The 57,671-nt window shown below is 71.9% G+C and carries 48 protein-coding genes, 1 tRNA gene and 1 riboswitch (2 of these 50 running past the window's edge); of the genes, 27 read left to right on the top strand and 22 right to left on the bottom strand.

The features are described from left to right. On the top strand, positions 1 to 95 hold the 3' portion of the coding sequence (locus tag BLW09_RS05295; RefSeq protein ID WP_089909403.1) for a glycosyltransferase. Its footprint begins 1,249 nt before the window's first position; only the last 95 of its 1,344 coding nucleotides appear in the window; its start codon lies beyond the left edge, outside the window; its stop codon occupies positions 93 to 95. Here the strand turns inward: BLW09_RS05295 and BLW09_RS05290 are convergent. From BLW09_RS05290 to BLW09_RS05280, 3 genes are all read right to left on the bottom strand, one after another. Beyond that, positions 52 to 1,029 (bottom strand): ribose-phosphate diphosphokinase, encoded by a 978-nt coding sequence (locus tag BLW09_RS05290; protein WP_089909400.1) that lies wholly within the window; start codon positions 1,027 to 1,029, stop codon positions 52 to 54. The two genes, BLW09_RS05295 and BLW09_RS05290, sit on opposite strands and share 44 nt — an antisense overlap. Next, a complete protein-coding gene (gene glmU / locus BLW09_RS05285; protein WP_089909397.1) occupies positions 1,030 to 2,472 on the bottom strand; it encodes a bifunctional UDP-N-acetylglucosamine diphosphorylase/glucosamine-1-phosphate N-acetyltransferase GlmU in 1,443 nt (480 codons plus the stop codon). It lies immediately after the preceding gene. A 30-nt stretch (positions 2,473 to 2,502) separates the two neighbouring features. Continuing rightward, positions 2,503 to 2,574, bottom strand: a tRNA-Gln gene (locus BLW09_RS05280). A 67-nt stretch (positions 2,575 to 2,641) separates the two neighbouring features. Here BLW09_RS05280 and BLW09_RS05275 point away from each other — a divergent pair. Beyond that, positions 2,642 to 3,145, top strand: coding sequence for a MarR family winged helix-turn-helix transcriptional regulator (locus tag BLW09_RS05275; RefSeq protein WP_089909394.1), 504 nt, complete (start codon positions 2,642 to 2,644; stop codon positions 3,143 to 3,145). Between the two features lie 39 nt (positions 3,146 to 3,184). On the opposite strand, the gene BLW09_RS05270 is transcribed toward BLW09_RS05275, so the two are convergent. Genes BLW09_RS05270 through BLW09_RS05250 form a run of 5 tightly spaced genes read right to left on the bottom strand, consistent with a single transcriptional unit; the run spans position 3,185 to position 6,780 of the window. After that, the gene (locus BLW09_RS05270) at positions 3,185 to 4,285 is read right to left on the bottom strand and encodes a hypothetical protein (RefSeq protein WP_089909390.1); all 1,101 of its coding nucleotides are present in this window, start codon (positions 4,283 to 4,285) and stop codon (positions 3,185 to 3,187) included. Further along, on the bottom strand, positions 4,282 to 4,902 hold the full coding sequence (locus tag BLW09_RS05265) for an ATP-binding cassette domain-containing protein (RefSeq protein ID WP_089909386.1): 621 nt from the start codon (positions 4,900 to 4,902) through the stop codon (positions 4,282 to 4,284). Before BLW09_RS05265 ends, BLW09_RS05270 begins: the two co-directional genes overlap by 4 nt. Continuing rightward, positions 4,902 to 5,984, bottom strand: coding sequence for a peptidoglycan-binding domain-containing protein (locus BLW09_RS05260; RefSeq protein ID WP_089909383.1), 1,083 nt, complete (start codon positions 5,982 to 5,984; stop codon positions 4,902 to 4,904). The genes BLW09_RS05265 and BLW09_RS05260 overlap by 1 nt, the downstream gene beginning before the upstream one ends. An 8-nt stretch (positions 5,985 to 5,992) precedes the next feature. Then, complete coding sequence (locus BLW09_RS05255; RefSeq protein ID WP_089909380.1) at positions 5,993 to 6,601, bottom strand: hypothetical protein; 609 nt, start codon at positions 6,599 to 6,601, stop codon at positions 5,993 to 5,995. After that, entirely contained in the window at positions 6,598 to 6,780 is a 183-nt protein-coding gene (locus BLW09_RS05250) for a hypothetical protein (RefSeq protein ID WP_089909376.1), read from the bottom strand. Before BLW09_RS05250 ends, BLW09_RS05255 begins: the two co-directional genes overlap by 4 nt. Positions 6,781 to 7,047: 267 nt before the next feature. On the opposite strand from BLW09_RS05250, the gene BLW09_RS05245 reads away from it, so the two are divergent. Then, positions 7,048 to 9,546, top strand: a complete 2,499-nt coding sequence (locus BLW09_RS05245; RefSeq protein ID WP_089909373.1) for a glycosyltransferase — start codon at positions 7,048 to 7,050, stop codon at positions 9,544 to 9,546. A gap of 93 nt (positions 9,547 to 9,639) precedes the next feature. Here the strand turns inward: BLW09_RS05245 and BLW09_RS05240 are convergent, their stop codons facing one another. Then, on the bottom strand, positions 9,640 to 11,271 hold the full coding sequence (locus BLW09_RS05240; RefSeq protein WP_089909370.1) for an acyl-CoA dehydrogenase family protein: 1,632 nt from the start codon (positions 11,269 to 11,271) through the stop codon (positions 9,640 to 9,642). Positions 11,272 to 11,314: 43 nt separating this feature from the next. On the opposite strand from BLW09_RS05240, the gene BLW09_RS05235 reads away from it, so the two are divergent. Next, complete coding sequence (locus tag BLW09_RS05235) at positions 11,315 to 13,129, top strand: ABC-F family ATP-binding cassette domain-containing protein (protein ID WP_089909366.1); 1,815 nt, start codon at positions 11,315 to 11,317, stop codon at positions 13,127 to 13,129. A gap of 130 nt (positions 13,130 to 13,259) precedes the next feature. Then, a complete protein-coding gene (locus BLW09_RS05230) occupies positions 13,260 to 16,091 on the top strand; it encodes a helix-turn-helix transcriptional regulator (protein ID WP_089909363.1) in 2,832 nt (943 codons plus the stop codon). Positions 16,092 to 16,343: 252 nt separating this feature from the next. Here the strand turns inward: BLW09_RS05230 and BLW09_RS05225 are convergent, their stop codons facing one another. The 5 genes from BLW09_RS05225 to rsmI all read right to left on the bottom strand — a co-directional run bounded on the left by BLW09_RS05225 (position 16,344) and on the right by rsmI (position 21,695). Continuing rightward, on the bottom strand, positions 16,344 to 17,279 hold the full coding sequence (locus tag BLW09_RS05225) for a 4-(cytidine 5'-diphospho)-2-C-methyl-D-erythritol kinase (RefSeq protein WP_089909361.1): 936 nt from the start codon (positions 17,277 to 17,279) through the stop codon (positions 16,344 to 16,346). 111 nt (positions 17,280 to 17,390) lie between these two features. Continuing rightward, on the bottom strand, positions 17,391 to 18,242 hold the full coding sequence (gene rsmA, locus BLW09_RS05220) for a 16S rRNA (adenine(1518)-N(6)/adenine(1519)-N(6))-dimethyltransferase RsmA (protein ID WP_089909358.1): 852 nt from the start codon (positions 18,240 to 18,242) through the stop codon (positions 17,391 to 17,393). Continuing rightward, the gene (locus BLW09_RS05215) at positions 18,239 to 19,168 is read right to left on the bottom strand and encodes a TatD family hydrolase (RefSeq protein ID WP_089909355.1); all 930 of its coding nucleotides are present in this window, start codon (positions 19,166 to 19,168) and stop codon (positions 18,239 to 18,241) included. Before BLW09_RS05215 ends, rsmA begins: the two co-directional genes overlap by 4 nt. Next, the gene (metG, locus tag BLW09_RS05210; RefSeq protein WP_089909353.1) at positions 19,165 to 20,754 is read right to left on the bottom strand and encodes a methionine--tRNA ligase; all 1,590 of its coding nucleotides are present in this window, start codon (positions 20,752 to 20,754) and stop codon (positions 19,165 to 19,167) included. Before metG ends, BLW09_RS05215 begins: the two co-directional genes overlap by 4 nt. 122 nt (positions 20,755 to 20,876) lie before the next feature. Continuing rightward, complete coding sequence (gene rsmI / locus BLW09_RS05205; RefSeq protein ID WP_089909350.1) at positions 20,877 to 21,695, bottom strand: 16S rRNA (cytidine(1402)-2'-O)-methyltransferase; 819 nt, start codon at positions 21,693 to 21,695, stop codon at positions 20,877 to 20,879. Positions 21,696 to 21,752: 57 nt separating this feature from the next. Between rsmI and BLW09_RS05200 the strand changes: the two genes are divergently transcribed. The 3 genes from BLW09_RS05200 (at position 21,753) to BLW09_RS05190 (ending at position 26,201) form a co-directional block, all read left to right on the top strand. Continuing rightward, the gene (locus BLW09_RS05200) at positions 21,753 to 23,366 is read left to right on the top strand and encodes a dolichyl-phosphate-mannose--protein mannosyltransferase (RefSeq protein WP_089909348.1); all 1,614 of its coding nucleotides are present in this window, start codon (positions 21,753 to 21,755) and stop codon (positions 23,364 to 23,366) included. A gap of 58 nt (positions 23,367 to 23,424) precedes the next feature. After that, the gene (locus tag BLW09_RS05195) at positions 23,425 to 25,017 is read left to right on the top strand and encodes a S53 family peptidase (protein WP_089909345.1); all 1,593 of its coding nucleotides are present in this window, start codon (positions 23,425 to 23,427) and stop codon (positions 25,015 to 25,017) included. A gap of 161 nt (positions 25,018 to 25,178) precedes the next feature. Further along, positions 25,179 to 26,201, top strand: coding sequence for a YeiH family protein (locus BLW09_RS05190; protein ID WP_089909342.1), 1,023 nt, complete (start codon positions 25,179 to 25,181; stop codon positions 26,199 to 26,201). 5 nt (positions 26,202 to 26,206) lie between these two features. Here the strand turns inward: BLW09_RS05190 and BLW09_RS05185 are convergent, their stop codons facing one another. Beyond that, positions 26,207 to 26,521 carry a DMT family transporter gene (locus tag BLW09_RS05185; protein ID WP_089909339.1) on the bottom strand — a complete coding sequence of 105 codons (315 nt, stop codon included), beginning with the start codon at positions 26,519 to 26,521 and terminating at the stop codon, positions 26,207 to 26,209. A gap of 10 nt (positions 26,522 to 26,531) precedes the next feature. Further along, positions 26,532 to 26,596, bottom strand: a riboswitch (guanidine-III (ykkC-III) riboswitch). Between the two features lie 77 nt (positions 26,597 to 26,673). On the opposite strand from BLW09_RS05185, the gene BLW09_RS05180 reads away from it, so the two are divergent. Further along, the gene (locus BLW09_RS05180) at positions 26,674 to 27,975 is read left to right on the top strand and encodes an O-acetylhomoserine aminocarboxypropyltransferase/cysteine synthase family protein (RefSeq protein WP_089909336.1); all 1,302 of its coding nucleotides are present in this window, start codon (positions 26,674 to 26,676) and stop codon (positions 27,973 to 27,975) included. After that, positions 27,972 to 28,553 (top strand): CoA-binding protein, encoded by a 582-nt coding sequence (locus BLW09_RS05175; protein WP_089909333.1) that lies wholly within the window; start codon positions 27,972 to 27,974, stop codon positions 28,551 to 28,553. Before BLW09_RS05180 ends, BLW09_RS05175 begins: the two co-directional genes overlap by 4 nt. A 13-nt stretch (positions 28,554 to 28,566) precedes the next feature. Here BLW09_RS05175 and BLW09_RS05170 read toward each other — a convergent pair whose 3' ends face one another. After that, complete coding sequence (locus BLW09_RS05170; RefSeq protein ID WP_089909330.1) at positions 28,567 to 29,148, bottom strand: class I SAM-dependent methyltransferase; 582 nt, start codon at positions 29,146 to 29,148, stop codon at positions 28,567 to 28,569. Between the two features lie 152 nt (positions 29,149 to 29,300). Here BLW09_RS05170 and BLW09_RS05165 point away from each other — a divergent pair, with 152 nt between their 5' ends. From BLW09_RS05165 to BLW09_RS05130, 8 genes are all read left to right on the top strand, one after another. Further along, the gene (locus BLW09_RS05165; protein WP_089909327.1) at positions 29,301 to 37,385 is read left to right on the top strand and encodes a DUF7507 domain-containing protein; all 8,085 of its coding nucleotides are present in this window, start codon (positions 29,301 to 29,303) and stop codon (positions 37,383 to 37,385) included. A 43-nt stretch (positions 37,386 to 37,428) separates the two neighbouring features. Continuing rightward, a complete protein-coding gene (locus BLW09_RS05160) occupies positions 37,429 to 40,809 on the top strand; it encodes an ATP-binding protein (RefSeq protein WP_089909324.1) in 3,381 nt (1,126 codons plus the stop codon). A gap of 140 nt (positions 40,810 to 40,949) precedes the next feature. Then, a complete protein-coding gene (locus tag BLW09_RS05155; RefSeq protein ID WP_089909321.1) occupies positions 40,950 to 41,192 on the top strand; it encodes a helix-turn-helix domain-containing protein in 243 nt (80 codons plus the stop codon). Next, a complete protein-coding gene (locus BLW09_RS05150) occupies positions 41,185 to 41,691 on the top strand; it encodes a Clp protease N-terminal domain-containing protein (protein WP_089909317.1) in 507 nt (168 codons plus the stop codon). The genes BLW09_RS05155 and BLW09_RS05150 overlap by 8 nt, the downstream gene beginning before the upstream one ends. Positions 41,692 to 41,807: 116 nt before the next feature. Next, a complete protein-coding gene (locus tag BLW09_RS05145) occupies positions 41,808 to 42,809 on the top strand; it encodes an ATP-binding cassette domain-containing protein (protein ID WP_089909314.1) in 1,002 nt (333 codons plus the stop codon). Further along, positions 42,806 to 43,624 (top strand): ABC transporter permease, encoded by an 819-nt coding sequence (locus BLW09_RS05140; protein WP_089909311.1) that lies wholly within the window; start codon positions 42,806 to 42,808, stop codon positions 43,622 to 43,624. The genes BLW09_RS05145 and BLW09_RS05140 overlap by 4 nt, the downstream gene beginning before the upstream one ends. Before the next feature lie 229 nt (positions 43,625 to 43,853). After that, entirely contained in the window at positions 43,854 to 45,239 is a 1,386-nt protein-coding gene (locus tag BLW09_RS05135) for an L-serine ammonia-lyase (protein ID WP_089909308.1), read from the top strand. Positions 45,240 to 45,303: 64 nt separating this feature from the next. Next, positions 45,304 to 45,792 (top strand): glutathione peroxidase, encoded by a 489-nt coding sequence (locus BLW09_RS05130; RefSeq protein ID WP_089909304.1) that lies wholly within the window; start codon positions 45,304 to 45,306, stop codon positions 45,790 to 45,792. Between the two features lie 22 nt (positions 45,793 to 45,814). On the opposite strand, the gene BLW09_RS05125 is transcribed toward BLW09_RS05130, so the two are convergent. Continuing rightward, a complete protein-coding gene (locus BLW09_RS05125) occupies positions 45,815 to 46,105 on the bottom strand; it encodes a hypothetical protein (RefSeq protein ID WP_089909301.1) in 291 nt (96 codons plus the stop codon). A 97-nt stretch (positions 46,106 to 46,202) separates the two neighbouring features. Here BLW09_RS05125 and BLW09_RS05120 point away from each other — a divergent pair, with 97 nt between their 5' ends. After that, positions 46,203 to 46,649 carry a TraR/DksA family transcriptional regulator gene (locus BLW09_RS05120; RefSeq protein ID WP_231947077.1) on the top strand — a complete coding sequence of 149 codons (447 nt, stop codon included), beginning with the start codon at positions 46,203 to 46,205 and terminating at the stop codon, positions 46,647 to 46,649. 108 nt (positions 46,650 to 46,757) lie between these two features. Here the strand turns inward: BLW09_RS05120 and BLW09_RS05115 are convergent, their stop codons facing one another. Together BLW09_RS05115 and BLW09_RS05110 are read right to left on the bottom strand one after the other, a co-directional pair. Continuing rightward, positions 46,758 to 49,733, bottom strand: coding sequence for a helix-turn-helix transcriptional regulator (locus BLW09_RS05115; RefSeq protein WP_089909295.1), 2,976 nt, complete (start codon positions 49,731 to 49,733; stop codon positions 46,758 to 46,760). An 85-nt stretch (positions 49,734 to 49,818) separates the two neighbouring features. Next, positions 49,819 to 50,082: a hypothetical protein gene (locus BLW09_RS05110; protein WP_089909292.1), complete on the bottom strand. Its 264-nt coding sequence runs from the start codon at positions 50,080 to 50,082 to the stop codon at positions 49,819 to 49,821. Positions 50,083 to 50,213: 131 nt separating this feature from the next. On the opposite strand from BLW09_RS05110, the gene BLW09_RS05105 reads away from it, so the two are divergent. Next, positions 50,214 to 50,816, top strand: coding sequence for an NADPH-dependent FMN reductase (locus tag BLW09_RS05105; protein ID WP_089909289.1), 603 nt, complete (start codon positions 50,214 to 50,216; stop codon positions 50,814 to 50,816). Further along, entirely contained in the window at positions 50,813 to 51,235 is a 423-nt protein-coding gene (locus BLW09_RS05100; RefSeq protein WP_089909286.1) for a WapI family immunity protein, read from the top strand. Before BLW09_RS05105 ends, BLW09_RS05100 begins: the two co-directional genes overlap by 4 nt. Before the next feature lie 116 nt (positions 51,236 to 51,351). On the opposite strand, the gene BLW09_RS05095 is transcribed toward BLW09_RS05100, so the two are convergent. After that, entirely contained in the window at positions 51,352 to 52,383 is a 1,032-nt protein-coding gene (locus tag BLW09_RS05095) for an aldo/keto reductase (protein ID WP_089909282.1), read from the bottom strand. A 47-nt stretch (positions 52,384 to 52,430) separates the two neighbouring features. On the opposite strand from BLW09_RS05095, the gene BLW09_RS05090 reads away from it, so the two are divergent. Both BLW09_RS05090 and BLW09_RS05085 read left to right on the top strand, forming a co-directional pair. Further along, positions 52,431 to 52,931, top strand: a complete 501-nt coding sequence (locus BLW09_RS05090) for a metallophosphoesterase family protein (RefSeq protein WP_089909279.1) — start codon at positions 52,431 to 52,433, stop codon at positions 52,929 to 52,931. 95 nt (positions 52,932 to 53,026) lie between these two features. After that, on the top strand, positions 53,027 to 53,413 hold the full coding sequence (locus BLW09_RS05085; RefSeq protein ID WP_089909277.1) for a hypothetical protein: 387 nt from the start codon (positions 53,027 to 53,029) through the stop codon (positions 53,411 to 53,413). Between the two features lie 119 nt (positions 53,414 to 53,532). Here the strand turns inward: BLW09_RS05085 and BLW09_RS05080 are convergent, their stop codons facing one another. Beyond that, entirely contained in the window at positions 53,533 to 55,062 is a 1,530-nt protein-coding gene (locus tag BLW09_RS05080) for a DUF7059 domain-containing protein (RefSeq protein WP_089909274.1), read from the bottom strand. Between the two features lie 31 nt (positions 55,063 to 55,093). Between BLW09_RS05080 and BLW09_RS05075 the strand changes: the two genes are divergently transcribed. The 4 genes from BLW09_RS05075 to BLW09_RS05060 all read left to right on the top strand — a co-directional run bounded on the left by BLW09_RS05075 (position 55,094) and on the right by BLW09_RS05060 (position 57,561). Further along, the gene (locus BLW09_RS05075; protein WP_089916635.1) at positions 55,094 to 55,369 is read left to right on the top strand and encodes an acylphosphatase; all 276 of its coding nucleotides are present in this window, start codon (positions 55,094 to 55,096) and stop codon (positions 55,367 to 55,369) included. A 128-nt stretch (positions 55,370 to 55,497) separates the two neighbouring features. Beyond that, on the top strand, positions 55,498 to 56,391 hold the full coding sequence (locus BLW09_RS05070) for an aminodeoxychorismate lyase (protein WP_089909271.1): 894 nt from the start codon (positions 55,498 to 55,500) through the stop codon (positions 56,389 to 56,391). Between the two features lie 209 nt (positions 56,392 to 56,600). Further along, on the top strand, positions 56,601 to 56,936 hold the full coding sequence (locus tag BLW09_RS05065; protein WP_018191664.1) for a hypothetical protein: 336 nt from the start codon (positions 56,601 to 56,603) through the stop codon (positions 56,934 to 56,936). 13 nt (positions 56,937 to 56,949) lie between these two features. After that, positions 56,950 to 57,561: a dihydrofolate reductase family protein gene (locus tag BLW09_RS05060; RefSeq protein WP_089909269.1), complete on the top strand. Its 612-nt coding sequence runs from the start codon at positions 56,950 to 56,952 to the stop codon at positions 57,559 to 57,561. A 109-nt stretch (positions 57,562 to 57,670) separates the two neighbouring features. On the opposite strand, the gene BLW09_RS05055 is transcribed toward BLW09_RS05060, so the two are convergent. Then, position 57,671, bottom strand: partial view of a thioredoxin domain-containing protein gene (locus BLW09_RS05055; protein WP_089909266.1) — a 1-nt sliver only. Its footprint extends 1,862 nt past the window's final position; a 1-nt sliver of its 1,863-nt coding sequence is all that appears in the window; its start codon lies beyond the right edge, outside the window — the gene reads right to left on this strand; only part of the stop codon is in view: it crosses the right edge, with 1 base visible at position 57,671.

The following is a 57,671-nucleotide window of genomic DNA, read 5'->3' as shown; positions in this document are numbered from 1 at the left end:
GGCTCGACGGCCTGGAACGCGCCGTGGTCGAGACCGTCGGCGAAACCGGTGTTACGCGGCCCCGTCGAACATCGACGTCACCGAACCGTCGGTGAAGACCTCGCGGATCGCGCTGGCGAGCAGCGGAGCGATCGGCAGGACCGTCAGGCCCTCCCAGCGCTTGTGCTCCGGCAGGGGCAGCGTGTCGGTCACCACGACCGAGTCGATCGCCTCGCTCTGCAGCAGCTCGACGGCCGGGTCGCTGAACACCGCGTGCGTCGCCGCCACGACGACGCCCGTTGCGCCGGCCTCCTTGAGCGCCTCGGCGGCCTTCACGATGGTGCGGCCGGTGTCGATCAGGTCGTCGACGAGCAGGCAGACGCGACCGTTGACGTCGCCGACGATCTCGTGCACCGAGACCTGGTTCGGGACCAGCGGGTCGCGTCGCTTGTGGATGATCGCCAGCGGCGCGCCGAGCTTGTCGCTCCAGATGTCGGCGACGCGGACGCGGCCCATGTCGGGCGACACGACCGTCAGCGTCGACGGGTCGAGCTCCCGGCGCATGTGCTCGAGCAGCACGGGCATGGCGAACAGGTGGTCGACGGGTCCGTCGAAGAAGCCCTGGATCTGCGCGGCGTGCAGGTCGACGGACATGATGCGGTCCGCGCCGGCGGCCTTGAACAGGTCGGCGACGAGACGGGCGGAGATCGGCTCGCGGCCGCGGCCCTTCTTGTCCTGGCGGGCGTACGGATAGAACGGCGCCACCACGGTGATGCGCTTCGCCGAGGCGCGCTTCAGCGCATCCACCATGATGAGCTGCTCCATGAGCCACTCGTTGATGGGCGACGTGTGCGACTGGATGACGAAGGCATCCGACCCGCGGACGCTCTCATCGAAGCGCGCGTAGATCTCGCCGTTGGCGAAGGTGCGCGCGTCGGTCGGGATGAGCTCGCTGCCGAGGCATTCGGCGATCTCCTGGGCGAGCTGAGGATGCGCGCGACCGGAGATGAGGACGAGTCTTTTCTGGCCGGTCGCGGTGATCCCTGACACTTACGCTCCGCTCTCTTCCGACGCGTCGCTCTCGCGAGCCGCTCTGTCGGCGTCCGTGCCCGGCCGCTTCTCCGCGACCCAGCCTTCGATATTGCGTTGAGGAGCGACGGTGATGGCGAGGGCTCCGGCGGGGACGTCCTTGCGGACGACCGTGCCCGCCCCTGTGTACGCTCCGTCACCCATCCTAACCGGCGCGACCAGCACGGTGTTCGTGCTGATGCGCACATGGGAGCCGATGACCGTGCGGTGCTTGTTCACTCCGTCGTAGTTCGCGGTGATGACGCCGGCGCCGAGGTTGCCCTTCTCGCCCACCTCGGCGTCCCCCACGTAGTTGAAGTGCGCCAGCTTCGTGCCCTCGCCGATGACCGCGTTCTTGGTCTCGCTGAAGGTGCCGATCTTGCCGCGCGCACCGAGCACGGTGCCGGGCCGGAGGTAGGAGAACGGGCCGACCGTCGCGCCGGCGCCGATGACCGCGAGTGTCGCGTCCGTGCGGGTGACCGTCGCGCCCTCGCCGACCTCGGTGTCGGTCAGCGTCGTGTCCGGTCCGACGGTCGCGCCCGTCTCGACGACGGTGGCGCCGCGGAGCTGCGTGCCGGGGAGGACGGTGACGTCGGGCGCGAGCTTGGCCTTGACGTCGATCCACGTCGTCGCCGGATCCTGCACGGTCACGCCGGCGAGCTGCCAGGTGCGCACGATGAGCGCGTTCAACTTCGCCGCCGCGTCGCTCAGCTGGGCGCGGTCGTTGATGCCCTCGACCAGCCACGACTCGGCGACCGGGAGCGCATCCACGTCGAAGCCGGCCTCGCGGAGCAGCCCGATCACGTCCGTCAGGTACTTCTCGCCCTGGGCGTTGTCGGTGGAGACGAGCGCCAGCTTGTCGCGCAGCGCGCCGAGCCCGAACAGGTAGATGCCGGCGTTGATCTCGCCGATCGAGCGCTCGGCCTCCGTCGCGTCCTTGTGCTCGACGATGCGGTCGAGGTGGCCCTGCGGGGTGCGCACGATGCGCCCGTACCCGGTCGCGTCGGCCGGGAACGACGAGAGGATGGTCGCCGCCGCCTCGCCCGCACGGTGCCGCTCGATGAGCTCCCGCAGCGTTCCGGCGTCGAGCAGCGGAACGTCGCCGTTCACGACGAGCACGTCGCCGGCGAAGTCGGCCGGCAGCGCCTCGACCGCCAGCTCGACGGCGCGTCCGGTGCCCGGCACCTCGTCCTGGTCGACGATCACCGCCTCCGGCAGGTCGGCCGCGATCACCTCGGCGAGGCGGTCGCGCTCGTGTCGCACGACGGCGATCACGTGCGCGGCGTCGAGCTCGCGCGCGGTCGCCAGCACGTGGGAGACGATCGGGATGCCACCCAGCGGGTGCAGCAGCTTGGGAGTGGCGGACTTCATCCGCGTGCCCTGCCCCGCCGCGAGAACGACGATGGCGAGATTCTGGTCGGTCAATGTCCCTCCAGGGGGTCGGGCGGTCGGTCGCTCCGCCTCCAGGACTCGAACCTGGACCTCACAGCTCCAAAGGCTGTCGTGCTGCCATTACACCAAGGCGGAACGCGCGTTTCGCGCACAGGACAGTCTGCCAGACGCACCCAGGACGAACCCCCAATAGCATGGGGGGATGGCCGACGCACGCGACGAGGTGGACCGCATCGTGGACGCCTGGCTGCGCGAGCGTCCGGACCTCGACTTCGCCCCCCTCCAGGTGCTCTCGCGGGTCGACCGGCTCTCCCGGCACCTCGACCGCGCACGCCGGGGAGCGTTCGAGCGCTCCGACCTCGACTCCTGGGAATTCGACGTGCTCGCCGCTCTCCGACGTGCGGGCGCGCCGTACCAGCTGAGCCCGAAGTCGCTGCTGCAGCAGACGCTCGTGTCGTCCGGCACCATGACGAACCGCATCGACCGGCTGGTCGCCCGCGGCCTGGTCGAGCGCCGCACCGACCCCAACGACGGCCGCGGCATCCTGGTTCAGATGACGGCGCAGGGGCTCACCCGGGTGGATGCGGCCATCACCCGTCTGGTGGATGCGGAGGCCGACCTCCTCGACGGCCTGTCCGCGGCCGACGCGGAACGCCTCGCCGGCCTCCTCCGCAAGCTGAGCCTGGGGTTCGACGCCGAGGCGTGAGCGGCTCCGGGCAGACTGCAGCGAGGCAGGAACCGCCGATCACCGCGCCTTGAAGTACCGGAACAGATGGCGTTCGCGAACGCAGAGCGTGGCTGCCAGGGTGCCCAGAATCGCGGCAGGTGCCACCACCGCGAGGGTCTTCCCAGCCAGACCGGAGAGGGATGTCGGATCCGTCGCCGTCTGAGCGAGGATCAGACCGGTCAGCCCCGGGAGGGCCAGAATGCAGCCTCCCACCGCCCAGGCGACGCACTCCGCCGCCTGTTGCAGCAGCTGCGCACCCGGCAGCACACCAGCATGACGGGCCGCGGCCAATTCGAGCCGTCGGCGCGTCGTTGCCGCGAAGCCGAGACCCAGGATGACCACGGCTGCCACTGCGGGGGCGAAGCGCGTCAGGCGTTGATCGAACAGTGAACCGCCGTCGAACTGCGTCCCGTGGGAGGCGTTGAGCTGAAGCAATTGCGGGCCGACAGCGGCGGGCCCGGACTCCTCGCCCGCAACGCCCTGTGCCCCCGGCAGGAGCACCACAGGAAGTGTGCTGACCACGTCGCCTCCAGCCGGCCACGCTTCGACCCAGCACTCGTCGAAGGCGGCGCGCGTGTCGGCGGGTGCCAGAACCGAGTAGCCGTAGCCCGGCAGCCTGCCGTCGGACGGGTAGGCGAAGAGCCCGCCGACCCGCGCGTACCCGTTGCGGAGCGCGAGATGCGATCCAGCGGAGATTCCGAGGGTGTGCGCCACGTCTTCGGAGATGAGCACGCCCTGGCCGGGCCGCGGATCCCCGAGGGAGGTGAACCGGGAGAAGCCTGGCGAGATCTCGAAGGCGGGGATCCGCTGAGCGGGCAAGGTGGCCGGGGCCAGATCACTCCCCGCGTGGCGGATCGCCCCGGAAGCGTTCACTCCGGCGAGCTCCGTGAGGCTGTCACAGGCCTCGCCGTTGATGGCGCCCGCCATCCGGTAGATCAGCGTCGAGCCTCCGCTTTCCCGGTAGCGAGCGGCGTCGTCGCCGATTCGTCCGACGGTCAGCACGTCCGCACCGGCCAGCACGGTCACCACGGCGGCCGCTATGATCGCGTAAAGGGCGACGCGCGTCGTTCCCGAGGCGACGTTGAGCGCGGCTTCCGTCAGCGCGATCCGTATCCTCACGCGCTCCTCCCCAACTCGATGACGTCGGTGCACGCATCCCTCGTGCGTCGATCGTGGGTGGCGATCACCACGATGCTCCCGTGACCGGCACTCGCGGCGATGGCGCGGTTCACGTCTTCCGCTGTTGTCGTGTCGAGCTGGGCCGTCGGTTCATCGACGAGAAGCATGTCCGGTCGAGATGCGAGCCCTCGGGCGAGCATGAGCCGCTGGGCTTCTCCACCGGACAGATTCGCGAAGGGCGCCGAAGCGACGTGAGACAGTCCGACTCGCGCGAGCATCGTGCGCGCCTCGACCCGTGCACTGCGGTGTGAATGGCCCCGGGCCAGCAGCGGGAGAGCCACGTGGTCCTCAGCGGTGCGGCGGGCCACACCGAGCGGGTTCTGGAAGACCCAGGCGATCGAGTCGATGCCGTCCCGCCGGAGACTGCCTGTCGCGGGCTCGACCCACCCGGCCAGGATGCTCAGCAGTGTGCTTTTCCCCGACCCGGATGGTCCCACGAGAGCGTAGGTCCGATTCGGCCGCAGAGCGAGGTCGAGTTCGCTGAAGAGCCAGGGCCCATCGGTGAAGCGGTGGCCGAGCCCGGCCGCCACGACCTGCGGGGCATCGTCGACAGGCATCAGCAGCGAGGCGCCTTCCGGGTGTCGAGGCTGATCGAGCCGATCCGTGAGCCGTCACGGGGGACGACGAAGGTCTCGCCGAGCTGAGAGCCGACGATTGTCACAGCTCTGGCATGTCCCTCGTCGACGACACACCCCGTGCTCCCGGTCGTCGCGTAAACGGCAGCCGCGGGAACGCTGAAAACCGTCGTCGGCTGAGCCAAGCGGTACTGAACGGACATCCCCGGCTTCGACGCCGATCCGTCGGGCCCCGCCGCCTCGCTCCCGTTCGGGCCCGAATCGGAGCTCGATCCCCGATATCGCAGGTACGCCTGCGACGCAGCCAAACGTTCGAGGTCGGCCGCGGAGGTGATCCTGCCTGCGGCGTCGACGGGGATGGTGAGACCGTCGGCAACGACGACCCGGTCTCCAGCCATGACATCGTCCGGCAACGGAGTCAGTACCGCATCGGACACCCCCTGCGGAAGCGTTGCGACGGGCCCCTGCGCCGCGACCTCCTGACCCATGCCAGTGTCGCACGACGCGATCACGACCGAGGCCGCGGGGAGCCAGATGAACCGGGCGAAGGGAAGAGTGCTCCACGACCGTGCGTCGGACGCGCCGGCGGTCTCGGCCATCCGGCTCACCGCTCTCAGCGTGCCCGCGCCGAATCGTCCGTCGACCTCGACCGGCTGGCCGAGGCGCGAGAGTTCGGCCTGAAGTGACCGGACGTCTGCTCCGGTGTCCCCCACGCTCAGGTCCCGCCACAGCGGCTGCGAGGTAGCCAAGTGGACGAGCACGGCGTCGTTCACAGTGGGCCCAGAGCTCCCCGACGCTACGGTGCCGCCGGGCTGGCAGTCGTCTGCGGTGATGGTGCCCGCCGCCCGGCTCGAGAGCTTCTGTGCCGGCCGTGCGGTCACCCGCAGTGTCGCCGTCTGTTCATCCGTCGTCGTGATCTCGGTCGCTTGCACCGAGGTCGGTCGCACCGTCGATGCGATACTCTGCGGCGCGGCAGTGGGGACCAGCACAGCACCCGCTACAGTCCCGAGCGAGAGGACCGCGAACGCCCCGACGACAAGCAGCGGGGCGGAGAGCCGTGGCATGATACGGTTCACTTCCCCGCCGAGAGGCCCAGCGGGTCGCCGGTGCACGCTAGGAAGTCGGCCGAGTCGACGCTGAAGGGGAACTTCTGGGTCTGCAGGTCCGCCTCATAGTCTTTGGTGCTGTAGCTGGGGGGCACCAGCTTCTTCTTGTGCAGACACGCAACCATGATCGTGTTCTCATCGAGGTGCTGCGGGTTTCGAGTCGTACTGAAGCGCAGGGCGGAGATCACCGCCATGTCGTCATTGCACGCGTTCGCTCCCGCATTGATGTCACCGTCGCCGCTGACCGTCGATTCGCCGTAGGGGCCGGTGATCTCAACCGCGAACCCCTTGTCCTTCATACACGTCACGAACTGGCTCGACACCGAGGCGTAGTCCTGGTCCGTGATCGACCCCTTGGCGAGGATCTTGTGCACCACCTCGCTCGTCGTCGACCGATAGGCCTCAGCGAACTCGGCGGCCCACGGGCCCGTGAACTCTGGCACCTCGCCCTGGAAAGACGACGAAGCGGCCGCGGGACGATCCTGGACGTTCGCGGACGGGGAACACGCCGTAAGCGCGACGGTCGCAACGATCGCAACCGCCGCGCCCGCGACTCTGAGAATCCGTGACGTCATGACGCCTTGAAGTTGTAGTTGTATGCCACGACGCCCGTGTAGCAGGCGGCCTGTTTGGAGTAGGTACCTTTCGGCGCCCACGACCCGTAGGTGTACTTGCCGTTGCTGAACTTGTTGTAGTGCTGAACTCTGCCGTACGAATCCGGGTGGTGGTACGCCTGCGACACGCTCAGGGTCACATGCGGTCCCAGCGCGCTCGCTGGCCCTGCGGTGCCGACGACCAATCCGATTACGGCCGCAGCAACTCCCACGCTCGTAAGAATTTTTCGCATCTCATGCTCCCTTTCATCGTGCAGTCACTCCGTTCGAGCCCCTTCCTCTAAGCATAGGAACACAGATATGAATATGCATATGTCTGCATTATCCAATGCAAGTAATTCGCGCAGCGCAAACGACAGGAGCTGCTCCCAGCAGACTGTTATCCCGCTCTCATAAACTCGGGCGCGATGAGACTCTCCCGACTGAAGCGACTTCCCTCTCGGGTCAAGCGCGCCGCGCGCTACGAGATCCACGCCCACTGGCGTCGGCAGCCGATCGTGCAGGGGTCGGTCTTCTACGAATCGTTCTCCGGCAACGGGATGCTCGACAACCCCGAGGCGATCTTCCGCGAGCTGCTCGCCAGCCCCGACCTCGCTCACCTCACCCACATCTGGGCGCTGTCCGACCTGACCCAGTACCGCGCCGCCGTCCAGGAGTTCGCCGGAGACGACCGGGTGAGCTTCGTGCGCTACGGGTCCGCCGCCTACTACCGTGCGCTCGCGACGAGCCAGTACCTCGTCAACAACGCGACCTTCCCGCCGGACTTCTCGAAGCGTCCCGGCCAGGTCTACCTCAACACCTGGCACGGCACGCCGCTGAAGCGGATGGGCTACGACATCGAGGACGGCGCGCTCGCCACGGCGAACATCGTCCGCAACTTCGTGCAGGCCGACTACCTGCTCTCGGCGAACCCGTTCATGTCCGAGCAGATGTACGAGACCGGCTACAAGCTGACGGGCGTCTACCGCGGCACCCTGGTCGAGGAGGGCTACCCGCGCATCGACCGGCAGTTCCTCGACGACGCCGGGCGCGAGACAGTCCGGCAGCGGCTCATCGCGGCCGGGATCCCAGTGGGCGACAGGAAGATCGTGCTCTACGCGCCGACGTGGAAGGGGCAGACCTTCGGCCGCCCCGAGGACGACCTCGACGCGCTGCTCGCGCACATCGCGCAGATCGAGGAGCGCATCGACACCAGCCGCTACGCCGTGCTGCTGAAGACGCACCAGACGGTGCACGCCCTGGCGGCGCACCGTCCCGAGCTGAAGCGGATGCTCGTCCCCAACGAGATCCCGACCAACCTGGTGCTGGGCGCCAGCGACATCCTCATCTCCGACTACTCCAGCATCTTCTTCGACTTCCTGCAGACCGGCCGGCCGATCGTGTTCTTCACGCCCGACCTCGCCGACTACGCGGGCACCCGCGGGCTGTACTTCGAGCCGGAGGAGTGGCCCGGCCCCGTGCTGCTCTCCGCCCGGGAGGTCGGCGACGCGCTGCACGCGATCGCCGAGGCGGGCGACGCCATCCCCGCCGAGTCGCGGGAGCGCTACCTCGACATGCAGCGCCGGTTCACCCCGTACGAGGACGGCGGCGCCTCGCGCCGGGTCGTCGACATCGTGTTCCGCGGCGTGCGCGACGGGTACCGCCTGCGCACCGACCTCGCCGACGACGGACGGCAGAAGATCCTGCTGTACCTCGGCGGGATGCGCCCCAACGGCATCACGACGTCCGCCCTGAACCTGCTCAACAACATCGATCACGAGCGGTACGACGTCTCCGCGTTCTTCGCGCAGAGCCGGTCGCGGGTCGTCGTCGCCAAGCAGCGGCAGATCCATCCCGCTGTCCGGCAGTTCCCCCGGGTCGGCGGGATGAACGGGACGAAGCTGCTCCACGCCGCCCGGCACCTCGACTTCCGCCGCGGGCGGATCGCGCAGCACGCCGACATCCCGGCCCAGAACCGACTGTGGGACGACGAGTGGTACCGCTGCTTCGGCGAGAGCCGGTTCGACTACGTCGTCGACTTCTCCGGGTACGGGCCGTTCTGGGCGACCCTGCTGCTGCACTCCCCGGACGCCCAGCGCGCGATCTGGCTGCACAACGACCTGGCGTCCGACGCGCACCGCGAGGTCAACGGCGAGAAGCGGATGCTGCACAGCCTCACGCAGATCTTCACGCTGTACAGCCAGTACGACCACCTGGTCTCCGTCTCCCCCACGCTCTCCGAGATCAACCGGGACTCCCTCGCCGAGTACGCCGCGCCGGAGAAGTTCGTGTCGGCGCTGAACACCGTCGATGCCGAGCACATCCTGGAGAACGCGGCCGCCGATCTGCACGAGCTGACCTTCGACGAGGAGACCGGGAGCATCCCGGACTGGGCCGAGCTGCTGCTCGCGGACGACGACGTCACGACGTTCGTCAACGTGGGCCGGCTGTCGCCGGAGAAGAACCAGGCGCGCCTCATCCGGGCCTTCGCCGCGGTGCACGCGGACAATCCGCGGACCCGCCTCGTCATCGTCGGATCGGGTCCGCTGGCCGGTCAGCTCGAGGGTCTGGTCGCCGAGCTGGGTCTCGAGGGCTCGGTGTTCCTGACCGGGATGCAGCGCAATCCGCACGCGATCATGGCGAAGGCCGACTGCTTCGTGTTGTCGAGCGACTACGAGGGCCAGCCGATGGTCCTGCTGGAGGCGCTGGTGCTGCAGCTGCCGATCGTGACCGTCGAGTTCGCCTCGGCCAAGAACGCCCTCCCGCCGGGGAGCGGGATGATCGTCCCGCAGTCGGTGGACGGCGTCGCCGAGGGGATGCGCGCCTTCCTCCGTGGCGACGTTCCGGACAGCCGCTTCGACTACCACGCCTACAACCGCAAGGCCGTCGCCGAGTTCTACCGCGCGATCGGCGCCCCCGCCGCCTGACCCGCGCCCCCGCCCCGCCGTCGAGTCCGCGATTTCTGACCGCTCGAGCGGCGTGTCGCGGTAAGGAATCGCGGACTCGACGGCGGGGCGGGGTCAGGCGCGGGCGGTGAGGGCGGCGAGGTCGAGGCCCGCGGGGAGCTCGCCGTAGAGGGCTCCTCGATCGGGGCCGAGGCGCGCCGCCACGAAGGCGTCGGCGACGGCCGCAGGCGCTGTGCGGATGAGCAGCGACGCCTGCAGCGCGACCGCGAGAGCGGCGACGAGCGGACGCACCGCCGCCTCGGCCGACGCGGGATCGTCGGACGCGGGCGCCGCAGCGCCCGCAAGCCGTGCGCGCAGCCGGTCGTGGTGCCCGTCGAACGTCCGGTACACGCCGCGCGCGGCGGCGAGCTCGGCGTCGAACGCCTCCGACGCCGCCGGCTCACGCCGGAGCGCACGCAGCACATCCAGCGCGATGACGTTGCCGGAACCCTCCCAGATCGCCATTACCGGCTGCTCCCGATACCGCCGGGCCAGCGGGAACGCCTCGGTGTAGCCGTTGCCGCCGAGGCACTCCAGAGCCTCGTACGCGTGCCCAGGCCCGCGCTTGCAGACCCAGTACTTGGTGACGGCCGTGGCGAGCCGGCGCAGCGCGACATCCCCCTCCGGAGCGTCCGTGTCGTGGGCGCGCGCCAGCCGCAGCGAGACGGCCGTCGCCGCCTCCGACTCCAGCGCCAGGTCGGCGAGCACCGCCGTCATCGCCGGCTGGTCGATCAGCCGCCGGCCGAACGCCGCGCGGTGCCGGACATGCCAGGCGGCCTCCGCGACCGCCTGCCGCATCCCCGCAGCACTGCCGTAGACGCAGTCGAGACGCGTGCGGTTCACCATCTCGAGGATCGTGCGCACCCCGCGGCCTTCCTCCCCCAGCAGGTACCCGACCGTGTCGTCGAACTCGACCTCGCTCGACGCGTTGGAGCGGTTGCCCAGCTTGTCCTTCAGCCGCTGGATGAGGAAGACGTTGCGCAGGCCGTCGTCCAGCACGCGCGGCACGAGGAAGCAGGAGAGCCCGTTCGCGGTCTGGGCGAGCACGAGGAAGGCGTCCGACATCGGCGCGGAGCAGAACCACTTGTGACCGGTGAGCAGCCAGCGCCCGTCGCCGTCGGCGAGCGCGCGCGTGGTGTTGGCCCGCACATCCGATCCGCCCTGCTTCTCGGTCATGGCCATCCCGAACAGCGCGGACGTCTTGCCCGCCACCAGCCGTCCGTCGTAGTCGCGGCTGAGCAGCCGCGGCAGCCACTCGTCGGAGAGGCTCTCCGACGCGGCGAGCGCGGGCACCGCCGCGTGGGTCATCGACACCGGGCAGGCGTGGCCGGGCTCGACCTGCGCGAACTGGAGGAAGGCGGCGGCCCGGGCGACGTTCGCGCCCGGGCGGGGGTCGGCCCACGCGGACGTGTGGGCGCCGGCAGCGACCGCCGCGGCGATCACCCGGTGGTAGCCGTCGTCGTACTCGACCTCGTCGATGCGGTCGCCCCAGCGGTCGAAGGCGCGGAGCTCCGGCTCGTGCCGGTTGGCGAGCTCGGCATCCCGCTGGAACGCGGCGGATCCGACCAGCCGGCCGATCGCGCCGAGCGACGGGACGGCCCAGCCGGCGTCGTACCGCTCCACCCCTTCCCGGAGCGGCAGGTTCGCCGCGAACTCGTCCACGTCGACGCGCGGTGGGGCCTGGTTCACGACGGTGTGGGTGACCATGCCGGGAGTCTAGCTCCGCCTCCCGGGTAGGCTGGAGACCCTCATGGCTCACCTTCTCGGCGCGGAATCCCTTCACCTGGAGTACCCGACGCGCACCGTCTTCGACTCCGTCACGCTGGGCCTCGCCGAGGGCGACCGTGTCGGCGTCGTCGGGCGCAACGGCGACGGCAAGTCGACCCTGCTGCAGCTGCTCGCCGGGCGCATCGAGCCGGACTCCGGCCGGGTGACGCGACGGAGGGGCGTGACGGTCGGGATGCTCGACCAGCGCGACGAGCTGCCGTCGCAGCTGACCGTCGGGCACGCCATCGTCGGCGACCGCGACGAGCATCTCTGGGCGGGCGACCCGCGCGTCCGCGACGTCCTCGCCGGACTGGTGTCCGACATCCGCTGGGAGGCCACGATCGGGGAGCTGTCCGGCGGCCAGCGCCGCCGCGTCGCGCTCGCGGCCCTGCTGGTGCACGACCACGACATCCTGTTCCTCGACGAGCCGACCAACCACCTCGACCTGGAGGGCGTCGCCTGGCTCGCCAAGCACCTGAAGGGACGCTGGTCGCCGGCCTCCGGCGCCCTGGTCGTCGTCACCCACGACCGGTGGTTCCTCGACGAGATCTCCACGACGACGTGGGAGGTGCACGACGGCATCGTCGAGCCGTTCGAGGGCGGGTACGCCGCCTACGTCCTGCAGCGCGTGGAGCGCGACCGGATGTCCTCGCTCGCCGAGACGAAGCGGCAGAACCTGATGCGCAAGGAGCTGGCCTGGCTGCGCCGCGGCGCTCCGGCCCGCACGTCGAAGCCGAAGTTCCGGATGGACGCGGCGGCGACCCTGATCGCCGACGAGCCGCCGCCCCGCGACACCGTGGAGCTGACCACGCTGGCGACCTCGCGCCTCGGCAAGGACGTGGTTGACCTGATCGACGTGTCCGTCTCGTACCCGCCGAAGACCGTGCTGCGCGACGTGGAGTGGCGGATCGCCCCCGGCGAGCGCACCGGCATCCTCGGCGTGAACGGCGCGGGCAAGTCGACGCTGCTCGGGCTGGTCGCGGGAACGGTGAAGCCGGACTCCGGGACGGTGAAGCGCGGGAAGACCGTGCGGATCGCCACGCTCACGCAGCAGCTCGCCGAGCTCGACGACGTGCAGGACGAGCGGGTCTCCGCGGTCGTCGCCGGCAAGCGGACCACGTACCTCGCCGGCGGCAAGGAGGTCACGCCCGGGCAGCTGCTCGAGCGTCTCGGCTTCTCGAACGCCCAGCTCTCCACCCCGGTGAAGGACCTCTCGGGCGGTCAGAAGCGCCGCCTCCAGCTGCTCCTCATCCTGCTCGACGAGCCGAACGTGCTCATCCTCGACGAGCCGACGAACGACCTCGACACCGACATGCTCGCCGCCATGGAGGATCTGCTCGACTCCTGGCCGGGGACGCTGCTGGTGGTCTCGCACGACCGGTACCTGCTGGAGCGGGTCACCGACCAGCAGTACGCCGTGCTGGACGGCCGCCTGCGGCACCTGCCCGGCGGGGTGGACGAGTACCTGCGGCTTCGGCGGGCGGAGAGCGCCGCAGGCCCGGCGCCCTCCGACGCCGCAGGCACGGCAGCGGTCGCGGCCGGCTCCGCCACGACGCCGTCGGCTCCCGCGCTCTCCGGCGCAGCCCTGCGCGCAGCGGAGAAGGAGCTGTCCGCGCTCGACCGCCGGCTCGCCAAGGTGGGCGACCAGGTCGCCGCGAAGCACGAGCAACTGGCGCGTCACGATCAGAGCGACTACGTGGGTCTCGGCCGTCTCACCGAGGAGCTGCGCACGCTGGAGGGCGAGATCGCCGACCTCGAGACGCGCTGGCTGGAGCTGTCGGAGCAGCTGGAGGGCTGAGCACGCACGCGGAGGGTTCCACGTCCACTCCCCCGGACTGGGGACCGAACTCGGGTGGATGCTGTGCGATGATCCTGAGGATCGGTCGCGAAACCCGACCCGACGCGGCCGACGGGGACGGGAGCGGTACGTGACTGACCAGGTGCGGGCCGACGAGCGGCCCCTGTTCGGACGGGACCGCGCCCGCGAGACGATGCTTCTGGTCGCGCACCGTGCCCAGGAGCGCGGCGGCGCCGTGCTCGTCACCGGCGAGGCCGGGATGGGAAAGACCGCGCTGCTCGCCGACGTCGCAGAACGGCTCGACGGCTGGACGGTGCTGCGGGTGCACGCCGACTCGTTCGAGTCCGACCTCGCCTACGCGACCGTCGAGACGCTCGTCCGCGGGCTGAACGCCCTCCGGTCGGGCACGAGGCGGGGCGCGGCCGGCGCCATCCGTCCCCCGTCGCCCGGCGACGACCCGCTGACGGTCGGACGCCTGCTGCTCGACGCGATCGACGCGATCGACGGGCCGGTGTGCCTCATCGTCGATGACGCCCAGTGGGTCGACGAGCCGTCCGCGCGTGCCCTCCGCTTCCTGGTCCGGAGGCTCGCCGAGCAGTCGTTCCTGTTCACGGCGGCCACGCGGCCGCAGCAGAACAGCGTCTCCGGGCTCTTCGACGACCTCGCGTCCACCACGACGAACCACGCCCGCATCGAGCTCACGCCGCTCACCGTCGGCGACACGCAGGAGCTCGCCAGGCACATCCTCGGACATCCGGTCTCGCGCCGAACGGCCACGCGCCTGACGGAGGCGACCCAGGGCTCGCCGCTGCTGCTCAGCGTCCTGCTCGGCCAGCTGCGCGACACCTTCGCCCAGGCCCTGCACCCGGCGGGATGGGACCTCCCGGCCACCGCGATCACCCCGCTGGCCACCGCGATCGCCGCCTCGCTGGACGGCGCCGATCCGTCGGTGCGCGCCGCGGCGGAGCTCGTCGCGGTGCTGCGGGATCCGCTGCCGCTCCCGGTGGCCGGCACGATCGCCCAGCGCCTCGGGATGGATGTGGACGTCCACGGTGCCGTCGCCCGCGGCCTGGTCCTCGCCGAGACGCGCGACGGCGTCGTCCGGGTCGAACCGGCGCACGCCATCCTCGCCGACGCCCTCGCGGGCGAGCTGTCGCTCGAGAGGCGGGTCGCCATCCACCGCGTCGCCTCCGAGGTGCTGTCCGGTCACCGCGCGCTGCGGCACCGGGTCGAGGCCGCCGACCGGGCCGACCCGACCCTCGTCGCCGAGCTGCTGTCGGCCGCGCTCACCGTGTCCGACCTCGGACAGGCCGAGCAGGCCCTCAGCTACGCGCGCTCGGCGGTCGACCTCGCCGACGACGGCGATGCGGAGCGCGCGCTGCTCGAACTCGGGCTCATCGCCATGCGGTTCCGGATGCACGAGCGCATCCTCGACCTGCGCCCCGCCTTCGAGGCGACCCCTCCCTCGCCGACGCGCGACGCGGTCCTGCTCGAACTGCGCACGCTGTCCCGCGACCTGCCCGGCGCACTGGCCCTCGCACTCGAGTTCGAGCGGCGCCCTGCGCGCACCCCGGACGAGCGCGCCCTGCGCTCCCACACGGCGGAGGCGCTTCCGAAAGTCCTCATGGCGATGGGCGACTTCGCCGGGGTGATCGACCACCTCGACGCCGCGCGCGAGCACATCGCCGCGTCGCCCGCACCCGAGGAGGTCGCCGACCCAGCCCTCCGCTGGCTGGCGGCTCCGCAGGACGACCTCACCCGGCTGCTCGGCTGGGCGATCAACTCGGCCGCCCACTCGCGGCGACCGGACCTGTTCGGGCCCCTCACCGCGGAGCTGGACGAGCTCCTCGTCGGGCACGAGTCGCCCGCGGCGGTGGATGCGCTGGTCAGCCGCTCCCGCGTCTTCATCCTGAGCGGCGACATCGGCCGGGCGCGGGCCGACCTGGCCCGCGCGGCGGAACTGGTGCGGCGCTTCCCCTCCAGCTGGACGGCCGGATTCGCGCGCACCATGTACGCGCACATCCTGTTCCTCACCGGCGAATGGGAGGACTCCGTCACCCTCGCCGACACGGCCGTCGCGCTCGCGCTCGACGAGACCGACCTGTCCTGCTGGCCGATCGCGCTGTGGACGTCCGCCCTGGTGCGCGCCGGTCGCGGAGAGGCGGAAGCGGTCGAGGAGCGCCTCCGCGCGGCCGCGCACGCCGACCCCCGCATCACCGGATCGTACGACGGCGACCTTCCGCACCTCGCGCGCGCCGAGCTCGGCCGCGCGCTGGGCCGCCCGCGGGACCAGCTGGCCGCCGTCGAGCAGGCGGAGGCGGCGGCCTCACGGGGCTCGACGCTCGGCTGGCTCAGCTACCGCGTCGACGCGCTCGCGGCCCTCGGCCGGCCGGAGGAGGCGCGCGAGGCGTACGAGCGCGCCGCCGCCTCCCCGATGTGGCGCCCGTACTACGGCTCGCTGCGCTGGCTGGAGGGGCGGGCGCTCGAGGCGGAGGGCCGCATCCCCGAGGCCGTCGAGGCCTACCGTGACGCCGTCGACGAGCCGGGAGCGGAGCTCTTCCCCTTCCCCCGCGCCGTCGCCGCGCTGGACGCCGGGCGTCTCGCCCTCGCGCAGCCCGGCGCGTCCCCCGCCGCCACCGAACGCGGGCGGGCGCAGCTGGAGGCCGCGGCCGAGACGTTCCGCCGGCTGGGCGCCGCGGGATACCTGGCCCGCTGCGTCCGGCTGCTCGACGAGACGGCGGTGGCGACCTCGGCCGTCGACCCGCTCGCGACGCTCACCACGCGGGAGCGGCAGGTCGCCCACGCGCTCGCCGCCGGGATGACCAACAAGGAGATCGCGGAGCGCCTCTACGTCTCCGTCACGACCGTGAACTTCCACGTCCGCAACATCCTGTCGAAGCTCGGGCTGCGCTCCCGCCGCGACCTCCGGAGCCTGTCGCGGAGGAGACCCGTCAAGTCTTGACGGTTTCCCCGTCCGGGTAGCAACCGGCGGCCCGGCGCTGGCTACGCTGGAGACACCTGGGATGCCCGGCCCGGGACGTGGATACGCTTCTGATTTCCGAACGGATCGTCTCAACCCGACGCGTGTCGTGGCCGGGCATCCTCGGGCATCGCCTGTGTCGGGCCGGCATGGCTCGGCCCTCCTGTCGGACTCCGCTCGTCCGCGAAGGAGATCTGCGCCGTCTCCCGACGGTCCGCGGTGCCGACGATGCCCTCAGTCGCCCAGGATGCGCGCCCCGTGCACCGGACCGGTGGCCCGCACGGCCCGCACCCGCGCCGCGCTGAGCGCGATCTGGAGGTCGATGGCCGAATCGAGGTCGGCCGCCAGGAACGCGACGGTGGGGCCGGAGCCGGAGACGATCCCGGCGAGCGCGCCGTTCATCTCGCCCAGCTCGATCACGTCCGCGATCTCGGGCACGAGGTGGATGGCCGGAGCCTGCAGGTCGTTCGTCAGCGCCTCGGCCAGCATGGCCGGGTCGCCGGCGCGAAGCGCCTGCAGCACCGACGACTCGACGGTCGGCGACACCTGCGCCGGCGCGATGTCGGCGGCGTGACGCTCGCGGTGCCGGTCGAGTTCGCTGTAGACGCGCGGGGTGCTCAGCTCCCCCTCCGGAAGGGCCAGCACCCAGTGGAACTGCCCGGTGGCGAGCGCCGGGCTCAGCCGGTCGCCGCGGCCGGTGCCGATGGCCGTTCCGCCCACCAGCGCGAAGGGCACGTCGGCGCCGAGCGTCGCGGCGAGCGTCAGCAGCTCCTCGCGCCCGAGCTCTGTGCCCCAGAGGGCGTCGCACGCGACCAGGGTGGCGGCGGCGTCGGCCGACCCTCCGCCCATCCCCCCGGCGATGGGCACGTGCTTGTCGATCTCCAGCCGGACCCCGCTCGCGTAGCCGGTCCGCGTGGCGAGCAGCCGAGCGGCCTTGATCGCCAGATTCGACTCGTCGCGCGGGAGGCCGCTCGTGTCGACGCTGCCCCCGAAGCTCACCGAGAAGTCGTCGGCGTGATACGCCCGCACATCCTCATAGAGCGAGACGGCCTGGTAGGCGGTCGCGACGTCGTGGTAGCCGTCCTCCATGACCGCACCGACGCGCATGAACACGTTGATCTTGCCCGGGGCGCGAACATGCACGCCGTCGACGTCCCACGCGTCCACCATGCCTCCAACCTACACACCCGAGGACCGTCAGGCTGGGCGCCGCCTGGGCGCATGTCCGCACGGATCAGTGGGTGCGGTGCACGAGCCTCCGGGCCGGCCGGGGCGTCGCCGTCACGCCGGCGCGGCCGCCGCGAGGCGCGCGAAGTCGGCCAGCGCGAGCTGCTCACCGCGCAACGACGGGGAGATCCCGGCCGCCTGCAGGGCCGCCTCCGCGGACGGCGGGTCGCCGTAGACGGGGGCGAGGGCCTGGCGCAGCGTCTTGCGGCGCTGCTGGAAGGCGGCGTCGACGAGGGCGAAGGTGCGGAGCCGGAGCTGCTCGTCGCCGGGCGCGTCGTCGCGGCGCTCGAAGGCGACGAGGACCGAGTCGACGTTCGGCACGGGCCAGAAGATCTGGCGGCTGACCGACCCCGCCGTGCGCCAGGTGCCGTACCAGGCGGCCTTCACGCTCGGGGCGCCGTAGACCTTGGAGCCGGGCTGCGCAGCGATCCGGTGGCCGACCTCGGCCTGGACCATCACGACGCCCGAGCGGAGGCTCGGGAAGTGCTCCAGGAAGTGCAGGAGCACCGGGACGGACACGTTGTACGGGAGGTTCGCGACCAGGCGGACGGGATCGACCGGCAGTTCGGTGATGGCGAGGGCGTCGCGGTGGACGACGGTGAGGTGCTCGGCGGCGTCCGGGGCGAGCTGCGCCACCGTGACGGGGAGCTGCGCGGCGAGACGGCCGTCGATCTCCACCGCGACCACGCGGGCGCCGGCCTCCAGCAGGCCGAGCGTCAGCGATCCGAGGCCGGGGCCGATCTCCACGACGCTGTCCCCCGCCTGCACCTCGGCGACGCGGACGATCCGCCGGACCGTATTGGCGTCGATCACGAAGTTCTGGCCCAGCTTCTTCGTCGGGGTGACGTCGAGCAGCTCCGCCAGGTCGCGGATCTCGGCCGGGCCGAGCAGCCGGAGCTCACTCACGCGATGATCCCGATCGGCCGGGTCGGCGGCGGCCCGACGGGCTCACTGTCCCAGCGGCCGTAGACCAGTTCGGTGTTGGAGTTGATCTGCGCGGCCAGGGTCGACGCGTCGGTCCCCATCACCTCGGCCATGGCGCGGAGCGTGTACGGGATGAGGTACGGCGCGTTCGGGCGGCCTCGGAAGGGCGTCGGCGTGAGGAACGGGGCGTCCGTCTCCACCATCACCAGGTGGCGCGGGGCGACCTCGAGCGCCGCGCGCAGGCCCGGCGCGTTCTTGAACGTGACGGTGCCCGCGAAGGACATGTACCAGCCGTTCTCGGCGCAGATGCGGGCCAGCTCCACGTCGCCCGAGAAGCAGTGGAACACCGTGCGCTCGGGGGCGCCGACGCGCTTCAGGGTGGCGACGACGGCGGCGTGCGCGTCGCGGTCGTGGATCTGGAGCGCGATGTCGTTCTGCTTGGCGATCTCGATGTGCGCCTCGAACGAGCGGAACTGGGCGTCGCGTCGGGGGCCTTCTTCCGTGCGGAAGAAGTCGAGGCCGGTCTCGCCTACAGCACGCACCCGCGGCCGGCCCGCGAGCTCGGCGATCACGGCGAGCGCGTCGTCCAGCTCGCCCCGCTCGTCGTAGTCCGGCGCGTCGTTCGGGTGCAGCGCGACGGCCGCGAGCATCCGCGGCTCCACGGCAGCCGTCTCCGCCGACCAGCGGGAGGTCTCGACGTCGTTGCCCACCTGCACGACGCCGCGCACGCCGACGCTCGACGCACGGTCGAGCTGCTCGCGGTAGTCGAGCGGCTCCGCGCCGTCGGCCATCTCGAGGTGCGTGTGGTTGTCGTAGACGGGAACGGTGAGCGCCTCGGGCAGCGGAGGGTAGCTGAGGTCGCGGCCGTCGGTGACGTGCCGCTGCCGGACGAACGACGGGTCCGTCATACCGCGGCGACCGCCTCCGCGTCGATCCGCGGGAACAGCGCCTCGAGCCCGTTGACCTCCGTGCCCGCGGGCAGCTGGCCCCACTCGCCCGCGCTGCGGAGCGGCTGCGCCGTGAGCGCGCCCAGCTCGCCGGAGACGCCGAGCGCCTCCCACAGCTTGGCGGTGGCCGCCGGGATCACCGGAGAGAGCAGCACCGCGAGGGACCGCAGCCCTTCGGCCGCCGTGTACAGCACGGTGCCGAGCAGCTCGCGCTGGGCGTCGTCCTTCGCCAGCGCCCACGGCTCCTGCTCGGTGATGTACCCGTTCAGCTCGTCGACGATCCGCCAGATCGCCGTCAGGGCGTCGTGGATCGCCAGGCGCGAGACGGCCGCGTCGGCGTCGGCCGCCGCCGTGCGGACGACCTCCTGCACGTGCAGGTCGACATCGCGGTACGGGCCGGCCGGCGGCACGATGCCCTCGAAGTAGCGCGTCACCATCGCGACGACACGCGACGCCAGGTTGCCGAACCCGTTGGCGAGCTCGGCCTGGTACCGTGCCGCGAGGTCCTCCCAGCTGAACGAGCCGTCCTGCCCGAAGTTGATGGCGCGCATGAAGTAGTAGCGGAACGCGTCGGACCCGAAGGTGTCGGTGATCTGCGTCGGCGCGATGCCGGTCAGCTTGGACTTCGACATCTTCTCGCCGCCCACGAGCAGCCAGCCGTGACCGAAGACGCGCTTCGGCACCTCGAGACCCGCGGCCATCAGCATGGCGGGCCAGATGACCGCGTGGAAGCGCAGGATGTCTTTGCCGACCAGGTGGTTCGCCGGCCAGCGGCGGGCGAACTCCTCGTCGTCCTGCCCGTAGCCGACGGCGGTGATGTAGTTGAGCAGCGCGTCGAACCACACGTAGACGACGTGCGACTCGTCCCACGGCACCTTGATGCCCCAGTCGAAGCTCGACCGCGAGATCGACAGGTCGCTCAGGCCCTGCCGCACGAAGCTGACCACCTCGTTGCGGGCCGACTCGGGCTGGACGAAGTCGGGGCGCTCCTCGTAGAGCGCCAGCAGGCGGTCGGCGAACTGGCTCATGCGGAAGAAGTAGTTCTTCTCCTGCAGCAGCTCCAGCGGCTTCGAGTGGATGGCGCAGACCTTCTGGCCCTCGTACTCCCCCGTGCCGTCGACGATCTCGCTCTGCGGCTTGAACTCCTCGCAGCCCACGCAGTAGAGCGCCTCGTACTCGCCGGCGTAGATGTAGCCGTCGTCGTAGAGCTTCTGCAGGAACTTCTGGACGTTGACCTCGTGCCGCTCGTCGGTGGTGCGGATGAAGTCGTCGTTGGCGATGTCGACGGTGTCGAGCAGCGGCAGCCACTCCTCGGTCACCAGCTTGTCGGCCCACTGCTTCGGCGTCGTGCCGTTGGCGGTCGCCGTCCGCAGGATCTTCTGGCCGTGCTCGTCGGTGCCGGTGAGCAGCCAGGTGTCGTCGCCGGCCTGGCGGTGCCAGCGGGCGAGGACGTCGGCCGCGACCTCCGTGTAGGCATGCCCGATGTGCGGGACATCATTCACGTAGAAGATCGGCGTGGTGATGTAGAAGGAAGAGCCGTCGGACATGGTGACTATCCTACGGGCGCGGACGCGCGCGATTCCGTCTGTTACTCCGCCTGTGGAGAACGGGTTGCACCGTGGAGAACGAGTTGCACCGTGGAGAACGGGTTGCGCGTGGAGGGGCGTCCTCAGCAGCGCCGCTCGAGCGCCGCCTGGTAGAGGTCGCGCTTGCCGAGCCCGGTGGCCTCGGCGACCTCGGCGGCCGCCTCCTTCAGCCGGCTGCCCGCCGCGACCAGCGCGAGCACCTGCTGCACCGCCGTCTCCGGGTCCGCCGCCCGCGCGGGCGCGCCGGCAACGACCACGACGATCTCGCCGCGCACCCCCTCGGCGGCCCACGCCGCCAGCTCGGCCGCGGTGCCGCGGCGCACCTCCTCGTAGAGCTTCGTCAGCTCACGGCAGACGACGACGCGGCGGTCGGCGCCGAGCGCGGTCGCGATGTCGGTCAGGGATGCGGCGAGCCGGTTCGGCGACTCGAAGAACACCATGGTGCGGGGCTCGGCGGCGACGGCTCGCAGCGTCGACAGCCGCTCCCCCTGCTTGCGCGGGAGGAAGCCCTCGAAGGTGAAGCGGTCGGTCGGCAGGCCGGACACGGCGAGCGCCGTCAGCACGGCGGACGGCCCGGGCAGCGCCGTCACGCCGACGCCCGCCGCCGCTGCCGCCTCCACGAGGTGGAAGCCGGGATCGGACACCGTCGGCATCCCGGCGTCGGAGAGCAGCACGACGTCCTGGTCGCGGGCCAGCTCCACCAGCTCGGCCGCGCGCTCGCGCTCGTTGTGGTCGTGCAGGGCGATCAGCCGCGGGCGGTTCTCGACGCCGAGACCGGCCAGCAGGCGCTGCGCGACCCGGGTGTCCTCCGCCGCGACGACCGTCGCCGCCGACAGCACCTCGACCAGCCGCCGGGACGCGTCGCCGAGATTGCCGATCGGGGTCGCGGCCAGGATGATCATGGCGTCTAGTCTGTCAGTCGGAAGGCGACGCGGAGCCCGCCGCCCTAGCATGGCCTGGTGACCTCTGCTCCTCCGACCGATCTCCCGGCCGCGCACGTCGCCGCGGTCCCCGTCGGCACACGTCTGGACGACTGGTGGGCGCGCGTCCTCGGCACCCCCGGCCGCCTGCGGCTGTGGATGTGGGGCGCACCCGTCGCCGTGACCCTGCTCGCGGCCGTGCTGCGGCTCTGGAACCTCGGCCAGCCGCACGCGCTCGTGTTCGACGAGACCTTCTACGTGAAGGACTCCTGGACCGTCTGGAACCTCGGCTACGAGGGCAGCTGGCCCGACAAGGCCGACGCCCGGTTCGCCGCCGGGGAGACGCAGATCTTCGACGCGGACCCGTCGTTCGTCGCGCATCCTCCGCTCGGCAAGTGGCTGATCGCGCTCGGGATGGCCGCCACCGGTCCCGCGAACTCGTTCGGCTGGCGGGTCTCCACCGCGATCGTCGGGACGATCGCGGTCCTGCTCGTCTTCCTCATCGCGCGGACGCTGTTCCGCTCGACGATGCTGGCCACGATCGCCGGGTTCCTGTTCGCGATCGACGGCCACGCCATCGTGATGAGCCGCGTCGCGCTGCTCGACAACTTCGTGATGTTCTTCGCGCTGCTGGCGTTCTGCTGCATCCTGCTCGACCGGCGCTGGGCCGCCGACCGTCTCGCCGCGAAGGTGGCGGCCGCGCGCTCGTCCGGCGGCGACCCGGCGTGGGGGCCCGTGCTGTGGTGGCGGCCGTGGCTGATCGCCGCGGGCATCCTGTGCGGGCTGTGCGCCGGGGTCAAGTGGACGGGCTTCTACTTCCTCGCCTTCTTCGCCGTGTACACGGTGGTGGTGGATGCGGTGGCCCGCCGCCGCGAGAAGCTGCCGTTCTACGCGAGCGGGGCGCTGCTCAAGCAGGCGCCGGCGACCTTCGTCCTCATGGTCCCGCTCGCGTTCGTCGCCTACGTCGCGACCTGGACCGGCTGGATCCTGTCGAAGGACGGCTACTACCGCCACTGGGCGGAGGCCGCGCACGCGCAGTGGACGGGCGCGTTCGCCTGGGTGCCGCTCTGGGCGCAGAACCTCTGGTACTACCAGACGCAGATGTACAACTACAGCATCAACCTGCACACGCCGCACCCGTACCAGTCGAACCCGCTGACGTGGACGCTGATGCTGCGGCCGACCAGCATGTACTACGTCGGGACGACGAAGGGCAAGGACGGCTGCGCGTGGGACTCCTGCTCCGCCGCGATCACCTCGCTCGGCAACCCGCTGATCTGGTGGGCGGGAACGGCGGCGATCCTGTTCCTGCTGTACTGGCTCGTCCGCACCCGCGACTGGCGCATCGGGCTCATCCTCACGGGGCTCGCGGCGGGATACCTGCCGTGGTGGCTGTACATGGGCCGCACCATCTTCACGTTCTACTCGATCGCCTTCGAGCCGTACCTGATCCTCGCGCTCACGGCCGCCATCGCCATCGTTCTCGGCCGGCGCACCGATCCGGAGCCGCGACGGCGGCGCGGCATCCTGTGGACCGGCGTCTTCCTGGCCGCGTGCGCCGTGGTGAGCGCGTTCTTCTGGCCGATCTGGACGGGGCAGCAGGTGCCGTTCTGGTTCTGGCAGATCCACATGTGGCTGCCCAGCTGGGTGTAGTCCGCGGGGGTCGCGGATGCACTGTCCCGTGTCGGGGGCCGGTGGTAGACCGAGGGGTATGACCGATGCGGAGCAGCCCCTCGACCTCGTCCCCCTTCCCGGAAGCGAACGGCCGGAGCGCCCGGGCTTCCGCGCGCACGGAGGGCTCGCGCCCGACACCCGCGTGGATGCGACGCTCGTGCTGCGCCGCCGTGCCGAGCTCCCCGAGAGCGCCTTCGCCGAGCCGCTCAGCCGGGACGAGCTCGCGGAACGCTACGGAGCCTCGCCCGACGACGTCGAGCTGGTGCGCCGCACCCTGGAGGGCCTCGGCGTGAGCATCGACGAGGTGGATGCGGGCGCACGGCGCATCCGCGTCTCCGGTCCGGTGCAGACCGTCGCCCGCGTGTTCGGCACCGACCTGGCGCAGTCGAGCGCGGAGGGCGCCGGCGAAGACGCCGCGGTGTACCGGCAGCGGACGGGCGGCCTCAGCATCCCGTCGGCGCTCGCCGGGGTCGTGACCGCCGTCCTCGGGCTGGACGACCGGCCGCAGGCGCGCGCGCAGTACCGCTACGTGCCCGCCGCGGCGGTCAGCACCAGCTACACGCCCCCGCAGCTCGGGACGGTCTACTCCTTCCCCGATGGCACCGACGGCAGCGGTCAGACCATCGCCATCATCGAGCTGGGCGGCGGCTATGTGCAGAAGGACCTCGACACCTACTTCGCCGGACTCGGCATCCCGACCCCGAGCGTCCGTGCGGTGGGGGTCGACGGCGGCTCGAACGCGCCGGACGGCAACCCGAACGGCGCAGACGGCGAGGTCATGCTCGACATCGAGGTCGCCGGGGCGCTGGCCCCGAAGGCGGAGATCGTCGTCTACTTCGCGCCCAACACCGACGCGGGGTTCCTGGACGCGGTGACGACCGCCGCGCACGCGGAGCCGACGCCCGCGGCGATCAGCATCAGCTGGGGGCAGTCGGAGGACGGCTGGACCGCCCAGGCCCGCACCGCGTTCGACCAGGCGCTGCAGGACGCCGCAGCACTCGGCGTGACGACCACGGCCGCGGCGGGCGACGACGGGAGCAGCGACCGCGTGGGCGACGGCCGGCCGCACGTCGACTTCCCCGCCTCCTCGCCCCACGCGCTGGCCTGCGGGGGAACCCGGCTCGAAGCGGACGCCTCGACCGGCGCGGTGCGCTCGGAGGTCGTCTGGAACAACGGCACCGGCGGAGGCGCCACCGGAGGAGGCGTGAGCGCCGTCTTCCCGCTGCCGTCCTGGCAGGCGGGCGTCGGGGTGCCGTCCGGTGCGGACGGCACGGACGCGGGCGGCGCCAGGAACGGCGCGGGCGGACGCGGCGTGCCGGACGTCTCCGCGGTCGCCGATCCGCAGACGGGCTACCGCATCCGCGTCGACGGCCAGGACACCGTGATCGGCGGAACGAGCGCGGTGGCCCCGCTGTGGGCCGCGCTGGTCGCGCGACTCGCACAGTCCACCGGCAAGCCGCTCGGTCTCCTCCAGCCGCGGCTGTACGACGCGGTGCCGGCCGGGCAGGTCGCGGACGGCTTCCGCGACATCACGACCGGCGACAACGGCGCCTACCGGGCGACGGCGGGATGGGACGCGTGCACCGGCCTCGGCGTCCCGGACGGCGCGCGGCTGCTGACGTCGCTCTAGGGAACCGCCCGCGTCCGTCGGACGAACGGCCGCAGAACTCCGGCGGACCGCGGTGCGGGTGGAGTCCTCGCGGTAGGGAGGTCGAACATCCGACGGTGGGATGCCGACAGCGGGATGCCGACGGTGGGATGCCGACAGCAGGATGCCGACAGAATGGGTCGGTGAGCACTCCGTCGCCGACCGCCCGAACGCTGCCCTGGCTTCCCGGCGTCGTGGCGTGCGCCGTGGCTGCGGCCGTCGCGTGGGGCGTGCACTGGCTGGTCCCCGTCGTCCCGTGGCTGACGGCGGCCGTTGTGCTCGGGATCGTGGTCGGCCAGCTCCCGGTCGCACGGCCGGCCGTCGCCGGACGCCTGGCCCCCGGTCTGTCCCTGAGCGCCAAACGGCTGATGCGCATCGGCGTCGTTCTGCTCGGACTGAAGCTCAGCCTCGGTGACATCGCCGGGCTCGGCTGGGTCGCCATCCTGACCACCGTCGGCGTCGTGCTGCTCAGTTTCGCCGGAACCTTCTGGATCGGTCGGCTGATGCGCCTCCCCGGTCACCAGCCGCTCCTGATCGCCACCGGCTTCTCGATCTGCGGCGCGTCCGCCATCGGCGCGATGAGCGGGGTCGTGAAGCCCAAGGACGAGGAGGCCGCCACCCCCGTCGCGCTGGTGACCCTGTGCGGAACGCTCGCCATCTTCGTCCTTCCGCTCTTCTGGCATCCACTCGGATTGGATGCGCAGCAGTTCGGCCACTGGGTGGGCGCCGGCGTCCACGACGTCGGACAGGTCGTCGCGACCGCGCAGCTGGCGGGTGCCGGAGCGCTCGCCGTTGCGGTCGTGGTCAAGCTCACCCGCGTGCTGATGCTCGCCCCGGTCGTGGCGGTCGCCGCGGTCGTGGAGCGCCGCCGCCATGTCGCGGGCGACCCGGGTGTGAAGCGCCCGCCCATCGTTCCGCTGTTCGTCGCCGGGTTCCTGCTCGCCGTTCTCGTGCGCACGTTCGTGCCGCTCCCGTCCCTCGTGACGGACGGCGCGGACACCCTCCAGACCGTGCTGCTCGCCATGGCGCTGTTCGGCCTGGGGACGGCGGTGCGCCTCCGCACCCTGGTCGGCACCGGCTGGCGCGCGCTCGTCACCGGCCTGGTGTCCTGGCTGCTGATCGCCCTGCTGGCGCTCGCCGCCGTCTGGGTGTCGGCCGTCGCCTGACGCGGTCAGTCGACCAGCTTCAGCCCGACGACGCAGCCGACCAGGCCGACGATGAGCAGCGCCTTCACGAGCGAGAAGCCGTCTCCGCCGAACGCCATGGCGTACAGCACCGTGAGAGAGGCGCCGATGCCGACCCACACCGCGTAGGCGGTGCCCGTCGAGATCTCGCGCATCGCGAAGGCCAGCCCGGCCATGGATGCGACGAGGGCGACGACGAAGACGGCGCTCGGCCAGAGCCGGGTGAGCCCGGCGGACCGGCCGAGGGCGGTGGCCCAGACGGCTTCGAGCACGCCGGAGACGATGAGGACGATCCAGGACACGGTGCGACTCCTTGGCCAGTCTTGTCGCTCACCGGGTACTGAACCGTCGTCCGGGGCCCCGCATCGGACCTGGCCCCAGGGTAGCAAACCGGGTTGCCGCGTGTTACGTCGACCGCCGCGGACCGTCGGCGGCGTCGGGTAGCGTGACCCCCATGGCAGATCGCGAATACGGTTTCCGCACGCGGGCGATCCACGCGGGCAACATCCCCGATCCCGTGACGGGAGCGCGCGCGCTGCCGATCTATCAGACCAGCGCGTTCGTGTTCGACGACACGGCGGATGCCGCGGCCCGCTTCGCCCTGCAGAAGTACGGCAACATCTACTCGCGCCTCGCGAACCCGACCGTCGCCTCGTTCGAGGAGCGGGTCGCCAGCCTCGAGGGCGGCCTCGGCGCGGTGGCGACGGCTTCCGGCCTCAGCGCGCAGTACATCACGTTCGCGTCCCTCGTCGGCGCGGGCGACCACATCGTCGCCTCGGCGAACCTGTACGGCGGATCCATCACCCAGCTGGATGTGACCCTGCGGCGCTTCGGCGTCGAGACCACCTTCGTGCAGAGCGCGGACCCGGCCGACTACGCCGCCGCGATCACCGACCGCACGAAGCTGGTGTTCGCCGAGACGATCGCGAACCCGTCCGGCGAGATCGCCGACATCGAAGGGCTGGCGGAGGTCGCGCACGCGGCGGGCATCCCCCTCGCCATCGACTCCACCATCGCGACCCCGTACCTCAACCGGCCGTTCGAGTGGGGCGCCGACATCGTCATCCACTCGGCCACCAAGTTCCTCGGCGGGCACGGCACGACCCTCGGCGGCGTCGTGGTCGAGAGCGGCCGCTTCGACTGGCACTCCTCGAAGTTTCCGCTGTTCGGCGAGCCCGTCCCCTCGTACGGCGGTCTGCAGTGGTCGGGCAACTTCGGCGAGTACGCGTTCCTCACCCGGCTGCGCGCCGAGCAGCTGCGCGACATCGGACCGGTGCTCGCCCCGCACTCGGCCTTCCTGCTCGCGCAGGGCGTCGAGACTCTGCCCTACCGCATCCAGGCGCACGTCGACAATGCGCGAGCGGTGGCCGAGTGGCTGGATGCCGACCCGCGCATCGAGAAGGTGTTCTGGGCCGGACTGCCCGGGCACCCGCACCACGAGCGGGCGCTCAAGTACCTGCCGAAGGGCCCGGGAAGCGTGTTCAGCTTCGTGGTGAAGGGCGGCCGCGAGGTCGGCCAGAGGTTCATCGAGTCGGTGAATCTCGCCAGCCACCTCGCCAACATCGGCGACGCGAAGACGCTGGTGATCCATCCCGCCTCGACGACCCACGCGCAGCTCACCGAGCAGCAGCTGCTCGACGCCGGCGTGCTGCCGGGCGTCGTGCGCATCAGCGTCGGGATCGAAGACGTCGACGACATCATCTACGATCTCGATCAGGCGCTCACGATCGCCGTCGAGGAGGCGAACGCAGCATGACCACTGCCACCACGGAAGCCACCACCGAGGTCCAGCTCGCGAACGGGCTGAGCTGCGCCCTGCCGTCGGACTCCCCCCTCGCGAAGCTCCTGAAGTCGCAGCGCACCTGGGTCGGACCGGACGCCAAGGAGCGCCTGAAGATCCTGCGCGGGGCGAAGTCCGTCGCGATCGTCGGCGCCTCCCCCAACCCGGCCCGGTCGTCCTACTTCGTCGGCACCTACCTGCAGCAGTCGAGCGACTACCGGCTGTACTTCGTCAACCCGAACGCGGACACCATCCTGGGCGAGAAGGCCTACCCCGACCTCGCGTCGCTGCCCGAGGTGCCGGACATCGTGGATGTGTTCCGCAAGCCCGCCGACATCCCGGCCGTCATCGACGAGGCGCTCGCCATCGGCGCGCCGACCGTGTGGGTGCAGCTGGGCATCTGGAACCAGGAGGCCGCCGAGTACGGCGAGTCGAAGGGCCTGACGGTCGTGATGGACCGCTGCATGAAGATCGAGCACGCCCGCTTCCACGGCGGTCTGCACCTGCTCGGCTTCGACACCGGCCAGATCACCGCGCGCAAGACCCTCCGCTGACGTCCCCGCGCGGTCAGGCGCGCGCGACGATGTGGAAGACGTGCCAGTGCTTCGGGCCCTCGAAGGACATCCCGCGACGGTCGTCCTCCACCAGCTGCAGCACGTCCATCCCGGCGAGCATGCCCTCCACCTGGCCGCGCTCGTGGAAGCTCATCCCGGGTCGGCCGGCCCATTCGTCGTGCGGGCCGAACAGCTCGCCGGCGAACAGGCCGCCGGGCCGCAGCGCCTCGCGGATGTCGGCCCACAGATACGGGAAGTGCGACTCGTCGCAGAACGGCAGCGCGAAGCCCGCGTAGACGAGATCCGCGGGAGGCAGCTCCCCCAGCGTCTCGAATGACGCGCGCCGCACGTCGACACGCTCGGACGCGTCCGGCGACAGGCCGGCGCGCACCCGCTCCTCCACGCCGGGGTCGGCGTCCACCGCCAGCACACGCCACCCGTGCTCGGCGAGGTGCCTGGTCTCGACGCCGTCGCCGCAGCCGAGATCGACCGCATCGCCCGGCTCTCCGTCCCAGGCGGAGACGGCGCTCTGGAAGGTCGGCCGCACGCCGCGCCCGCCCTGCTTCTCATAGAACTGCGACCAGTCGAACGCCATGTCGCCGAGCCTACGCGGACCACGCGACCGCCGGGTGGGCCACGCGGCGCTGTCTTTCGAGCCGGGAGATGCCCACCTAGCTTGTCAGGCAGGCGTCCACCGGAGCACTCTCGCAGCTCCGGGTGGGGGGCGAACGCCGGAAGGAAGTTCTCATGCGTCACCGGAATCCCACCATCCGACGAGCGGTCGTGGCGACCGTCGCCATCCTCGGGCTGATCGTCACCGGAGTCGGCGTCGGCCTCCCCGCCCAGCAGGCGGAGGCGACGACGGCGGGAACGCCGGGCACCCCGCAGCCGCCGACCGCCCTGTTCACCGAGGACTTCTCCGGCCAGAACGCGGCATCGACCGCGATCAAGATCACGGCGTACCAGGGCACCCCGGGCAGCAGCTACGTTCCCGGCGTCTCCGGTGCGAACGCGGAGACCTACTACGCGGACCCCCGCTGGGCCGACGGCCAGTACTGCAACGGCTACATCGTCAACGGGTCTACGACGACCGCGCCGCCCGGGTGGAACCCGGGATGCCCGATCTCGGGGGTGCAGATCCTCGCGAACGCGATGGGCCAGTTCCAGGGGTACTCCACAGCGGCGGCCGCCCACAACCAGGCGGTGACGGCCTACACGGCCAACGGCACCGTCCCGGGCATCCAGCTGCGGACGAACACGGCCATACCGGCGATCCCCGGCCACTTCTACCAGACGACGGCGATCGTCGCGGCGACCAACTGCACCGCGAACAGCGCGGGGAACCCCTCGGAGACCCTCTCGCTCTACGTCAACGGCGTGAAGAACGTGCTGGCGACGCAGCTCGACCCGTGCCACTATCCCGGCGCGGTCCAGTACGGCTCGGGACCGTTCGGGCCCACGATGGTCGCCGGTCTCGTCTCCGCGGCGATCAAGGTGCCGAGCACCGGGACGCCGACCGTCGGCATGCAGCTCGAGAACCAGAGCGCGGTCGTGGCCGGGAACGACGGCGCGTTCGACCTCCCCCAGATCCTGGATGTGACCCCGCAGCTCGACAAGGCGTTCAGGCCGTCGACGATCGCGTCGGGCCAGACGTCGACGCTGACCTACACGATCACGAACACCTCCGAGCTGGCGGCGAAGAACGGGTGGGGGTTCCACGACGACCTGCCGTCCGGGGTGACGGCCACCGGGGTGAACGCGACGACGTGCGCGAGCGGCGCCGTCACGGCTGCGCAGGGGTCCGCCTCGGTCGTCGTGAACGGCACCCTGAACCAGGGGCAGAACGCCTGCACTGTGACCGTGCAGGTGACCGCCACCGTGCCAGGCACCTACACCAACGGCCCGGCCAACTTCCCCGACGGCACCGCCGGACTCGACGGTCTCAACCCGCCGGCCGACACTCCCCTGACCGTGACGCCGCCCGCCTCCCTGATCGTGAGCAAGGCGTCGACGACGACGGCGATCACCCGGGTCGGCCAAGTGGTCACGTACAAGTTCGTCGTGACGAACCGCTCGCAGGTGACGCTGCACGGCATCACGGTGGTCGACACCCAGACACCGCCCGCGTCGCAGGCCGCCCTCTCCGCGATCCTGTGCGAGACGCAGACGCTCGCACCTCAGGCCTCGACGACCTGCACCGCGCGCTACACCGTCTCCCAGGCCGACCTCGACAACGGGTCGGTGCGCGACACGGCGACGGCGAGCGGCCTCGATCCGGCGGGGGCGACCGTCACCGCACCTCCGGCGACGCTCACGATCACCAGCGCCCGCCCCGCGATCTCGGTGGTCAAGTCGACCACGGCCACCCTGGCGAGCTCCGTCGGCCAGCAGATCCCCTACGTCTTCCGCGTCACGAACACCGGGAACGTCACGCTGTTCGGGGTGTCCGTCACCGACACGCCGACGCCGCCGGCATCCTCGGCGAACATGTCGGCGATCACCTGCCCGAACCCGGCGCTGGCTCCGGGCGAGTCGCAGTCCTGCACCGGCACGTACACGGCGACCCTGGCGGACCTCCAGAACGGCACGCTCGCGGACTCGGCGACGGCCTCCGGCGCACCCGAGGGCGGGGCCGCCGTGACCTCCGAGCCGTCCGACCTGTCCATCCCGACCCAGCTGCCGGGCTCGCTGACCATCCGCAAAGCGACGACGACGGCCGCCGTGACGTCGATCGGGCAGGTCATCCCGTACACGTTCCTGGTGACCAACAACTCCACGGTGGTGGTCGACAACATCGTGGTGACCGACACCGTCGAGGCCCCGTCCCTGCCGGGCAACCTGACCGCGCCGACGTGCCCGGCGACGACGCTCGCTCCGGGAGCGTCGACCACCTGCACCGCGTCGTACCGGGTCACCTCCGCCGATGTGAACGCGGGCGTCGTCGCCGACCACGCCCGGGCGTCGGGGACCGACCCCGGCGGCAACCCGGTCCTGTCGTCCCCCTCGCGCGTCGAGCTCTTCTCACCGATCTCCGCCCTGACGATCGTGAAGTCGACGACGGCGACCTCGGTGTCCGCCGTCGGCCAGCAGGTGCCGTATTCGTTCGTCGTGACGAACACCGGGAACCAGGTGCTCACGAACGTGGCGGTCGCGGACACGCAGGTGCTGCCGGGATCGCAGGCGAACATGTCCGCGATCGCCTGCCCGCAGACCACCCTGAACCCCGCAGCATCCATGACCTGCACGGGCTCCTACCAGGTGACGGCGGCGGATCTCGGCAACGGCTCGGTGAACGACTTCGCGACCGCATCCGGGCGGAATCCGGCGGGGACGACCGTCACCTCCCCGCAATCGGCGGCGTCCGTCAACGCGACTCCCGCAGCGCTGACGATGGTGAAGGCCTCATCGACCAACTCCTTCAGCTCGGTCGGGCAGCCGGTGCGCTACACGTTCACCGTCACCAACAACTCGTCCACGACCTATCGCAACATCGCCATCCAGGACACCCAGGTCGCCCCGGCGACCCAGGGCCGGCTGTCGGTGATCGCCTGCGACCGGACCACCCTCTCGCCGGGCCAGATCGCCGTCTGCTCGGCCACCTACTCGGTGACCGCGGCCGACATCACGAACGGATGGCTCAGCGACTTCGCGACAGCGACCGGGGTCGACGTGGCGAACAACACCTACACGACGGCGCGGTCGAGCACGATCATCCCGGCCATCCAATCGCCCGCCATCACGGTCACCAAGTCGTCCGCCGTCACGCGCGTCACGGCCGTCGGACAGGAGGTGCCGTACGTCTTCACCGTGCGGAACACCGGCAACGTCAACGTCACGGACGTGACCGTCGCCGACACCCAGACGCCGCCGGCCGTGCAGGCGAACATGAGCCAGGTGGCCTGTCCGCCGGGACCTCTCGCACCGGGTCGGACCGTCGACTGCACAGGCACATACACGGCCACCCAGGCCGACCTCGACCACGGCGTGGTCGCCGACACCGCGACCGCGACGGCCATCGGGCCGACGGGCGAACCGGTGGACGCGCCTCCCTCACGGCTGCGGATCACGACGAATCCGGCGCTGACGATCGCGAAGTCGTCGACGACGACGCTGATCACCGACATCGGCCAGCAGGTGCCGTACGAGTTCGTGGTCACGAACATCCGGACGACGCCGGTCTCGAACGTGCGCGTGGACGACACCCCGGCCTTCCCGTCCAGCCCGGCCGGGATGTCCGCGATCGTCTGCGACGACGAGACCCTCGCTCCCGGCGCCTCCACGACCTGCCGCGGCACCTACACCGTGACCGCCGCCGACATCGCGAACGGCACCGTGGACGATTCGGCCGTGGCCGAGGGCACGGATGCGAACGGTCTGCCGCTTCCGCCCTCCGAGCCGTCCGATCTCGGCATCCCGACGCAGCAGTCGCCCGCGCTGACGGTCACCAAGACCTCCGGCGTCTCGGTCATCACGTCGGTCGGCCAGACCGTGACGTACCAGTTCCTGGTCGTCAACACCGGGAACGTCCGCATCGACGGCGTCGACATCGAGGACACGCAGCTCCCGCCCGCCCAGCAGTCCGGCCTCTCGCCGGTGGCCTGCCCGTATCCCTCGCTCGAACCGGGCCGGTCGCAGGTGTGCACGGCCACGTACACGGTCACCCAGGCCGACGTGACCAACGGCGCCGTGGCCGACACGGCGACCGCGACCGGGACGTCGCCGGCCGGGGTCGCGGTCCGCTCGACGCCGGATGCACTCAGCATCCCCGCACCCTCCACGCCGCCGGCGATCTCCATCGTGAAGTCGTCGTCGTCGCCGGGAGTCGGCGCCCTGAACGAGCAGGTGCCGTACAGCTTCGAGGTGACCAACAACTCCGCGACCACACTGACCGAGGTGCGCGTCGTCGACACCCAGGCTCCTCCCGCCTCCCAGGCGAATCTGTCGGCGGTGTCGTGCCCGTCCACGACCCTCGCCGCCGGAGCGTCGATGACCTGCACGGCGACGTACACGACCACCCAGCCCGACTTCGACCACGGCCGCATCGACGACTCGGCCGTGGCGACCGGACGCGATCCGGGCGGCACCGTGGTGCAGTCGCCGGCGTCGGCGTACGTGGTGCTGGTCGACCCCGTCGACAACAGCCTGACGATCGACAAGCGCTCCAGCACCACCTCGATCACCCGGATCGGCCAGCAGGTGCCCTACGAGTTCGTCGTCACCAACACCGGCGGCCAGACCCTCACCGGGCTCTCGGTGACGGATGTGGTGGCCGCGCCATCGGCGCAGTCCAACCTCACCGCGGTGAGCTGCCCCTCGGCGCCGCTCGCTCCCCAGGCCAGCGCGACCTGCACGGCCACCTACACGACCACCGAGGCGGACCTGAACAACGGGGCCGTGGCCGACACGGCGACCGCCCACGCCGTCAGCCCGACCGGGGCACGGGTCGACTCGGCCGACGACAGCCTGAGCCTGCCGGCGGTCGCCTCCCCCGCTCTCACGGTGGCGAAGTCGACGACGACGGCGGCGGCGACCCGCGTCGGCCAGCAGATCCCGTACACGTTCACTGTGTCGAACGTCGGCAACGTGACCCTGGCGGACGTGGCGGTCGCCGACACCGTCGAGCCGCCGTCTCTCCCGGGCGGGTTGAGCGCGGTGACGTGCCCGACGACCACGCTGCCGGCCGGCGGTTCCGTCACCTGCACCGCGACCTACACGGTCAGCCAGGCCGACATCGACGCCGGGACGGTGAACGACACCGCGACGGCGTCCGGCACGCCTCCGGCCACGCCGGCGGACCCGGACCCGACGCCGAGCACCTCGGGGCCGTCGAGCAGCACCGTGCCGGTGCTGTACCAGGCGGAGCTGACCATCCTGAAGTCGAGCACCTCCACCGAGGTGGTGCGCAGCGGGGAGAGCATCCCGTACACCTTCGTCGTGACGAACAGCGGCAACCTCGCCGTCTCCGGCCTCGAGGTGACCGACACCGTCTCCGCTCCGTCGGACCCGGCGAACCTCAGCGCCGTGGTCTGCCCGGTCACCACGCTCGCCCCCGGGGCGTCCACCACCTGCACCGCGACCTACCTGACGACGCAGGCGGATGTGGACAGCGGCGGAGTGCACGACTCCGCCGTCGCGTCGGGACAGCCCGCACCGAGTCCCGGCGACCCCACCCCCGGGCGCATCGCGTCGGAACCGTCGGCGGTGACCCTGACGGTCGCCTCCGACCCGGCACTCACCGTGGTGAAATCCTCCCCGCAGTCGGCGACGCCGCCGACGGCCGCCGGTGATCAGATCGAATACTCGTTCCTGGTCGAGAACACCGGCAACGAGACCCTCATGGATGTGAGCGTCGACGATCAGCAGGTCGCCCCGGCCGAACAGGCGAACCTGTCCCCGGTCCTCTGCCCGCCCGGCCCGCTCGCACCGGGCGCCCAGATCACCTGCACGGCGACCTATACGGTCACCCAGGCGGACGTCGACAACGGGTCGGTCACCGACCGCGCCACCGCATCCGGCCTTCCGCCGGCCACACCGAGCGACCCCACCCCGCCGCGCACCAGCTCGCCGGAGAGCACGCTCACCGTGTCCGTGCCTCCTTCGGCGTCCCTCACGGTCGCCAAGTCGTCGACCACGACCTCGGTGGACCAGGTGGGCGACGAGGTGCCCTATACCTTCGTCGTGACGAACACGGGCAACGTCACGCTGACCGCGATCACCGTGGACGACCAGGTCGCCGCGCCGTCCGACCCGGCGAACCTCTCCGCGATCGACTGCCCGCAGACCACGCTCGCCCCGGCCGCGACCGTGACCTGCACGGCCACCTACACCGTCACCCAGGCCGACCTGGACAACGGAACGGTCACCGACAGCGCGACCGCCTCCGGCATCCCGCCCGCGACACCGGGCGACCCGAACCCGCCGGCCGTCACCTCGCCCCCGTCCGACGTCACCGTCGCCGTCGACCAGACGGCGGGGATCACCGTCGTCAAACGCTCCACCACCCCCGCTGTCGGGGAGGCGGGACAGCAGGTGCCCTACGAGTTCGTCGTCACCAATACCGGCACTATCACCCTGACCGCGATCACTGTGGACGACCAGGTCACCGCGCCCTCCGACCCGGCGAACCTCTCCGCGATCACCTGCCCGCAGACCACCCTCGCCCCGACCGCCACCATGACCTGCACGGCCACCTACACCGTCAGCCAGGCGGACATCGACAACGGAACGGTCACCGACACCGCCGCTGCCACCGGCACCCCGCCCGCCACCCCGGCCGACCCCAACCCGCCGACGATCGAATCCCCGCACTCGACGGTCACCATCACCGCCGACACCGAGCCGGCCTTGACCGTCAGCAAGTCCTCGCCGCAATCCGCCACGCCCCCGACCGCGGTCGGCGGCGTCATCGACTACGACTTCCTCGTCGTGAACACCGGGAACGTGACGCTCAGCGACATCCAGGTCGCCGACCTCCAGGATGCGCCCGCCAGCCAGGGCAACCTCTCGCCGGTCATCTGCCCTCCGGGACCGCTCGCTCCCGGAGCGCAGGTCACCTGCACCGCCGCCTACACCCTCACCCAGGCGGATGTCGACGCCGGGACCGTCGGCGACCGCGCCACCGCATCCGGCCTGCCGCCGGCCACACCGAGCGACCCCGCCCCGCCGCGCACGACCTCCCCGGAGAGCACGCTCACGGTATCCGTCCCTCCCTCGGCCTCCCTCACGGTGGCCAAATCGTCCACGACGACCTCGCTGGACCAGGTGGGCCAGCAGGTGCCCTACGAGTTCCTCGTGACCAACACCGGCAACGTCACCCTGACCGACATCACCGTGGACGACCAGGTCACCGCACCCTCCGACCCGGCGAACCTCTCCGCCGTCACCTGCCCGCAGGCCACCCTCGCGCCCCAGGCGACCACGACCTGCACGGCCACCTACACCGTCACTCAGGCCGACCTGGACAACGGAACGGTCACCGATACCGCCACCGCGCACGGCATCCGGCCCGCGACGCCCGGCGACCCCACCCCGCCGCCCGTGGACTCCCCCACGTCCGGCCTCACCATCTCCGTCGACCGGGCGCCGGCGCTCAGCATCCTCAAGTCCACCGAGACCACCGAGATCACGCGGGCGGGGCAGGAGGTCGTCTTCACCTTCCTGGTGACGAACACCGGAAACGTCGACGTCGAGGGCGTCACCGTCGACGATCGGCTCGCCGCTCCATCCAGCCCTGCCGGTCTCAGCCCGATCAGCTGCCCGCAGACCGCACTGGCACCGGCCGAAGCGATCACCTGCACCGCGACGTACACCGTCAGCCAGGCGGATATGGACGCCGGCTCGGTCGCGGACACCGCCACGGCGTCCGGGACGCCGCCGGCGACACCGGGCGACCCCACCCCGACGGCGATCTCGTCGGAGCCGTCGACGGTCACCGTCGCCGAGCAGACGCAGCCCGGTCTGAGCATCGCGAAGACGTCCGACACCCGCGCCGCGACCGCGGAGGGCCAGCAGATCCCGTACGCCTTCGTGGTCACGAACACCGGGAACGTCACGATGACCGACATCGTCGTCACCGACACCGTGGCTGCTCCCTCCACCCCGTCCGGCCTCTCCGCGGTCTCCTGCCCGTCCGACACCCTCGCGCCGGGAGAGCTAATGACCTGCAGCGCCACGTATACGGTCAGTGCCACGGACCTCCTGCTCGGGAGCTCGATCAGCGACACCGCGACGGTGGCCGGCACGGCGCCGGGCGGGGCACGGATCGGCTCGGCGCCCTCCACCCTCGCCCTGCCCGTCCAGCCGATCGCGCACCTCCCGATCGTGACCGGGTGAGCGGATGCGACCGAGCGTCGGCCGCACTGGCTAAGATCGGCGGGTGCAGTCAGCGCCCCCGCCCCTCCGCGTCGCCGTGCTCGGCCCGGTGCTGGTGGAGGACCGCGCGGGCGCGCTGGCCGAGCCCGCCGGCGTTCTCGGCAAGAGCCTGATCGTCGCGCTGACCCTGGCGCGCGGCATCGCGACCGTCCCCTCCCTCGTGGAGGACCTGTGGGATGACGCCCCGCCCCGCCAGGAACGCGCGGCCCTCCAGACCCTCGTCTCGCGCGTGCGCACCGCCAGCGCCGACGGCCTGCTCGATTCGACTCCCAGCGGGTACACGCTCGCCGTCGCTCCCGAGCAGACCGACCTCGGGCTGGCCCGCCGGTGCCTCGACCGCGCCGCCGCCGCGCTGCGGGCAGGCGACACCGCCTCCGCGATCGCCGAGGCATCGCAGGCTCTCGCGCTGTGGCGCGGCGAGCCGGGCGCCGAACTCGGCGGCACACCGCTGGCCGACGCGCTGCAGCGCACCGCGAGCACCCTCCGCGACGACCTGCTGCTCGTGCGCGCCCGCGCACACCGGTCCGGCGGCGACCCCGCCTCCGCCCTGGACGACCTGCGGCCCCTGCTCGAGAGCCGCCCGCTCGACGAGACCCTCCGCCGGGAGCAGCTGCGCGCGCTGGCCGACGCCGGCCGGCGCAGCGAGGCCCTGCTGGCCTTCGCCGAGCTGAAGGAGGCGCTGCTCGACCGGCTCGGAACGCGCCCGGGCCCGGATCTGGTCGCACTCAACGCCGAGCTGCTCGCGGCCGACGAGGAGGAGCGGCCCAGCGCACCCCGCCGGGTGCGCATCGGGCTCCGCACGGCACCGAACGCGCTCGTCGGCCGCGAGTACGACCTGCAGGCGGTCGAAGACCTGATCGCCACCTCCCGGCTGACCACGATCCTCGGCGCCGGCGGCCTGGGCAAGACGCGGCTCGCGCAGGAGGTCGGGACACGCGCCGTCCACACGCCGGCCGTCATCGTCGTCGAGCTGGCGAGCGTCCGCTCCGGCGAGGACGTCGAACTCGCCTTCGCGTCGACCCTCGGCATCCGCGAGGCCCGTGCGACGCGGGCGGCGGACCCGGGCTCGCAGCTCGACCTGCGCTCGCGCATCCTCGGCCTCCTCTCCGAGCGCGAGACCCTGCTCATCGTCGACAACTGCGAGCACATCGTGGATGCGGCGGCCGCCTACGTGCAGGACATCCTCGACTCGACCACCACCGTCCGGGTGCTCGCGACCAGCCGCGCGCCGCTCGCGATCGGCGCGGAGCGTGTGTACCCGCTCGACTCGCTGAAGAGCACCGACGGAGACACGGCACGCGCATCGGGTGCTGCGGTCGCCTCCGCCTCGCCTCCCGCTCTCGACGCGTACGGCCCGGCCGTCGCCCTGTTCGTCGAGCGCGCCCGGGCCGCGCGCCCGGGAGCCGTGCTGCCCCTCGACGTCGTCGCCCGGCTCTGCGACCGCCTCGACGGCCTCCCGCTCGCCATCGAGCTCGCCGCCGCGCGCACCCGCTCGCTGTCGGTGGACGAGATCGAGCGCCGGCTCGGCAACCGCTTCGCCCTGCTCACCGGCGGCGAGCGCACCGCACCGGAACGGCACCGCACCCTGTTCGCGGTGATCGAGTGGAGCTGGAACCTGCTCGGCACGTCCGAGCAGGCGCTGCTGCGGCGGCTGTCCCGCTTCCCCGACGGGTTCAGCGCCGAGGCCGCGGAGGCCGTCGCCGGCGCCGGTGCCGTGACCGTGCTGGACGACCTGGACGCTCTCGTCGCGCAGTCCCTGGTGACCGTGACCGAGGACCGCAGCACGGGGCTCCTCCGCTACCGCATGCTCGAGACCGTCCGCGAGTTCGGCGACCACGAGCTGGTGAGCGCGCGCGACGAGGACGCGGTGCTGGCCGGGATGGACGCCTGGGCCACGTCGTTCAGCCGCGAGACGCTGTCGCAGATGCACGGACCGCAGCAGGTGGCCACGTTCCAGCGGGTGACCGCGGAGCAGGACAACCTGGTCGCCGTCCTCCGTTCCGCCATCGAGGGCGAGCGGCGCGAGACGGCCGCCGTGCTGTTCGCCACGCTCGCCTACTACTGGTCGCTGCGCAGCGCGCACTCCGAGGTCCTCGCCTTCGGGCCCGCGATCATGGACCTGCTGAAGGACGGGGAGCCCGCCGGCGAGCTCCGCGAGGCGGTCGCCGCGTGCTACACGATCCTGGGCGGCACCTTCCTGTTCGTGGACCTCCGCACCTCCGCCCGCGCGATCTCGCGGTTGCGCCGCCTGCGTCGGCGCGAGCCGTTCGCCGACTCCCGGCTGGATGCGCTCGCCGCGCTCGTCCTGCACGCGGGCCGAGCGGACACCGGGATCGAGCTGCTCCGCGCGTATGCGGCCTCCACCGACCCGGAGCGCGCGGCCATCGGCAGCCTGCTGCTCGCGCAGCTGCACGAGAACTCCGGCGAGCTGGATGAGGCTCTCGCCACGGCAACGCAGGCGTGGGAGGCCGCCCAGGCGGCGGGGGACGCCTGGTCGCTGGCGTCCGCCGCCCAGGCCATCGCCCAGTGCCACAGCCAGCTCGCGCATCCCTCGGAGGCACTGGAGTGGGCGCAGCGCGCCTACGACCACATGGCGCAGCTGCAGGCGGACGGCGACCTGCGCCAGCTCGACTGGCTGATCGCGATGAACGCGATCTCGAGCGGCGACACGGCTCGCGGGCGCACGCTGCTTGAGCGGTATCTCGCCGCGGAGGTCGACCGGACCGGGTTCGACTACGCCGACTATTACGCGATCGGCTACGCCGGCATGGCCGAGATCGCCCTGGCCGACGGCGACCCGGCGGAAGGCTTACGGCTCTACGACCAGGCGCTCGCGGCCTTCGGCGGGGCGCCGACCGCGGGTGAGCGCCTGCTGAACCCATGGACGATCGTGCTCGCCGCAGCCGCGCTCGTCGTGCGACTGCGGCTGCTCACCACGGACCCGACCGTGGTCGACCGGGACGAGACGGACGCTGCGGCCGCCGCCCTGCGCAGGCGCATCCTGGTGACGGCCCGGCTCAACCCGCCCTCGCTCGACCGGCCCGTCACCGGGTCCGGTCTGTCCGGCTTCGCGGTGTGGATGCTCGACCCCCGCACGGCGGAGCGTCACAGCGCGACGGACGGCGCCGCGACGGACGGCGCCGCGACGGACGGCGGCGCACCCGGCGGGAACTGGGTCGACACCGGTCTCACCCTGTTCGCGCTCGCCGGACGGGCCAACGGGCGCCAGGACGTCGCGAGCCTGCACCGGGATGCGCTGGAGGCGCAGATCGCCGGCACCTGGGGCCGGGACCGGCTGGAGGCCGCATCCGCTGCCGTGGCGTCCGTGCCGCCGGCCGAGGCGGTCGTCCGCGGCCTCGCTGTGCTCGCCGACGTGCGCCCCTGACCCGGCCGCGCCCCTCCATCCGGCACCGAGGGGTCGCAACACGCCGTTATGCGCCCGGCATAACGGCGTGTTGCGACCCCTCGCACCTCGCGCTAGCAACTTTGGTTGACAAGGGGGATTAAGCAACTATAGTTGCTTGCATGACTCCGAAAGCACCGTTCCCGGACCCCGTCGGAGGCGTCGCCGACGGATTGGCCGCGGTGGTCGCCCTCCGCGAGCTCGCCGACCGCCTCGAGGACGCCGAGGTCGAGCGCGCGCTCCGCGACGGCTGGAGCTGGACCCAGATCGCCGACGCCCTCGGCATCACGCGGCAGGCGGTCCACAAGAAGCACCTGCGCCGTGTCGCCGCGGCCGGCGTCGACCTGAGGAGACGCAATGTCTGAGACCTCCCACCCCGCCGCAGACCTGCCCGGGCAGCCCGTATCGCGCGCACTGCGCCCCATCGTGATCCGCGCGGTCGCCGAGGCGCAGCAGCGGAACGCGCCGCTCGTCGAGGCCGAGCACCTGCTGCTCGCGCTGTCCGCAGACGGAGGGCCGGCCGTGCGCACCGCCCTCGCCGAGGCGGGCCTCGGCCCGGACGGCCTCGCCGCCGCCCTCGCGGCCGAACGCGCCGCCAGCCTGCACGTCGTCGGCGTCACACCCCCGGACGAGGACCGGCTCGCCGCCGCGCCCCGCGTCACCCGCCCCCGCTGGGGTGCGTCGGCGAAGGAGGCGCTCGTGCGGGCGCACCGGGCCACGGTCGCGAACCGCCGGCAACGGGCCGCAGAGGTCGACCTCCTCGCCGCCCTGTTCGGGCTGGAACTCGGCACCGTCCCGCGCACGCTGACCCTCGCCGGGGTGGATCGGAACGCCGTCGTCGCCCGCGCCCTGCGCGCCGCCTGACACCCGCTCACACGCTCTTACATCCCCTCGCCCGCGCTGTAAGCGGCACGTGAGGGCGATGTAAGCGCGCCGGCGCAGCATCGGAGCATCACCATTCCCACCAGGAAAGGAACACCATGACTCGCAGCTCGGAGTGGGCCGTCGAAGCCCACGGGCTCGTCAAGGTCTTCGGCGACAACCGCGCGGTCGACGGCGTCGACCTCACCGTTCGCGCCGGCGCCGTCTACGGCGTGCTCGGCCCGAACGGGGCCGGCAAGACCACCACGATCTCCATGCTCGCCACCCTGCTGAAGCCGGACGCGGGCGAGGCCTTCATCTTCGGCCACGACATCCGCCGGGAGCAGCAGGTCGTCCGCCAGCTGATCGGCGTCACCGCGCAGTTCGCCTCCGTCGACGAGACCCTGTCGGCCAACGAGAACCTCATCATCTTCTCCCGCCTGCTCGGGCTCAGCGGCCGCGAGGCCAAGCGGAAGACCGCCGAGCTGCTCGAGGAGTTCGGGCTGACGGAGGCGGCGAAGCGCCCGCTGAAGAAGTTCTCCGGCGGCATGCGCCGGCGCCTCGACCTGGCTGCCAGCCTGATCGCCCAGCCGCCGCTGATCTTCCTCGACGAGCCCACCACGGGCCTCGACCCGCGCACCCGGGCACAGATGTGGGACACCATCCGCCGCCTGGTCTCCACCGGATCCACCGTGCTGCTCACCACGCAGTACCTGGACGAGGCCGACCAGCTGGCCGACCGCATCGCGGTCATCGACCGCGGCCGTGTCGTCGCCGAGGGCACCGCCGACGAGCTCAAGGCGTCGGTCGGAGAGTCGTCGCTGCAGCTGCGCATCAGCGACCCGGCCGACATCGAGGACGCCCGCCGCGCCATCCAGACGGTGCTCGGGGTGGATGCGGTGGTCTCGCCGGAGGGCTCGCGCCTCACCGCCCCCATGCGCAACGCGGATGCGGTCACCGACCTGTTCGTGACCTTCCGCGAGGCGGGCATCCACCTGTCGGAGATGTCCGTGCAGAAGCCGACGCTCGACGAGGTGTTCCTCACCCTCACCGGCCACGGCGTCGAAGACGAGAAGACGGACGAGGCGTCCGCCGACGAAGGAGAGAAGGTCTCCGCATGACCGCCCTGACCACCATCACCGCTCCCTCGGAGCGGAACCTGAAGAACCACGTGAGCGTGCGCCAGACGCTCGCGAACACCGTCACCATGGCGCACCGCGGCCTGCTCAAGATCAAGCGGACGCCGGAGCAGCTGATGGATGTGACGCTCCAGCCGATCATCTTCACGCTGATGTTCGCGTACCTGTTCGGCGGCGCGATCGCCGGCGACGTGCAGGCGTACCTGCCGCAGCTGATCCCCGGCATCCTCGTGCAGACGGTGATCACCACGTCGGTCGTGACCGGCGTCCAGCTGCGGGAGGACATGGACAAGGGCGTGTTCGACCGCTTCAAATCGCTGCCGATCGCGCGCATCGCACCGCTCTCGGGAGCACTCCTCGCCGACACCCTGCGGTACACGATCGCGACGACGATCACCTTCGTCGTCGGCTTCCTGATGGGCTATCGCCCGGCGGGCGGCCTCGGCTACGTGATCCTGGCGGGCCTGCTCGTCATCGTCTGCTCCTGGGCGATCAGCTGGATCTTCGCCTTCTTCGGCGTCATCGCGCGCACGGCCGGCTCGGTGCAGGGCATCTCGTTCCTGGTGCTGTTCCCGCTGACGTTCTTCTCGAACGCCTTCGTGCCCGTGAACACGCTGCCCGCGTGGCTGCAGTGGTTCGTGAACATCAACCCCGTCTCGCACCTGGTGACCGCGGTCCGCGACCTGGCCAACAGCGGCACGTTCGGCGCCGACGGCTGGATCGCCCTCGCCGGCGCCGCGGTGATCGTCGCGGTGTTCGCCCCGCTGACGGTCCGCGCCTACATGCGGAAGGCCTGAGCGCCGCCCTCCCCTGACGGCGGCCGTCGCATCCTGCGGAGGGATGCGGCGGCCGCTTTCGCCGTCCCCGCCGCTCCCGATGCCTTCGATTTGCGCCAAATCGCGGTTCTGCACGACCCAGAACCGCGATTTGGCGCACATCGTGTGCCCACTGGGTCGCGCACGATCCGTGCGCGGATGCGCGCAGGGACGCCGGAAAGCGGCGCGCCGGGCGACATACACTGGAGAAGTGACAGCGTACGTCTCGGCCTTCGACCTGTTCTCGATCGGCATCGGCCCCTCGAGTTCGCACACCGTCGGACCCCTCCGAGCGGCCGCCGCGTTCGCGTCCCGCCTCTCCGACGAGGGGATGCTCGACCGCGTCGACCAGGTCACCTGCGCCCTCTACGGGTCGCTCGGCTCCACCGGCATCGGCCACGGAACGCCGGACGCCGTCATCGCCGGACTCCGCGGCCTGCAGCCCGAGACCTGCCGCCCCGAAGACGTACGCGGCGCCTGGGCCGACCTCGCCCCCGGCGCGACGCTGCTGCTCGCCGGCCGCCGCAGCATCCCGCTGTCGAAGGACGACATCGCCTTCGAGCCGCGCACCCGCCTGCCCGGCCACCCCAACGCGCTGACCCTCCGCGCCTGGGGCCGCGACGTGAACGGCGAGCGGTCACCGCTCCCCCTGCTCGAGGAGACGTACTACTCGATCGGCGGCGGCTTCATCCGGCGGGACGGCGAGGAGGCCGACCTCGCCGCGCGCAAGGCGCACCCGCTCCCCTACGACACCGCCCAGGAGCTGATCGCGATCTGCGACCGGGAGTCCATCCCGATCTGCGAGGTCGCTCGGCGCAACGAGATCGCCCTGCACGGGGAGGACGCCACGCGCGAGCGCCTCGACCTGATCTGGGAGGCCATGGCCGAGTGCGTCGCCCGCGGCCTCTCCGGCGACGGGACGCTGCCGGGCGGTCTCGGCGTCTGGCGCCGTGCCGCGAAGATGCGGCAGCACCTGGAGTCCGTGCAGGACGACCCGGGCCGCGCGACCGCCCTCGAGTGGCTGCACGCCTTCGCGCTCGCGGTCAACGAGGAGAACGCGTCCGGCGGCCGGGTGGTCACCGCGCCGACCAACGGTGCCGCCGGCATCGTCCCCGCCGTCGCCCACTACTATCTGCGGTTCGTGCCCGGCGCCTCCATCGAAGGCATCCGGCAGTACCTCCTGACCGCGACGGCGATCGGCTCGCTGTTCAAGGCCAACGCCTCCATCTCGGGTGCGGAGGGCGGCTGTCAGGCCGAAGTCGGATCGGCGTGCGCGATGGCGGCCGGAGCCCTCTGCGCCGTGCTCGGCGGAACCCCGCGTCAGGTCGAGAACGCGGCGGAGATCGCGATGGAGCACCACCTCGGACTCACGTGCGACCCGGTCGGCGGCCTGGTCCAGATCCCGTGCATCGAGCGCAACGCGATCGCCTCGTCCACGGCCGTGTCGGCCGCGCGCCTCGCCCTCCACGGCGACGGCTCGCACCTGGTGTCCCTCGACATGGTGATCGAGACCATGCGCCAGACCGGGCTCGACATGTCGACCAAGTACAAGGAGACCAGCGAGGGCGGTCTGGCAGTCAACGTCATCGAGTGCTGAGGGTGCGGCGCGCCGGGCCACAGACTCGGAGCCGACTCGAAGGCTCACGCCATACGCTGCGATCATGACCGTGATGGACATCCCCTTCCACACCATCGACGGCGAGCAGACCTCCCTTTCGGCATTCGCCGGGAAGGTCATCCTCGTCGTCAACGTCGCCTCCCGCTGCGGGCTCGCCCCGCAGTACGAGAAGCTGGAGAAGCTGCAGGAGACCTATGGCGACCGCGGGTTCACCGTCGTCGGGTTCCCCAGCAACCAGTTCCTGCAGGAGCTGAGCTCGACCGACGCCATCAAGGAGTACTGCTCCACCACATGGGGCGTCACGTTCCCGATGATGGAGAAGGTGCGGCTGAACGGGCGCAACGCCCACCCGCTCTACCAGGAGCTGACGAAGTCGCCGGATGCCGACGGCAAGGCCGGGCGGGTGAAGTGGAACTTCGAGAAGTTCGTGATCACACCCGACGGCGCCGTGCACCGCTTCCGCCCGCAGACGGAGCCGGACGCCCCGGAGATCCTCGGGCTGATCGAGGAATCGCTGCCCGCCGCAGCCTGAGCAGGCTCGCGACCTGACGCGGTCACGCCCGGCGGAACCAGCGGCCCCCCACGCGCTCGGTGAGCCGCCACGGGCCGGTCTCGGCGACCGCGCCGAGGCCGGCGACGGTGTGCTCGGCGACGCGGAGGGCGGACTGCGCGGAGTCCTCGGTGAACCGGACGGTGATGCGCGCCTCACCGGCCACCACATCCACACTCGACGCCTCCACGACGGCGAGTTCGCGAGCGGCATCCGCCGCCGTCGGCTCCACACTGCGCGGGTCGACACCCGGTCGGAGACGGCCGACGGCGACGATCACGCGGAAGGAGGGCACCCGGTGAGCCTACGCGCGTCGCAGAGGCGGAATCGATCGAGCGGGCGTACCCTGACTCGATCAGAAGCACGGTCGGGGGATCGGAAGGGGTGCACTGGTGCACGAGGCACGGATGGATGAGCGGGCAGCGGCCGACGAGCCGGTGACCGCCGAGCTGCGGCTGGTGACGGACGACGACGTCCTCACGGCCGAGGAGCGCGACGAACTGGCCGCCCTGCTGCACGAACGGCGACGCGGCGACCTCGCCGAGGCGCAGCGCATGGCGGAGTCCTTGGGCGTGCTGCTCGCCTCGCGGTCGGAGTCGACCGCCGACGACGAGCACGACCCGGAGGGCCCGACGCTGTCGTCGGAGTGGAGCCGTCTGCAGGCCCAGCGGTCGGACGCGGCCCGCGACATCGCCGCGGTGGATGCGGCGCTCGAGCGGATGCGGACGGGCACCTACGGCATCTGCGTCCGCTGCGGGGAGCCGATCGGAGTGGACCGCTTGCGGGCCCGGCCGACCGCCGAACTCTGCATCCGGTGCGCGGTGGCCGTCGAGAGCTGACCGAGCCGGCGCCTCTCGCCGACCGCTCGGGACGGCCGGCGGGTCGACGCGAGCCGACCGGGCCGGCGCGGTCGACCGGGTCGACGCGGCCGACCGGTCGGGGCACGCTCAGGGCAGCGGCCTCGACGCCAGGTAGACCGCCTCGGTGCGGCTGGACGCGCCCGTCTTGCGCAGAATGCTCGACACGTGCACGCTCGCCGTCTTGGCGCTGATGTAGAGACGCTCGCCGATCTGCTTGTTGCTGAGGCCCTGCTCGATGAGCGCCAGCACCTGCTCCTCGCGCTCGGTCAGGGGCTGGCCGTGCGCCGTCGCGACGGCGGCGGGGCGACCGGCCGGGTGCTCGGCGAGCGCATCGGCGACCTGGACGAGCAGCGGGATGCCGCCGGAGACGGCCGCCTGCCGCCCCTCGGCGACGAGCACGTCGGCTCGCGAGCGCTCTCCCGCGGCCAGGGCGACACGCGCTCCGCGCAGCAGCGCGTACGGCCGCAGGTGCACGGGCGCGACGGCGTCGCCCGCGGCTGCGATGGCGGACTCCCAGGCTGCGAGAGCGTCGGCGTACCGCTCGGCGCGATCCGCGGTGTCCGAGACGGCCGCCCGGGCCGTCGCGAGCTCGGCCTCCACGAGCGGGGCCCACGCCAGCGCGGTCGGCCAGGCACGCAGCCCGTCGAGGGTGGCCTCCAGTCGCGCAGCCTCGGCCAGAACGTCGAGCGCGCCGTCGAGCGCACCGTCAGGCGCGCCGTCGCCACCGACCGCATCGTCACCCCGGACCCCACCGGCTCCGCCTCCGCGCACGGCCAGCTCGGCGAGCGCGCGCGACGCGGACGCCAGCACCGGGAGGTCGTACCCCGGCAGCGAGCGGAACGGCAGGGACCCGACCCCGCGCGCCTCCGCCCAGGCGCGGTCGTAGTCGCCGAGCGCGATCGCCACCTCGGCGGAGACCCGCGCCAGCGACAGGCGCGTCTGCTGCTCCAGCTCGGCCAGCGCGCGCAGAGGCGTGCGCAGCCGCCGGAGCAGCGCCTCCGCCCGCTGCGGCTCGCCGTGCCACACCCAGAGACGCGCCCGCTGCAGTTGCGCGGTCACCCCCGTGCGGTCGTCGAATCCGAGCGCGATGCGCAGCATCTCCTCCGCCCGGTCGTACTGCCCGAGCGCGATCAGGGGTTCCGCCGTGTTCGCCGCGAGCCACACCCCGGAGGTCCGCTCGACCCCGCGTTCGCGCGCCTGGGCGACCCCGGACTCGGCCAGGCGCACCGCCTCGGCGTACTGCCCCACCGAGTTCAGGGCGTCCGATGCGTTGACCGCGTACCGCAGCGTCGCCCCGGCATCCCCGACCGCGAGGCGCCCGGCGATCTCGAACTCGGCGAACCCCTCCTCGATGCGCCCGGACTCGATGAGCGACGCCGCGAGGATGTTGTGGGCGACGGAGCGCATCGCGGGCGCCGCCGACTCGGCCTCGGCGATCGCGGCGCGGGCGGTCTCGATCGCGATGTCGAACAGGCCGGCGAGCATGCGCTGCGCGGCGAGCTCGGTGAGCAGGTGCGGCCGCAACGGGTCGCCCGGCGACACCGCCTCGGGCGGGACCAGGGAGAGCGCTTCCTCCAAGAGCTCGGCACTGCCGGGACGGTTGAGGTTCGCGAGGTACTGCCCCTTGTCGCGCAGCAGCCGCGCGCGGCGCGACGGCGGCAGGTCGTCGGCCTCCGCCAGCGCGGACTCGACCAGCGCGAGCGCGCGCTCGTTGTTCCCGGCGTTCCGGAGTGCGGACGCGGTGCGGGCGATCACCGAGGCGCGGTCGCGCCCGCTCAGGGTCTCCGCGTCCGGGATGCGGTCCCACAGCTCCAGCACGCGGTCGCCCATGGCCGCCGTGGTCGCGTACGCATAGGAGCGCTTGGCCTCCTCCATCGCCTCCAGCGAGGCGAGGAACGCGCGGCGCACGTCGTGGGCGGCGAGCCAGTGCGACGACAGCTGCACGGCCGATCGCTGCGGGCTCTGCTCCAGCGCCTCGGCGTAGCGGGCGTGGAACCGCGTGCGCTCCCCCGGCAGCAGGTCGGCGTGGATAGCCTCGCGGACGAGCGCGTGACGGAACGAGTACTCGGTGGAGTCGGCGGAGAGGAGGTTCGCGACGACGGCCTCGCGTGCTCCCGCATCCAGCTCGTCCGGTGTGCCCTCGAACACCGCAGCGAGGAGCTCGTGCGTGACGCACACACCGCCCGCCGCCAGCACCCGCAGCAGCCGCTGCGCCGGGTCGCTCAACCGCTCGAACCGGGCGAGCACCAGCTCGCGGAGGGTCGCCGGGAGGTCGTCGCCGGACCGCAGCCCGTCGATGCACACGAGCTCTTCGACGAAGAAGGGAACACCCTCGCTCAGCTCGGTCACGCGGGCGAGCGACGGATCGTCCGGCACGCGCCCCAGGAGCTCGGCCACCAGCTCCGCGACCTGCTCGGGGCGCAGCCGGGACAGCTCCCAGCGGGTGACGCGGCGGGTGCGTTCCAGCTCGGGCAGCCACGACCGCAGAACATGGCCCCGCGGCACCTCGTCACTGCGATAGGTGAGAACGACGAGGAGGCGGCCGCCCTCGGCCATCCGCACGATGAAGCGGAGCAGCTCGAGCGTCGAGCGGTCGGCCCACTGCACGTCTTCGATCGCCAGGATGACCGGGCGGTCGCCCGAGATCTTCTCCAGCAGCACCGTCACGAGCTCGTAGAGCCGCTCTGCGCCCGTGCGCGGGGGCACGGCTGACTCGTCGGCGAGCTCCGGAAGCAGGGCCGACAGCACTCCGGCCCCCGAACCGGTCGCGTCGAGCACGCGATCGAGACCGACCGTCTGGATGAGGCGCCGCAGCACTCCGGCGAACGGCGCGTAGGGTGCGGCGTCGTCGCCCAGGTCGACGCAGCGGCCGAGCAGCACGGTGGCCGTCGCCTCCTGCCCGGCCAGGAACTCCTCCAGCAGCCGGGACTTGCCGATGCCGGCCTCGCCGCCGATCACCACGGCCTGCGGCTCACCCGACTCGGCGTCGCGAAGAGCGTCGCGCAGCGCCACCAGATCGGACTCCCGTCCGATCAACGTGGGGCTCGACGCCGGTGCTCGCATGACATCATCGTGCCACCCGCCACCGACATCCGTGGCCTCCGCGAATGCGGGTCTGCGGACGGCAGACAGCCGCCCGCCGCCGCCCTCAGCGGGCGACGTCGGCCAGCTCCCTGCGCTCCCCGACCCGGGCTTCCGCGACCGGCTCGACGGCGGCCGGCACAGCAGCGGCCGGCGCACCGGCAGCCGCCACGACGGCGACGGCGTCCGATCCCGCGGCCCGTCGCTCCCGGCGCTCCGACCGCAGCCACCGCCCCCGCTCGTCGGCGCGCCGCACCTGCTCGCGCCGCTGCTCCTCGCGCACCGTCTCGCCGGCCCGCACCCGGAAGTCCACGAACTCTTCGATCATCATGATCCGATCCCCTCGTCCTCGTTGACCTCAGCCTTCTCGCTAAGGCACCCCGCCGACATCGGGAAGATGCCCTATTCGCGAGCCCGGGCGGCCGCATAAGGGGCTTCACTCCACCGGCCTGTGGGGGCAGCATGGCCACCATGGCGACGATCAACGAGCTCCAACCTCCGTACAAGGTCGGCTACTTCGTGGGCAGTCTGTCCACGGAGTCCGTCAACCGCACGCTCTCCCGGGCGCTGCTCCGGCTCGCTCCCTCCGATCTCGTGTTCACCGAGATCCCCATCGGCGAGCTCCCGCTCTACAACCGGGACTTCGACGGCGACTTCCCGCCGGTCGCCCGCGCGTACAAGGCGCTGATCGCGGAGCAGGATGCGCTGCTCTTCGTCACGCCCGAGTACAACCGGTCGATCCCGGGGGCGCTGAAGAACGCCATCGACTGGGCCAGCCGCCCCTACGGCGAGAACGTGATCGCGCGCAAGGCCACGGCCGTCATCGGCGCGTCGCCCGGGCAGATCGGCACGGCCGTCGCCCAGCAGCAGCTGCGCAGCGTCCTCAGCTTCCTCCAGGCGCCGCAGATGAACGCGCCGGAGGCCTACATCTGGATGCGGCCCGGCCTGATCGAGGCGGACGGCACGGTCACCGACCCCGGGACGGAGGAGTTCCTCCGCGGGTTCATGAACGCGTTCTTCGAGTACATCGAGCGCGTGCTGACGGTGGTGCCGAGCGCATCGTGAGACTGCGCGACGAGGGCGGCGACCGCAGCGTCGAGCTGCGACCGGTCGCCGACGACTCGGCGACCGACCGCATCGTCGTCGACGCCGTGGTCGAGGACGGCGTGCGGCGCTGGACGCTGGCCGACACCTGCCTGACCGACGACGAGGCGCGCGACCTCGCGGCGTGGCTCGCCGGGATCGCCGACGACGCGACGGCGGCGGCCGACGAGTGGACGGCGCTCACGTTCTCCTCCCCCGTCATCACGCTGAGCGGCCACCGCATCCCCGGCGGGACGGTGGAGTTGCGGATCGCGGTGCTGCGCATGGTCGCGGCCGGCGGCGGGACGGCGGACGTCGTCGTCGGGCTCCGAGCGCCGCAGGCGGCGGTCGTCGCCGCCGCCCGCGACCTTCTCGCCGAGGTGGACGCCCTTCCGTCGTAGCGGCCACCCCGCCCCATCTCGCCGCGCCGGGCTCGCGATTCGTCACGAATGGTCGCCATTCGTGACGAATTGCGCCCATTCGTGACGAATCGCGGAGGGGCAAGCACCCGGAAGGGCTAGCGGCCGCCCTCCCGCTTGCGGTGACGCTGCTGGATCGCCTGCTCGCCGTACGGGTAGATGTCGGCGCGCGGTGCGCTCGCCTCGTCGAGACGGGCCCGCTGCTCCCCGGTCAGCTCCAGGTCGGCGGCGCCGAGGTTGTCCTCGAGCTGCTCGACGGTGCGGGCGCCGAGGATGACGGACGTGACCGCCGGGCGGTCGCTCAGCCACGCCAGCGACACCTGCGAGGCGGAGGCTCCGGTCTCCAGGGCCACCGCATCCACCGCGTCGATGATCTCCCACGTGCGCGGGTCGGCGTTGCGCGCCTCCCACGCCTCCATGCCGCGCGTCGGGTTCTCGCCGAGCCGGGTCGCGCCCGTCGGCGGCTCGTCGCGACGGTACTTGCCGCTGAGCCAGCCGCCCGCGAGCGGCGACCACGGCAGCAGGCCGACGCTCGCATCCAGCGCCGCCGGCACGACCTCGTGCTCGATGCCGCGCACGATCAGGCTGTACTGCGGCTGCAGCGTCACGGGCGGCGCCCATCCGTTCGCGCGCGCGACCTGCACCGCCTTGGTGAGCTGCCAGCCCAGGTAGTTCGAGAAGCCGTAGTACGAGATCTTGCCGGAGGTGACCGCGTCGTCGAGGAACCGCAGGGTCTCCTCGATCGGCGTCAGCGCATCCCACGCGTGCATCTGGTACAGGTCGATGTGGTCGACGCCCAGCCGGCGCAGGGAGGCGTCGAGCGCCGTGCGGAGATGGGTGCGCGAGAGGCCGAGGTCGTTGGGGCCGCCGCCCATCGGGAACCGGCCCTTCGTCGCGATCACCACGCCGTCGCGGCTGCCCGGGTTGCGGGAGAGCCACCGGCCGATGATCGACTCGGAGGCGCCGCTCGTGTAGACGTCCGCGGTGTCGATGAAATTGCCGCCCGCGTCGAGGTAGCGCTCTAGAATGGCGTGCGACGTCTGCTCGTCCGCCTCCGCTCCGAAGGTCATGGTGCCGAGGGCGAACTCCGACACGATCGTTCCGCTGTTTCCGAGGTTGCGTAGATCCATAGCGCGAAACTAGCCCCGTCCCGGCGGTTTGCGTACTGTGTGCCATCGTGAAGCTGCTCCTGATCTCCGACACGCACGTCCCGAAACGCGCCCGCGCGCTGCCCGCCCCGGTGCTCGCCGCGGTGGATGCGGCCGATGTCGTCATCCACGCCGGGGACTGGGTGGATGCGGCGACGCTCGACCTCCTGGACCAGCGGGCGCGGCGCCTGGTCGGCGTCTGGGGCAACAACGACGGAGCGGAGCTGCGGCGGCGCCTCCCCGAGGTCGCGCGCGTGGAGCTCGACGGCGTGCGGTTCGCCGTCGTCCACGAGACCGGCCCTGCTGCCGGCCGCGAGGCGCGCTGCGAGCGGGACTATCCGGATGCGGACGTGCTCGTGTTCGGCCACTCCCACATCCCGTGGGACACGGTCTCGCCCGGCGGTCTGCGCCTGCTGAACCCGGGGTCGCCGACCGACCGGCGACGGCAGCCGGAGTGCACCTTCCTGACCGCCGAGGTCGTGGACGGACGCATCGCCGACGTCACGCTGGTACCGGTCGACCGCGGCTGACGCGCCCTGGCCCGTCCGCCCGCGGGAGGGACTGTCTTTCCCTGCGCTCGACGAACGGCGAGCCTGTCCCTGAGGCGCAGACCGGGGAGGCGACCATGCGGGATCATCAGGCGTCGGGACCGGGCCGTTCGGACATCCTGGCCTGGTCGGGCACTCTGGTGCTCGGAACCGTCGGGATCGGCCTCGTCGCGATCTGGCTCGCCGGGAGGGCGGCGGCGCCTGCGGTGCCGGACGACGCGCTCGGCGACATCCTCCAGGGTGCCGTCGGGATCGGCGGGCTCCTGTGCGTGCTCGCCGTCGGCGTCGGAGCCGCCATGCTCCGCGAGCGTCCCCTCAGCGCACGATCGCACCGGGTACGGCGTGATCCGTCCCGGCACGGAGCGCTCGCGCGCTCGACGGTGTCGGCGTCCGTTGCCGCCCCGGTGGGCGAGGCGGCCGCGTCCCGTCCCGTCCCGCCGGCGCGCCGCGCACGGCATCTCTGACCCGCCCGGCCCGTGCCCCCGAACGCCTCTGTGCCCCCGAACGCCTGTGGGGCGCAACACGCCGTTACGGCTCCCTCATCACGGCGTGTTGCGACCCAGAGATGCGGACGGGCGCGAGGTCACGCCCGGAGGAAGCCGTCCGTGAGCAGTCCGCGCACGGCGGGCAGCAGGTCGGCGAGCAGGGCGTCGCCGTCCACCTCCAGCAGCTGCGCCAGGGCCGCCGCGATCGCGGCGACGGACAGCTCGCCGTCGCACGCGCCCACAAGCGCCGCGAGCCCGGTGTCGGCCGACACCGTCCTCCCGAAGCCGCCGCCCTGCCGGAACAGGATCGCCGTCGGGGAGTCCGCACCCGGCCAGAGGTGCCGCTCCTCGGTCACGTCACCGGCGACGACCGGACGCAGCCGGCCGAGCTCGTCGTCCGTCAGCGCCGCCTGCAGGTCGTGCGCGGCGAGCGCCTCGCCGAGGTGCACGCCGAGCCCGGCCTCGTTGGCGCCGAGCGAGCCGTGCAGCCGCTCGAACCGGCGCAGCGTCGGCAGCCCGGCCGACCGGCGCAGCAGGAGGTACCCGAAGCCGACCGAGCGCACGTCCCGTGCCTCGAAGTCGTCGAGCCAGGCTCCGAGGAGCCGCTCGAACTCCGGCGTGCCCGGGCGGGTGCCGCCGTCGCGGATCCACGTCTCCGAATAGCGGACCGCGTCCTCCACGTCGCGCTCGATCACCCACGCGTCGAGCGGAGCGGGGGACGCATCCACCCAGTCCCGCACCCGCACGAGGCCGTCGCCCGCTCCCCGGTACTCCCAGTTGCCAAGCAGCTGGGCGACGCCGCCCGGCTGGAGGTGCTCTCCGCATCCGCTCACGAACGCGGCGACGAGGCCGTCGCCGACCATGCCGCCGTCGCGGTACTCGTAGGCGGGCACGCCTTCGGCCCGCGGCGTGATCACGAACGGCGGGTTGGACACGATGTGGTCGAAGCGCTCCCCAGCGACCGGCTCGAACATGCTCCCGAGCCGCAGCTCGACGCCGTCGATCTCGTTCAGGGCCAGGTTCAGGGCGGCCAGGCGGAGCGCCCGCCGGGAGATGTCGGTCGCGACGACCCGGCGGGCGTGGCGGGCGGCGTGCATGGCCTGGATGCCGCATCCCGTTCCGAGGTCGAGCGCGCTGTCGACGGGGTTCTGCAGCATCAGTCCGCTGAGTGTGAGGGAGGCGCCGCCGACGCCCAGGACGTGGTCCTCCGGGAGCGCATGGCCGAGGGCGAGTTCGCCGAGGTCGGAGACGATCCACCACTCGGCCGGACCCGCCGCATCCACGAACCCGTACGGGCGGAGGTCGACCGCGGAGGCGACCGAGTCGCCGTCGCGTGTGACGAGCCCGAGCGCGACCGCTCCGTCGACCCCGAGTGCGGGTAGGGCCGCGGCGACATCGTCGTTCGAGACGGGCCGGCCGAGCACGAACAGGCGCGCGAGGGTGGCGAGGGCCGACGGACCGCGGCGGCGCAGGGCGCGCTCCGCCGGGACCCGCTGCCCGCGGTGCAGCGCCTCCGCCGCCTCCTCGCCCCACAGCTCGGTCAGCGCGTCGACGGTCAGACCCGCGGCGATCAGGTCGGACCGGAGGTCGGGGATGCGTTCGGCGGCCGGGACGGCGGGTGCGCTCATCCTTCCATTCAAGCAGGAGCAGAATGGGGCTGTGATCCGCAGGAGAGCGATCGTGTCCGGTGGCGTGCAGGGCGTCGGCTTCCGCTGGGGTGCGCGGGAGGCCGCGCAGCGACTCGGCGTGACCGGCTGGGCGCGCAACCGCCTCGACGGCACGGTCGAGACCGAGATCGAGGGGGCGCCGGACCAGGTCGCCGGGATGCTGGACTGGCTCCGTACCGGCCCGCCCGGCGCATCCGTCACGTCCGTCGCCGTCACCGACGTCCCACTCGCCCACGACGACGCCTTCCGCATCCACGAGACCGCCTGACCCGCCCCCACCCGCCCCGCGCCCCCGCCGTCGAGTCCGCAAACTTTGCACGCGACACGCGGGGGCGATGTGCAAAGTTCGCGGACTCGACGGTGGGGGCCCGGGAAGGGGCGGGGCAGAATGGGGGCATGACGCGCGCGACACTGCTGACCATCACCATGCCGACCGGAGCGCCGGAGGCCGGCGACCCCGGGTTCGTGGTGTCCGACTTCGACGCGCCGCAGGTGCGCGTCACCGACCTCGCGGTCACCCGCGGCGACGGCGTCTTCGAGACGATCGCCGTCATCGGCGGGCACCCGCAAGCACTGGAGCCCCACCTCGCCCGCCTGGCCCACTCGGCCGCGCTGCTCGACCTCCCGGACCCGGCGCTGGATGTCTGGCGCGAGGCCGTCCGCTCCGGCGTCGCCGACTACCTGACCCGGAACGGCGATCGGGATGCGGAGCTCTACGCGAAGCTCGTCTACAGCCGCGGCATCGAGGGCTCGGGCGCTCCGAGCGGCTGGCTGTTCGTCGACCAGGGCGAGGACTTCTCGCGGGCACGCCTCGGCATCCGGGTCGTCACGCTGGATCGCGGCCTCCGTCACGACGTCGCCGAGACCTCGCCGTGGCTCCTCGCCGGCGCGAAGACGCTGTCCTACGCGGTCAACCGGGCCGCTCAGCGCGAGGCCGTGCGGCGCGGCGCCGACGACGTGCTCTTCGTCAGCAGCGACGGCTACGCGCTCGAAGGCCCCACCTCCAACGTGGTGACCCTCACCGACGGCGTCGTCCGCACGCCGAACACCGATCAGGGCATCCTCGCCGGGACGACGCAGGCGGCCGTGTTCGACTTCTTCGAGCAGCGCGGCCTCCGCACCGAGTTCGCGCCGCTGACGCTCGACGATGTCACCGCCGCCGACGCCCTCTGGCTCGTGTCCAGCGTCCGGCAGGCCGCGCCCGTCACGCACCTCGACGGCCGCGAGTACCCGGTGGATGCCGCACTCACCGCCGAGCTCAACGCGTACCTCCTCGCCCGCACCGAGTGACAACGGGCCGCGCCAGGCACTGCCCGGGCGCTACCGGGCGCTGCCCGGCAACGCCGCAACCCGCGCAACGGAACGACACGTAGACCCACCGTTGCACCCCGATTGGCGTGGCGTCGGCGGCACCGCCTAGGCTGTTGCCACCGCGCGGCGATGGGGCCGGCGCGACGGGCGAACGTCCCGTCGACGACCCGGGGAAGGAGGGGTGCGAGATGACCGAACCGGTGCCGCGCAGCATCGAGCTGCTCCGTCAGCAGGCGCGCGACGAACTGTCCGCGATCATCGAGCACCGCTGCCGTGCGGGCGAAGATCCGTGGCAGTTCATCCCCGACCTCCCGAGCGTCGACGAGCAGGTCGTCATCGGCCTCCGGGCGACGGCCATCGAGGCGTTCGACCTCGCCGACGAGCAGTCGCGGGCGCACCATCCCTCGGCCGGTCGCGACGTGTTCGCCCGCTTCGAGTACGGCGTGCTGCGCCGGATCGCTCTCGAGCATCCCGAGCTGAGCGAAGCCGTCTGGGGGATGCTCGACAAGGTCGAGCGCGCCTGACTACTCTTCCCGCATGGGAATCGTCACCGCCGACATCGCCATCTCGCTGGACGGCTTCGCAGCCGGACCGGATCAATCGCTCGAGCACCCGCTGGGCGGGGGCGCGGCCGACCGCCTCCACGCGTGGATGTTCGAGTACGCCGATGCCCACACCGCCGAGATCGACGCGATCACCGCGGCCGGCGCCTACGTGATGGGCCGCAACATGTTCGGCCCGGTGAGGCACGAGTGGCCGGCCCCCGGCGAGCCGCTCGGCGACTGGATCGGCTGGTGGGGCGACGAGCCGCCGTACCACGCCCCCGTCTTCGTGCTGACGCACTACCCGCGCGACCCGCTGGAGCTGACCGGGACCACGTTCCATTTCGTCACCGACGGCATCCACTCGGCGGTCGAGCAGGCGCGGGAGATCGCCGGGGATGCGGACGTCGCCATCGCCGGCGGCGCCGAGACCCTCAACCAGGCGCTGTGGGCGGGCATCGTCGACGAGCTGCGGCTGCACGTCGCCCCCGTCACCCTGGGTGCGGGCGAGCGCGTCTTCGACCGCGTTCCGTCGCTCGAGCTGGAGCTGCTGAGCGAGCGGGTCACCCCCGAGGTCGCCCACCTCACCTACCGCGTGCGGCGCTGACGCCGCACCCCTTCGTCGGAGATCCGCAGTCGTCGGCTCCGCATCTCCTGCCCCACCGCGGTGCATCGGAGATGGGAGCGCTTTCCACCGACGGAAGCACCGCCCCGCGC

It is taken from the genome of Leifsonia sp. 21MFCrub1.1, assembly GCF_900107895.1.
GTDB lineage: Bacteria > Actinomycetota > Actinomycetes > Actinomycetales > Microbacteriaceae > Leifsonia > Leifsonia soli.
The sequence above is the reverse complement of the archived record's forward strand: the minus strand, read 5'-3'. Positions and strand labels throughout refer to the sequence as shown.

Bases quoted from the DNA above. Each gene is read 5' to 3' on its own strand.
- BLW09_RS05275 (WP_089909394.1), top strand. From the start codon at position 2,642: ATGGCCGACGCACGCGACGAGGTGGACCGCATCGTGGACGCCTGGCTG.
- BLW09_RS05265 (WP_089909386.1), bottom strand. From the start codon at position 4,902: ATGCCTGTCGACGATGCCCCGCAGGTCGTGGCGGCCGGGCTCGGCCAC.
- BLW09_RS05260 (WP_089909383.1), bottom strand. From the start codon at position 5,984: ATGCCACGGCTCTCCGCCCCGCTGCTTGTCGTCGGGGCGTTCGCGGTC.
- BLW09_RS05255 (WP_089909380.1), bottom strand. From the start codon at position 6,601: ATGACGTCACGGATTCTCAGAGTCGCGGGCGCGGCGGTTGCGATCGTT.
- BLW09_RS05245 (WP_089909373.1), top strand. From the start codon at position 7,048: ATGAGACTCTCCCGACTGAAGCGACTTCCCTCTCGGGTCAAGCGCGCC.
- BLW09_RS05240 (WP_089909370.1), bottom strand. From the start codon at position 11,271: ATGGTCACCCACACCGTCGTGAACCAGGCCCCACCGCGCGTCGACGTG.
- BLW09_RS05235 (WP_089909366.1), top strand. From the start codon at position 11,315: ATGGCTCACCTTCTCGGCGCGGAATCCCTTCACCTGGAGTACCCGACG.
- BLW09_RS05225 (WP_089909361.1), bottom strand. From the start codon at position 17,279: ATGGTGGACGCGTGGGACGTCGACGGCGTGCATGTTCGCGCCCCGGGC.
- BLW09_RS05215 (WP_089909355.1), bottom strand. From the start codon at position 19,168: ATGACGGACCCGTCGTTCGTCCGGCAGCGGCACGTCACCGACGGCCGC.
- metG (WP_089909353.1), bottom strand. From the start codon at position 20,754: ATGTCCGACGGCTCTTCCTTCTACATCACCACGCCGATCTTCTACGTG.
- rsmI (WP_089909350.1), bottom strand. From the start codon at position 21,695: ATGATCATCCTGGCCGCGACCCCGATCGGCAATCTCGGCGACGCGTCC.
- BLW09_RS05195 (WP_089909345.1), top strand. From the start codon at position 23,425: ATGACCGATGCGGAGCAGCCCCTCGACCTCGTCCCCCTTCCCGGAAGC.
- BLW09_RS05180 (WP_089909336.1), top strand. From the start codon at position 26,674: ATGGCAGATCGCGAATACGGTTTCCGCACGCGGGCGATCCACGCGGGC.
- BLW09_RS05175 (WP_089909333.1), top strand. From the start codon at position 27,972: ATGACCACTGCCACCACGGAAGCCACCACCGAGGTCCAGCTCGCGAAC.
- BLW09_RS05170 (WP_089909330.1), bottom strand. From the start codon at position 29,148: ATGGCGTTCGACTGGTCGCAGTTCTATGAGAAGCAGGGCGGGCGCGGC.
- BLW09_RS05165 (WP_089909327.1), top strand. From the start codon at position 29,301: ATGCGTCACCGGAATCCCACCATCCGACGAGCGGTCGTGGCGACCGTC.
- BLW09_RS05155 (WP_089909321.1), top strand. From the start codon at position 40,950: ATGACTCCGAAAGCACCGTTCCCGGACCCCGTCGGAGGCGTCGCCGAC.
- BLW09_RS05150 (WP_089909317.1), top strand. From the start codon at position 41,185: ATGTCTGAGACCTCCCACCCCGCCGCAGACCTGCCCGGGCAGCCCGTA.
- BLW09_RS05145 (WP_089909314.1), top strand. From the start codon at position 41,808: ATGACTCGCAGCTCGGAGTGGGCCGTCGAAGCCCACGGGCTCGTCAAG.
- BLW09_RS05140 (WP_089909311.1), top strand. From the start codon at position 42,806: ATGACCGCCCTGACCACCATCACCGCTCCCTCGGAGCGGAACCTGAAG.
- BLW09_RS05130 (WP_089909304.1), top strand. From the start codon at position 45,304: ATGACCGTGATGGACATCCCCTTCCACACCATCGACGGCGAGCAGACC.
- BLW09_RS05115 (WP_089909295.1), bottom strand. From the start codon at position 49,733: ATGCGAGCACCGGCGTCGAGCCCCACGTTGATCGGACGGGAGTCCGAT.
- BLW09_RS05110 (WP_089909292.1), bottom strand. From the start codon at position 50,082: ATGATGATCGAAGAGTTCGTGGACTTCCGGGTGCGGGCCGGCGAGACG.
- BLW09_RS05105 (WP_089909289.1), top strand. From the start codon at position 50,214: ATGGCCACCATGGCGACGATCAACGAGCTCCAACCTCCGTACAAGGTC.
- BLW09_RS05095 (WP_089909282.1), bottom strand. From the start codon at position 52,383: ATGGATCTACGCAACCTCGGAAACAGCGGAACGATCGTGTCGGAGTTC.
- BLW09_RS05085 (WP_089909277.1), top strand. From the start codon at position 53,027: ATGCGGGATCATCAGGCGTCGGGACCGGGCCGTTCGGACATCCTGGCC.
- BLW09_RS05080 (WP_089909274.1), bottom strand. From the start codon at position 55,062: ATGAGCGCACCCGCCGTCCCGGCCGCCGAACGCATCCCCGACCTCCGG.
- BLW09_RS05070 (WP_089909271.1), top strand. From the start codon at position 55,498: ATGACGCGCGCGACACTGCTGACCATCACCATGCCGACCGGAGCGCCG.
- BLW09_RS05065 (WP_018191664.1), top strand. From the start codon at position 56,601: ATGACCGAACCGGTGCCGCGCAGCATCGAGCTGCTCCGTCAGCAGGCG.
- BLW09_RS05060 (WP_089909269.1), top strand. From the start codon at position 56,950: ATGGGAATCGTCACCGCCGACATCGCCATCTCGCTGGACGGCTTCGCA.